This is a genomic window from Streptomyces sp. NPDC098781 (assembly GCF_044759995.1).
In the GTDB taxonomy this organism is placed as follows: Bacteria; Actinomycetota; Actinomycetes; order Streptomycetales; family Streptomycetaceae; genus Streptomyces.
The window spans coordinates 771,264-827,386 of the sequence record NZ_JBIWAK010000001.1 but is presented as its reverse complement, the minus strand read 5'-3'; the positions used below and the strand labels follow the sequence as shown (position 1 = coordinate 827,386).

Annotated in this window: 49 protein-coding genes and 1 pseudogene (2 of these 50 cut by a window edge); 23 read left to right on the top strand and 27 right to left on the bottom strand. The window is 72.1% G+C overall.

Going from position 1 to position 56,123, the window contains the following annotated elements:
* A protein-coding gene (locus tag ACIQWG_RS03485; RefSeq protein ID WP_404089716.1) for an SRPBCC family protein crosses the window boundary here: on the top strand, positions 1 to 138 show its 3' end. 342 nt of this gene lie to the left of the window's left edge; only the last 138 of its 480 coding nucleotides appear in the window; its start codon lies beyond the left edge, outside the window; it ends in the stop codon at positions 136 to 138.
* Between the two features lie 203 nt (positions 139 to 341).
* Here the strand turns inward: ACIQWG_RS03485 and ACIQWG_RS03480 are convergent, their stop codons facing one another.
* Positions 342 to 1,079, bottom strand: coding sequence for an SDR family NAD(P)-dependent oxidoreductase (locus ACIQWG_RS03480; protein ID WP_404089714.1), 738 nt, complete (start codon positions 1,077 to 1,079; stop codon positions 342 to 344).
* A gap of 84 nt (positions 1,080 to 1,163) precedes the next feature.
* On the opposite strand from ACIQWG_RS03480, the gene ACIQWG_RS03475 reads away from it, so the two are divergent.
* The gene (locus ACIQWG_RS03475) at positions 1,164 to 1,805 is read left to right on the top strand and encodes a TetR/AcrR family transcriptional regulator (protein ID WP_404089712.1); all 642 of its coding nucleotides are present in this window, start codon (positions 1,164 to 1,166) and stop codon (positions 1,803 to 1,805) included.
* A gap of 86 nt (positions 1,806 to 1,891) precedes the next feature.
* Here the strand turns inward: ACIQWG_RS03475 and ACIQWG_RS03470 are convergent, their stop codons facing one another.
* On the bottom strand, positions 1,892 to 3,460 hold the full coding sequence (locus tag ACIQWG_RS03470; protein WP_404089710.1) for an arabinogalactan endo-beta-1,4-galactanase: 1,569 nt from the start codon (positions 3,458 to 3,460) through the stop codon (positions 1,892 to 1,894).
* Between the two features lie 114 nt (positions 3,461 to 3,574).
* Positions 3,575 to 5,596 (bottom strand): beta-galactosidase, encoded by a 2,022-nt coding sequence (locus ACIQWG_RS03465; protein WP_404089708.1) that lies wholly within the window; start codon positions 5,594 to 5,596, stop codon positions 3,575 to 3,577.
* 184 nt (positions 5,597 to 5,780) lie between these two features.
* Here ACIQWG_RS03465 and ACIQWG_RS03460 point away from each other — a divergent pair, with 184 nt between their 5' ends.
* The 6 genes from ACIQWG_RS03460 to ACIQWG_RS03435 all read left to right on the top strand — a co-directional run bounded on the left by ACIQWG_RS03460 (position 5,781) and on the right by ACIQWG_RS03435 (position 10,979).
* Positions 5,781 to 7,109, top strand: a complete 1,329-nt coding sequence (locus ACIQWG_RS03460; RefSeq protein ID WP_404089706.1) for an ABC transporter substrate-binding protein — start codon at positions 5,781 to 5,783, stop codon at positions 7,107 to 7,109.
* A complete protein-coding gene (locus ACIQWG_RS03455) occupies positions 7,106 to 8,080 on the top strand; it encodes a carbohydrate ABC transporter permease (protein WP_404089704.1) in 975 nt (324 codons plus the stop codon). Before ACIQWG_RS03460 ends, ACIQWG_RS03455 begins: the two co-directional genes overlap by 4 nt.
* Entirely contained in the window at positions 8,077 to 8,985 is a 909-nt protein-coding gene (locus ACIQWG_RS03450) for a carbohydrate ABC transporter permease (protein ID WP_404089702.1), read from the top strand. The genes ACIQWG_RS03455 and ACIQWG_RS03450 overlap by 4 nt, the downstream gene beginning before the upstream one ends.
* Positions 8,982 to 10,013 carry a LacI family DNA-binding transcriptional regulator gene (locus ACIQWG_RS03445; protein ID WP_404089700.1) on the top strand — a complete coding sequence of 344 codons (1,032 nt, stop codon included), beginning with the start codon at positions 8,982 to 8,984 and terminating at the stop codon, positions 10,011 to 10,013. Before ACIQWG_RS03450 ends, ACIQWG_RS03445 begins: the two co-directional genes overlap by 4 nt.
* A 132-nt stretch (positions 10,014 to 10,145) precedes the next feature.
* On the top strand, positions 10,146 to 10,496 hold the full coding sequence (locus ACIQWG_RS03440) for a VOC family protein (protein WP_404089698.1): 351 nt from the start codon (positions 10,146 to 10,148) through the stop codon (positions 10,494 to 10,496).
* Between the two features lie 93 nt (positions 10,497 to 10,589).
* The gene (locus ACIQWG_RS03435; RefSeq protein ID WP_404089696.1) at positions 10,590 to 10,979 is read left to right on the top strand and encodes a MarR family winged helix-turn-helix transcriptional regulator; all 390 of its coding nucleotides are present in this window, start codon (positions 10,590 to 10,592) and stop codon (positions 10,977 to 10,979) included.
* Between the two features lie 39 nt (positions 10,980 to 11,018).
* Here the strand turns inward: ACIQWG_RS03435 and pqqB are convergent, their stop codons facing one another.
* Positions 11,019 to 11,870: a pyrroloquinoline quinone biosynthesis protein PqqB gene (gene pqqB / locus ACIQWG_RS03430; RefSeq protein WP_404089695.1), complete on the bottom strand. Its 852-nt coding sequence runs from the start codon at positions 11,868 to 11,870 to the stop codon at positions 11,019 to 11,021.
* A 164-nt stretch (positions 11,871 to 12,034) separates the two neighbouring features.
* Positions 12,035 to 12,436, bottom strand: a complete 402-nt coding sequence (locus ACIQWG_RS03425; RefSeq protein ID WP_404089693.1) for an SseB family protein — start codon at positions 12,434 to 12,436, stop codon at positions 12,035 to 12,037.
* 574 nt (positions 12,437 to 13,010) lie between these two features.
* On the opposite strand from ACIQWG_RS03425, the pseudogene ACIQWG_RS03420 reads away from it, so the two are divergent.
* Positions 13,011 to 14,338 (top strand): annotated as a pseudogene (locus tag ACIQWG_RS03420) (phosphoribosyltransferase family protein).
* Between the two features lie 126 nt (positions 14,339 to 14,464).
* Positions 14,465 to 15,370 carry a peptidoglycan-binding protein gene (locus tag ACIQWG_RS03415; RefSeq protein ID WP_404089691.1) on the top strand — a complete coding sequence of 302 codons (906 nt, stop codon included), beginning with the start codon at positions 14,465 to 14,467 and terminating at the stop codon, positions 15,368 to 15,370.
* Here the strand turns inward: ACIQWG_RS03415 and ACIQWG_RS03410 are convergent.
* Positions 15,361 to 17,307 carry a collagenase gene (locus tag ACIQWG_RS03410; RefSeq protein WP_404089689.1) on the bottom strand — a complete coding sequence of 649 codons (1,947 nt, stop codon included), beginning with the start codon at positions 17,305 to 17,307 and terminating at the stop codon, positions 15,361 to 15,363. The two genes, ACIQWG_RS03415 and ACIQWG_RS03410, sit on opposite strands and share 10 nt — an antisense overlap.
* Positions 17,308 to 17,465: 158 nt before the next feature.
* The gene (locus ACIQWG_RS03405) at positions 17,466 to 18,425 is read right to left on the bottom strand and encodes a LysR family transcriptional regulator (RefSeq protein WP_404089687.1); all 960 of its coding nucleotides are present in this window, start codon (positions 18,423 to 18,425) and stop codon (positions 17,466 to 17,468) included.
* Between the two features lie 157 nt (positions 18,426 to 18,582).
* Here ACIQWG_RS03405 and ACIQWG_RS03400 point away from each other — a divergent pair, with 157 nt between their 5' ends.
* Positions 18,583 to 20,028, top strand: a complete 1,446-nt coding sequence (locus ACIQWG_RS03400; protein WP_404089685.1) for a glyceraldehyde-3-phosphate dehydrogenase — start codon at positions 18,583 to 18,585, stop codon at positions 20,026 to 20,028.
* Positions 20,029 to 20,104: 76 nt separating this feature from the next.
* Here the strand turns inward: ACIQWG_RS03400 and ACIQWG_RS03395 are convergent, their stop codons facing one another.
* On the bottom strand, positions 20,105 to 21,745 hold the full coding sequence (locus tag ACIQWG_RS03395; protein WP_404089683.1) for a thiamine pyrophosphate-binding protein: 1,641 nt from the start codon (positions 21,743 to 21,745) through the stop codon (positions 20,105 to 20,107).
* The gene (locus ACIQWG_RS03390; RefSeq protein WP_404089681.1) at positions 21,745 to 22,527 is read right to left on the bottom strand and encodes a cyclase family protein; all 783 of its coding nucleotides are present in this window, start codon (positions 22,525 to 22,527) and stop codon (positions 21,745 to 21,747) included. The genes ACIQWG_RS03395 and ACIQWG_RS03390 overlap by 1 nt, the downstream gene beginning before the upstream one ends.
* Positions 22,528 to 22,856: 329 nt before the next feature.
* On the opposite strand from ACIQWG_RS03390, the gene ACIQWG_RS03385 reads away from it, so the two are divergent.
* From ACIQWG_RS03385 to hypE, 8 genes are all read left to right on the top strand, one after another.
* Positions 22,857 to 23,369: a hypothetical protein gene (locus ACIQWG_RS03385; protein WP_404089679.1), complete on the top strand. Its 513-nt coding sequence runs from the start codon at positions 22,857 to 22,859 to the stop codon at positions 23,367 to 23,369.
* Positions 23,370 to 23,531: 162 nt separating this feature from the next.
* Positions 23,532 to 25,241: a hydrogenase maturation protein gene (locus ACIQWG_RS03380; RefSeq protein WP_404089677.1), complete on the top strand. Its 1,710-nt coding sequence runs from the start codon at positions 23,532 to 23,534 to the stop codon at positions 25,239 to 25,241.
* A complete protein-coding gene (locus ACIQWG_RS03375; protein WP_404089675.1) occupies positions 25,238 to 25,825 on the top strand; it encodes a hydrogenase maturation protease in 588 nt (195 codons plus the stop codon). Before ACIQWG_RS03380 ends, ACIQWG_RS03375 begins: the two co-directional genes overlap by 4 nt.
* Before the next feature lie 48 nt (positions 25,826 to 25,873).
* Positions 25,874 to 26,602, top strand: a complete 729-nt coding sequence (hypB, locus tag ACIQWG_RS03370; protein ID WP_404089673.1) for a hydrogenase nickel incorporation protein HypB — start codon at positions 25,874 to 25,876, stop codon at positions 26,600 to 26,602.
* Positions 26,599 to 28,932 (top strand): carbamoyltransferase HypF, encoded by a 2,334-nt coding sequence (gene hypF, locus ACIQWG_RS03365; RefSeq protein WP_404089671.1) that lies wholly within the window; start codon positions 26,599 to 26,601, stop codon positions 28,930 to 28,932. The genes hypB and hypF overlap by 4 nt, the downstream gene beginning before the upstream one ends.
* Before the next feature lie 3 nt (positions 28,933 to 28,935).
* Positions 28,936 to 29,226, top strand: coding sequence for a HypC/HybG/HupF family hydrogenase formation chaperone (locus ACIQWG_RS03360; protein ID WP_404089669.1), 291 nt, complete (start codon positions 28,936 to 28,938; stop codon positions 29,224 to 29,226).
* Positions 29,223 to 30,365 (top strand): hydrogenase formation protein HypD, encoded by a 1,143-nt coding sequence (gene hypD, locus ACIQWG_RS03355; RefSeq protein ID WP_404089667.1) that lies wholly within the window; start codon positions 29,223 to 29,225, stop codon positions 30,363 to 30,365. The genes ACIQWG_RS03360 and hypD overlap by 4 nt, the downstream gene beginning before the upstream one ends.
* Positions 30,358 to 31,428: a hydrogenase expression/formation protein HypE gene (gene hypE, locus ACIQWG_RS03350; RefSeq protein ID WP_404089665.1), complete on the top strand. Its 1,071-nt coding sequence runs from the start codon at positions 30,358 to 30,360 to the stop codon at positions 31,426 to 31,428. Before hypD ends, hypE begins: the two co-directional genes overlap by 8 nt.
* A 53-nt stretch (positions 31,429 to 31,481) precedes the next feature.
* Here the strand turns inward: hypE and hypA are convergent, their stop codons facing one another.
* The 8 genes from hypA to ACIQWG_RS03310 all read right to left on the bottom strand — a co-directional run bounded on the left by hypA (position 31,482) and on the right by ACIQWG_RS03310 (position 37,911).
* Positions 31,482 to 31,832 (bottom strand): hydrogenase maturation nickel metallochaperone HypA, encoded by a 351-nt coding sequence (gene hypA, locus ACIQWG_RS03345; protein ID WP_404089663.1) that lies wholly within the window; start codon positions 31,830 to 31,832, stop codon positions 31,482 to 31,484.
* A 7-nt stretch (positions 31,833 to 31,839) separates the two neighbouring features.
* Positions 31,840 to 31,989, bottom strand: coding sequence for a hypothetical protein (locus ACIQWG_RS03340; RefSeq protein ID WP_404089661.1), 150 nt, complete (start codon positions 31,987 to 31,989; stop codon positions 31,840 to 31,842).
* A gap of 73 nt (positions 31,990 to 32,062) precedes the next feature.
* The gene (locus tag ACIQWG_RS03335) at positions 32,063 to 32,269 is read right to left on the bottom strand and encodes a hypothetical protein (protein ID WP_404089659.1); all 207 of its coding nucleotides are present in this window, start codon (positions 32,267 to 32,269) and stop codon (positions 32,063 to 32,065) included.
* A gap of 40 nt (positions 32,270 to 32,309) precedes the next feature.
* Positions 32,310 to 32,906: a DUF5947 family protein gene (locus ACIQWG_RS03330; RefSeq protein WP_404089657.1), complete on the bottom strand. Its 597-nt coding sequence runs from the start codon at positions 32,904 to 32,906 to the stop codon at positions 32,310 to 32,312.
* Positions 32,903 to 33,463 carry a NifU family protein gene (locus tag ACIQWG_RS03325; RefSeq protein WP_404089655.1) on the bottom strand — a complete coding sequence of 187 codons (561 nt, stop codon included), beginning with the start codon at positions 33,461 to 33,463 and terminating at the stop codon, positions 32,903 to 32,905. The genes ACIQWG_RS03330 and ACIQWG_RS03325 overlap by 4 nt, the downstream gene beginning before the upstream one ends.
* Complete coding sequence (locus ACIQWG_RS03320) at positions 33,456 to 35,249, bottom strand: nickel-dependent hydrogenase large subunit (RefSeq protein ID WP_404089653.1); 1,794 nt, start codon at positions 35,247 to 35,249, stop codon at positions 33,456 to 33,458. Before ACIQWG_RS03320 ends, ACIQWG_RS03325 begins: the two co-directional genes overlap by 8 nt.
* 72 nt (positions 35,250 to 35,321) lie before the next feature.
* Positions 35,322 to 36,410 (bottom strand): hydrogenase expression protein HypE, encoded by a 1,089-nt coding sequence (locus ACIQWG_RS03315; RefSeq protein WP_404089652.1) that lies wholly within the window; start codon positions 36,408 to 36,410, stop codon positions 35,322 to 35,324.
* Position 36,411: 1 nt separating this feature from the next.
* On the bottom strand, positions 36,412 to 37,911 hold the full coding sequence (locus tag ACIQWG_RS03310) for a hypothetical protein (protein ID WP_404089650.1): 1,500 nt from the start codon (positions 37,909 to 37,911) through the stop codon (positions 36,412 to 36,414).
* 242 nt (positions 37,912 to 38,153) lie between these two features.
* Between ACIQWG_RS03310 and ACIQWG_RS03305 the strand changes: the two genes are divergently transcribed.
* Positions 38,154 to 38,408 carry an EF-hand domain-containing protein gene (locus tag ACIQWG_RS03305; protein WP_404089648.1) on the top strand — a complete coding sequence of 85 codons (255 nt, stop codon included), beginning with the start codon at positions 38,154 to 38,156 and terminating at the stop codon, positions 38,406 to 38,408.
* Positions 38,409 to 38,411: 3 nt separating this feature from the next.
* Here ACIQWG_RS03305 and ACIQWG_RS03300 read toward each other — a convergent pair whose 3' ends face one another.
* Together ACIQWG_RS03300 and ACIQWG_RS03295 are read right to left on the bottom strand one after the other, a co-directional pair.
* Positions 38,412 to 39,212 carry an aminoglycoside adenylyltransferase domain-containing protein gene (locus ACIQWG_RS03300; RefSeq protein WP_404089646.1) on the bottom strand — a complete coding sequence of 267 codons (801 nt, stop codon included), beginning with the start codon at positions 39,210 to 39,212 and terminating at the stop codon, positions 38,412 to 38,414.
* Positions 39,213 to 39,319: 107 nt separating this feature from the next.
* Positions 39,320 to 42,694, bottom strand: a complete 3,375-nt coding sequence (locus ACIQWG_RS03295) for a pyruvate carboxylase (RefSeq protein WP_404089644.1) — start codon at positions 42,692 to 42,694, stop codon at positions 39,320 to 39,322.
* 145 nt (positions 42,695 to 42,839) lie between these two features.
* Here ACIQWG_RS03295 and ACIQWG_RS03290 point away from each other — a divergent pair, with 145 nt between their 5' ends.
* A complete protein-coding gene (locus ACIQWG_RS03290) occupies positions 42,840 to 44,909 on the top strand; it encodes a SpoIIE family protein phosphatase (RefSeq protein ID WP_404089642.1) in 2,070 nt (689 codons plus the stop codon).
* A gap of 182 nt (positions 44,910 to 45,091) precedes the next feature.
* Complete coding sequence (locus ACIQWG_RS03285; protein ID WP_404089640.1) at positions 45,092 to 47,542, top strand: SpoIIE family protein phosphatase; 2,451 nt, start codon at positions 45,092 to 45,094, stop codon at positions 47,540 to 47,542.
* Between the two features lie 16 nt (positions 47,543 to 47,558).
* On the opposite strand, the gene ACIQWG_RS03280 is transcribed toward ACIQWG_RS03285, so the two are convergent.
* From ACIQWG_RS03280 to ACIQWG_RS03245, 8 genes are all read right to left on the bottom strand, one after another.
* A complete protein-coding gene (locus tag ACIQWG_RS03280; protein WP_404089638.1) occupies positions 47,559 to 48,170 on the bottom strand; it encodes a TetR/AcrR family transcriptional regulator in 612 nt (203 codons plus the stop codon).
* Positions 48,171 to 48,217: 47 nt separating this feature from the next.
* Positions 48,218 to 49,120 carry a 3-hydroxybutyryl-CoA dehydrogenase gene (locus ACIQWG_RS03275; protein ID WP_404089636.1) on the bottom strand — a complete coding sequence of 301 codons (903 nt, stop codon included), beginning with the start codon at positions 49,118 to 49,120 and terminating at the stop codon, positions 48,218 to 48,220.
* 35 nt (positions 49,121 to 49,155) lie between these two features.
* Positions 49,156 to 50,328 carry an acyl-CoA dehydrogenase family protein gene (locus ACIQWG_RS03270; RefSeq protein ID WP_404089634.1) on the bottom strand — a complete coding sequence of 391 codons (1,173 nt, stop codon included), beginning with the start codon at positions 50,326 to 50,328 and terminating at the stop codon, positions 49,156 to 49,158.
* Between the two features lie 30 nt (positions 50,329 to 50,358).
* Positions 50,359 to 51,531: an acyl-CoA dehydrogenase family protein gene (locus ACIQWG_RS03265; RefSeq protein WP_404089632.1), complete on the bottom strand. Its 1,173-nt coding sequence runs from the start codon at positions 51,529 to 51,531 to the stop codon at positions 50,359 to 50,361.
* Positions 51,532 to 51,565: 34 nt separating this feature from the next.
* The gene (locus ACIQWG_RS03260) at positions 51,566 to 53,620 is read right to left on the bottom strand and encodes an acetate--CoA ligase family protein (RefSeq protein WP_404089630.1); all 2,055 of its coding nucleotides are present in this window, start codon (positions 53,618 to 53,620) and stop codon (positions 51,566 to 51,568) included.
* 1 nt (position 53,621) lies between these two features.
* On the bottom strand, positions 53,622 to 53,813 hold the full coding sequence (locus tag ACIQWG_RS03255; RefSeq protein WP_404089628.1) for a ferredoxin: 192 nt from the start codon (positions 53,811 to 53,813) through the stop codon (positions 53,622 to 53,624).
* A gap of 80 nt (positions 53,814 to 53,893) precedes the next feature.
* A complete protein-coding gene (locus tag ACIQWG_RS03250; RefSeq protein WP_404089626.1) occupies positions 53,894 to 55,129 on the bottom strand; it encodes an NADH-ubiquinone oxidoreductase-F iron-sulfur binding region domain-containing protein in 1,236 nt (411 codons plus the stop codon).
* The gene (locus ACIQWG_RS03245; RefSeq protein ID WP_404089624.1) at positions 55,126 to 55,551 is read right to left on the bottom strand and encodes a hypothetical protein; all 426 of its coding nucleotides are present in this window, start codon (positions 55,549 to 55,551) and stop codon (positions 55,126 to 55,128) included. Before ACIQWG_RS03245 ends, ACIQWG_RS03250 begins: the two co-directional genes overlap by 4 nt.
* Before the next feature lie 391 nt (positions 55,552 to 55,942).
* Between ACIQWG_RS03245 and ACIQWG_RS03240 the strand changes: the two genes are divergently transcribed.
* Positions 55,943 to 56,123, top strand: the beginning of a protein-coding gene (locus tag ACIQWG_RS03240; RefSeq protein ID WP_404089622.1) for an aromatic ring-hydroxylating dioxygenase subunit alpha. 998 nt of this gene lie beyond the right edge of the window; only the first 181 of its 1,179 coding nucleotides appear in the window; its start codon is at positions 55,943 to 55,945; its stop codon lies off the right edge, out of view.

The following is a 56,123-nucleotide window of genomic DNA, read 5'->3' as shown; positions in this document are numbered from 1 at the left end:
CGGATGCACGGCCTGCCCGTCGACTACGTCGTCGCGATCCGCAACGGCATGATGCTGACGAAGCTGGCCCGGATCGCGGTACGCGAGCATCGTGAGGTCGATCCGGTGGAGGCGAGCGGCGCGGGGCGGCGTTCTTAGACGACGTCGGAGTCATGCGCACCAGAACGAACGGCGTCTGAGCGCGCCGGCCACCGCGCCGGGATCGAGATCCGCTTCAACGTCACAGCCCTCGCCGTGGGCTCACGACCTTGGCCAGTGCTCTCCGGCTACCTCGAGGTCGCGCCGCGACAGGGGCATCCCGGCACGCGCTGAGGAACCGAATGCGCACCGCCGGCCGTCGTTCAGGCCCGGGTGTAGCCGCCGTCGGCGAAGAGTTCGGCGCCGGTGACGAACGACGAGGCGTCCGACGCCAGGAAGAGGGCGGCCTCGGCGATTTCCTCGGCGTCGGCCAGCCGCCCCAGTGGCACGACGGCCTCGGCGAACCGGTCGGCGTCCGACCCCGCTACGCCCAGCAGGCCAGGGGTCCGAGTGGGCCCCGGGCTGAGCACGTTGACCCGGAATCGGCGGTCCCGCGACTGCCGGGCCCAGTTGTGCACGAGGTTGCTCACCGCCGCCTTCGAGGCGCTGTAGACCTCGAGTTGCTCGTTGGGCCGCACGCTGTTGCTCGAGCCGACGACCAGGATGGAGGCGTTCTCCGCCAGCAGCGGAAGCGCCTTCTGAACGGTGAACAGTGGGCCCTTGACGTTGACGGCGAGTGTCAGGTCGACGTTCGCTTCGGTGTGGGCGCCGAGCGCGGCGTCCGCGACGATTCCGGCGTTGGCCACCAGGACGTCGATGCGTCCGGCCTCCTCGCGGACTCGCGTGTACAGCGCGTCCAGGTCGGCCAGAACCGAGACGTCGGATCGAACGCCGGTGGCCGCGGGGCCCATCTCCTTGACTGCCGCTTCGAGGCGGTCGATGTCCCGGCCGGTCACGAAGACCCGTGCGCCCTCCCGGACGAAGCGGTGGGCGATGGCCAGCCCGATCCCGCTGGTTCCTCCGGTGATCACGGCCACCTTCTCGTGCAGCACGCCTGGCATGTCGAACCCCTTCAGTTGTGGAATCGATCGTCCATAACGTAGGCAGTAATGGACGATCGAGTCAAGAATGGGTAGGCTGAGCCCATGGCGAGACCACGCGCGTTCGACGAACGCCAAGTCCTGGAGCGGGCGCGGGAACAGTTCTGGGCGACCGGCTATGCGGGAACCCGGATGGACGACATCGCCCAGGCGACCGGCCTGGGCAAGGGCAGCTTGTACGGCGCATTCGGCGACAAGGGCAAGCTGTTCCACCGTGTGTTCGGCGACTGGTGCACCGCGGTTGTCGAGGTGGCCGAAGGGCGGCTGGCGGGCGGCCCGGACTCCGAAGCCTTGGCCCGGCTGTCCGAGTACGTGCACCTGATGGCGGAGAACACCGCCTCCGACACCGAGCGCCGAGGGTGCCTGTTGGCCAAGGGGGCGGCGGAACTGGCCCAGCACGATCCGACGGTCGCCGGACGGTCGGCCGAGACCATGACGGCACTGCTGACCCTGCTGCGGACGGAGATCAGCGCCGCCCAGCGCCACGGCGACATCGACAGCGCCGCGGATCCGGAGCGGTTGGCGGCACTGCTGCTGACGGTGGTCCGCGGTGTCGAGGCGGTAGGCAAGGCGGGCCTGGACCCGGAGACCCTGCGGAACATTGCCGACACCGCGATGGCGGTCCTGCCCATGCCCGAGGGACGGAAGGGCCTCGCAACCGGACGCCGTCCGTCACGCGAGAACTGACTTGGCGCCATCACACAGCGGCAAGGGGCCGTTGAAGCGCTGGGCCCGGCTGCGCGCCCGCGCGGCCGGGCCCCGTGGTCAGGGCCTCAACGGTGGCTGAACCACGACGTCGACGCGAGCGCCTTGTCGTCGTAGCCGAACAGGGCCTGGTTCTCCCAGCCGTTGCCGGAGGAGGCGTCGGTCGGGTCCCAGCCGTTGCCCGTGACGGCGGTCCAGGTCGCCTCCCAGTAGAAGACGCCGAGGCCACGGCCGCCCGGGACGGCTTCCACGATGCTCGCCACGTCGTTCATCCACCTGGTCTGCCCGGCCACGGTGGCGGGGTAGCCGGAGACCAGTTCGGCGGTGGTGTCGATGATGTTCTCGTGCGCGTCCTCGCTGTCCAGCCGGAACGGGTAGGCCGTCTCGGCGACGAAGACCGGCTTGCCGTAGCGGGAGGCGGCGTCGTCCAGAGTGGTCTGGAAGTCGTAGAGCGTGCCGTGCCAGTAGCCGTAGTACGACAGGCCGATCGCGTCGAACTTCACGCCGTTCGCGACGGCGTTGTCGAACCACCAGCGGGTGCCGGACAGGTCGCCGCCCTTGGCGAGGTGCAGGGCGACCGCGGTCGACGAGTTGACCGCCTTGACCGCGTCGTAGCCCGAGTCGAGCAGTCCGGCGAGCTGCGACCAGTTGTCCGTGGAGCCCTCGGACCACATCATGCCGCCGTTGATCTCATTGCCGACCTGGACCATGTCGGCGGTGGTGCCCTGAGCCTTCAACGCGTTCAACACGTCGTACGTGTGGTTGTACACGTCGGTCTTGAGTTGGCCGTACGAGTGCCCGGACCACGCGGCCGGCTTGGACTGGGCGCCCGGGTCGGCCCAGGTGTCCGAGTAGTGGAAGTCGACCAGCAGCTTCATGCCGGCCGCCTTGACGCGCTTGGCCGTGGCCAGGACGCGCGTCTTGTTGTTGTAGCCGTCGGCCGGGTCGACCCAGACCTTCAGGCGGGCGTAGTTCATGCCGGTGTTCTTCAGGATGGTGACCGCGTCGCCGACGGTGCCCGAACTCGTCCTGTAGACACCGCCCTTGGCCTCGCTCTTGGCGAGGGAGGAGATGTCGGCGCCATGGATCGACGTGCCGCCGGTGCCCGAGGCGAAGGTGAGGTCGTCGACGTTGATCCAGTTGCCCGCGTTCGCGTCGCTGGTGACGCTGATCGTGCACTGGTTGCCGGTCACGCTGACCGGCACGACGATGCGGATCCAGCCGCTCGCCGAGACCGGGAGGTCGGTGCGCTGTTCGGCGCCGCCGCAGTTCTTCAGCGCGAGGTACGCGGAGTTCTGGCCGCCGCCGGACCGGACCCAGGCGGTGAGCTTGTAGTTCCCGTTGGTCAGGCCGGACAGGTACTGGTAGGTCTCCACCTTGTACGCCGACGACGACCAGTGGGTCAGGCGGTAACTCCCCCCGTGGCCACCGGCTTCGGTGAAGGAGGCGGAGTTCTGTCCGGCGGCCGAGTACGTGGACCAGCCGGCCGGGGTCGCGGTGCCGGTGCCGTCGGACTCGAAGCCGCCGTTGGTGAGCGTGCTCGCCGCCGAAGCGGTCTGCGCGGGCAGGGCGGTGAGGGCGAGTCCGGCGACGAGGGGTATCAGCAGGGCTCGGAGAGTGCGTCTGGGATGGAACATCTTCGTCCGTCGTCCCTTCGACGTAGGGGGATGGGGATGCTCCTCGCCGCTTCGACGCGGTGAGGAGCCCCTCCGCCCGCGGCTCGCGGCACGCGCGGGCGGAGGGGGGTCGGCTCAGCCGTCGAGTCGTACGACCCGCACGGCTCCCGCGGGGATCTCCAGGCGGCCCGCCGCGCGTTCGCCGGTGAGCAGCTCGGTGCCGGGCGCCTCCAGCGGCACCTTGGCGTCCGCCCCGGTGTGGTTGATGGCGAACAGGAAGCTGCCCGACTCGCCGACGCGCTGCACGACCTCGACATCGCGGGGCAGGTCGGCACGCGGCGCGACCTGCGCGTCCTCGATCGCCCACCCGAGCAGCGCGTCCAGGCCCTCGGCGCCCAGCCGGGTGGAGACGTACCAGGCGGTGCCCTCGCCGAGGCGGTGCCGGGTGACGGCCGGGTGACCGGCGGTCAGGCCGTCGGCGTACGTCCAGACGGTCTCCGCGCCGCGCGGGACCACGAACTCCGACCACACGTCGCCGCTGAGCTCGGAGCCGTCGGGTCCGGTGAGCCGCACCAACTGCTCCTGAAGCAGTGGGGAGAACTCCTCGACCGTCAGACCGAGGACGTCCCGCAGCGCACCCGGGCAGGCGCCCTCGTGCACGGCGTCGTGCTCGTCGACGATGCCGGAGAAGTACGACACGACGAGGGTGCCGCCGTTGTCGACGTACTCCTTGAGGTTCTGCCCGGCCGCCTCGGTCATCAGGTACAGGGCCGGTACGACGACAAGGGGATACCTCGACAAGTCGGCTTCCGGGTGGGCGAAGTCGACGGTGAGGTGGCGGTCGTAGAGCGCCTCGTAGAAGGCGTCGGCACGTTCGCGGGCGTCGTGGTCCTGGCTGGGGCGCCAGTCGAGGTTCTGCGCCCACCAGGAGTGCCAGTCCCACACCATGGCCACGTCGGCCCGGGTACGGGTGCCCCGCACTGCGCTCAACGAGTCGAGGGCGGCGCCCAGTTCGACCACCTCCCGCCACACGCGCGTGTCGGTGCCGCCGTGCGGGACCATCGCCGAGTGGAACTTCTCGGCGCCGCGCCGGGACTGCCGCCACTGGAAGAACATGGCGCCCTCGGAGCCGCGCGCCACATGGGCGAGGGAGTTGCGGGCCATCTGGCCGGGGGCCTTGGCGGGGTTGCGGGGCTGCCAGTTGACCCCGGAGGTGGAGTGCTCCAGGAGGATCCAGGGCGCTCCCCCGGCCACCGAGCGTGTGAGGTCCGCGGCCATGGCGAGGTTGACGTGGGTGCGGCGGCCATCGGTGATCAGGTAGTGGTCGTTGGTGACCAGGTCGACCTCACGGCCCCAGGCCCAGTAGTCGACGGAGTCGCACTGGCTGAGGGCGGTCATGAAGTTGGTGGTCACCGGGACGCCGGGTGAGAGCCGGTGCAGGATGTCCCGCTCCATGACGAAGTTCTCGCGCATGGTGGCGTCGGCGAAGCGCTTGTAGTCCAGCGCCTGGGCCGGGTTGACCACGGTCGGCGTCAGGCGCGGCGGGTTGATCTCCTCGAAGTCCAAGTACCGCTGGCCCCAAAAGGCCGTTCCCCAGGCCTCGTTGAGCGCCTCGACCGTCTCGTACGTCGACCGCAGCCGGCGCCTGAAGTGCGCGGCGCAGGAGTCGCAGTAGCAGGCCGAGACGGGGACCCCGTACTCGTTGTGCACGTGCCACATCGCCAGCGCCGGGTGGTCGCCGTAGCGTTCGGCGAGCTGGGTGGTGATGGCCGCGGCGGCGGCGCGGTAGTCGGCGTTGCTGTGGCAGATGGCGCCGCGTGAACCGAACTCGTGGCGCACGCCCTCGGCCGTCACCGGCAGGGCCTCGGGGTGATCGCGATAGAACCAGACCGGCGGGCAGACCGTCGGTGTGCCCAGGTCGACGCGGATGCCGTGCTCGTGCAGCAGGTCGAGCACGCGGTCCAGCCAGCCGAAGTCGTACACACCCGGTGCGGGTTCCAGCAGGGCCCAGGAGAAGATCCCGACGCTCACCATCGTGACGCCGGCCTCCCGCATCAGCCGGACGTCCTCCTGCCAGACGCTTTCCGGCCACTGCTCGGGGTTGTAGTCCCCACCGAAGGCGAGCCTGGTGAGGCCCCTGGGGGTGGTCTCCGGCATGGATCTCTCCCGATTGAGTCGATCATTTGGGAACGTGCACACACCCGATCGGCGGTGCGAGCCCAACATAACCGCACAGCAACAACCATTGACAAGTGTCCGGGATGTTTCTCTACTGTGAACGCTCACAGAAGCATGGCAGGCCCTCGCAGCAGGCGTGGGCCCCAGGTCAGGGGAGAGATCCATGCCCATCTCGCACCGCCGACGACTGTTGTCCAGAAGCGCGGCCACCTGTGTCGCGGTCGCCCTCGGCGCGACCGCCCTCACCGCCTGCGGCTCCGAGGACGACGGCGGGGCCGAGTCCGGTCCCGTCTCGCTGACGTACTGGACCTGGACGCCCGGCATGGACAAGGTCGTCGACCTCTGGAACAAGGGCCAGGGCAAGAAGGACCAGATCACGGTCACGGTGAAGAAGCAGGCGTCCGGCGACACCCTGGTCACCAAGATCCTCACCGCGCACAAGGCGGGCAAGGCGCCCGACCTGGTGCAGGCCGAGTACCAGGCGCTGCCGACCCTGGTCAGCAATGACGCGGTCGCGGACATAGCCGGCGAAGTCGGCGACGCGAAGGGGAAGTTCGCCGACGGCGTCTGGCAGCAGACCACGCTGGGCACGGACGCGGTCTACGCGGTCCCGCAGGACATCGGGCCGATGATGTTCTACTACCGCGAGGACCTGTTCAAGAAGTACGGCCTGACCGTCCCGACCACCTGGGAGCAGTTCGCCGAGACGGCCCGCGCGTTGAAGAAGAAGGCCCCGGACACGGACCTGACCACCTTCTCCGCCAACGACTCCGGCCTCTTCGCGGGCCTCGCCCAGCAGGCCGGCGCCAAGTGGTGGACGACCTCCGGCGACAAGTGGCAGGTCGGCATCGACGACGCCGCCTCCCAGAAGGTCGCCGAGTTCTGGGGCGACCTGGTCGAGGAGGGCGCCGTCGACAACCAGCCGATGTACACGCCGGCCTGGAACAAGGCGCTCAACACCGGCAAGCAGATCGCCTGGGTCAGCGCCGTGTGGGCGCCGGGCACACTGACCACGGCCGCGCCCGACACCAAGGGCAAGTGGGCCATGGCCCCGCTCCCCCAGTGGTCGCAGTCGGAGAACGTCACCGGCAGCTGGGGCGGCTCCTCCACCGCCGTCACCACCGACTCCGCGCACCAGGCCGCCGCCGCGAAGTTCGCCGCCTGGCTGAACACCGACGGCGACGCCCTCAACGCACTGGCCAAGGAGAGCGGCATCTACCCGGCCTCCACCTCGGCGCAGCTCAGCGGGGCGTTCACCACTCCGCCGGACTACTTCTCCAACCAGGCCGACTTCTACACCAAGGCGGCCGAGATCGCCGAGACGACGGCGCCGTCCGCCTGGGGCCCGAACGTGAACGTCGCCTACACGACCTTCAAGGACGCGTTCGGAAAGGCCGCCAAGGACAAGTCGGACTTCACGGCCGCCCTTCGGGCCATGCAGGACGACACGGTCGCCGACCTCGAGAAGCAGGGCTTCGAGGTCGCCGAGTGACCAGCACAAGCCGGCGGGCGTACGGGGTGCAGGGGGCCCCGTACGCCCACCCGTCTCCCACCACCACCCTCGAACGAGCGCGAAGCGCCCCCTACTTCTTCCTCCTCCCCGCGACCGTCCTGTTCCTGCTCTTCTTCGCCCTGCCCATCGGCTACGCGATCTGGCTCAGCTTCCGCAAGGTGCGGGTCTCCGGGCTCGGTCTCGGCTCCGGCGCCCGAAAGGAGGTCTGGGCCGGCCTGGAGAACTACACCGACGCCCTCACCGACAGCGAACTGGTCGCCGGAGCGCTGCGGGTGCTCGGCTACGGCTGTGTCGTGGTACCGGTGATGCTGGGCCTCGCCCTGCTGTTCGCGCTGATGCTCGACTCCGAGAAGGTGCGGCTCACGCCCTTCACCCGGCTCGCGATCTTCCTGCCGTACGCCATCCCTGGCGTCGTCGCCGCGCTGCTGTGGGGCTTTCTGTACCTGCCGGACGTCAGCCCCTTCTACTACGTACTGGAGAGGCTGGGCCTGCCGCAGCCGGACCTGCTGGACGGCGGACCGCTGTACCTCGCCCTGTCCAACATCGCCGTCTGGGGCGGCACCGGCTTCAACATGATCGTCATCTACACCTCGCTCCAGGCCATTCCGGCCGAGGTGTACGAGGCGGCCAAGCTGGACGGCGCCACGCCGCTCCAGATCGCGCTGCGGATCAAGATCCCGATGGTGGCGCCCTCGCTGGTGCTGACCTTCTTCTTCTCGATCATCGCCACGCTCCAGGTGTTCAACGAGCCGACCACCCTCAAGCCGCTCACCAACTCCGTGTCCACGACCTGGAGTCCGCTGATGAAGGTGTACCAGGACGCCTTCGGCAAGGGTGACATCTACGCGGCGGCCGCCCAGGCGACCATCATCGCCCTGGCCACGCTGCTGCTGTCCTTCGGCTTCCTGCGGGCCGCGAACCGTCGTAACAAGCAGGAGGCAGCACGATGAGTTCGCTTGCCGTCGGCAAGGCCGACACGGCCGCCGGCAGCACCCCCGGCACCGCCCGCAGCCGCCCGCCGCTGCGCCACAGGATCGCGCTGGTCCCGACGGTCACCCTGCTGCTCGGAGCGGTCTACTGCCTGCTGCCGGTGGCGTGGGTGGTGATCGCCGCAACGAAGTCGGGCAGTGAGCTGTTCTCCACGTTCACCTTCCTCCCGGGCACCGGCTTCGCCGACAACCTCTCGGACCTGAGCGCCTACCGCGACGGCGTCTACTGGCAGTGGATGGGCAACTCCGCGCTGTACGCCGGTCTCGGCGCCCTGTTGTCGACGGTCGTCTCGGCGTTCAGCGGCTACGCGCTGGCGATCTACCGCTTCCCGGGCCGCGAGGCGATCTTCAACGTGCTGCTGGCCGGCGTGCTGATGCCACCGGTCATCCTCGCCGTCCCGCAGTACCTGCTGCTGGCGAAGGCCGACCTCACGGACTCCTACCTGTCCGTGCTGCTGCCGCAGCTCCTCTCGCCGTACGGCGTCTACCTCTCGCGGATCTACGCGTCCGCGGCCGTCCCCGCCGATGTGATCGAGGCCGGGCGGATGGACGGGGCCGGCGAGTGGCGGATCTTCACCCGGGTCGCGCTGCCGATGATGGTGCCCGGCATGGTCACGGTGTTCCTGTTCCAGTTCGTGGCGATCTGGAACAACTTCCTGCTGCCGTACATCATGCTCAGCGACGACGAGAAGTTCCCGATCACGCTCGGTCTGTACACGCTCCTCGAACAGGGCGCCAACACCCCGGCGCTGTACACCCTGGTGATCACCGGTGCGTTCCTCGCGGTGTTCCCGCTGGTGGCGCTGTTCCTGGTCATCCAGCGGTTCTGGAGTCTGGATCTGCTCTCCGGGGCCGTAAAGTCATGACCATGAGCAACACGGGGGGCCGACGCAGACCGCCGACGATCCACGACGTGGCGCGCGAGGCCGGAGTCTCACGGGGCACCGTCTCGCGCGTGCTCAACGGCGGGCACTACGTCAGCCCGGCCGCGCAGGACGCGGTCAACGCGGCGATCCGCAGGACGGGTTACGTCGTGAACCGGCACGCCCGGTCACTGATCACGGGGCGGTCGGACTCGATCGGCTTCCTGCTGACCGAACCGCAGGAGAGGTTCTTCGAGGACCCCAATTTCAACGTCCTGCTGAGCGGCTGCACCCAGGCCCTCGCCACCCACGACATCCCGCTGCTGCTGATGCTGGCCGGCACCAAGGACGAACGGCGGCGCATCACGCGGTACATCACCGCCGGGCACGTCGACGGGGTGCTGCTGGTCTCCAGCCACTCCGGTGACCGGGTCGCGGAGGAGCTGCGCGAGGCGGGTGTGCCGCTCGTCCAGTGCGGCAAGCCCATGGGGCTGGGTTCCAAGGTGAGTTACGTGGCCGCCGACGACCGCGACGGCGCCCGGGACATGGTGCGCCACCTGCTGTCGCTGGGGCGCCGCCGGATCGGCGTGGTCAGCGGTCCGCTGGACACCCCGGGCGGTGTCGACCGCCTCGCCGGCTACAAGGAGGTGCTCGCCGAAGCGGGCGTCGAGATCGACGAGCGGCTGATCGTCTCCGGTGACTACAGCCGGGCCAGTGGTGAGGCGGGCGCCGAGCGGCTGCTGGCGGGCGCCCCCGACATGGACGCCCTCTTCGTGGCCTCCGACCTGATGGCCCAGGGCGCCCTGGCGGCGCTGCGCCGGGCGGGGCGCCGGGTGCCCGAGGACGTGTCCGTGGGCGGCTTCGACGACTCCACCGCGGCGACGGAGGCCACCCCCGCCCTCACCACCATCCGGCAGCCCTACGACCGCATCAGCGCCGAGATGGTCCGGCTGCTGCTCGCCCAGATCGGCGGCGAGGACCCGGCGGCGGTGATCCTGCCGACGGAGCTGGTGAAGCGGGATTCGACGTAGGGCCACGGTGGCAGGGCGGGCTGATGGTGGCGCGCAGGCGGTCAGGAATCGAGAAGCCGCCCGCCGCTCCCCCGTCCTAGCGTGGGACCACCGACGAGATCCCGTCGGCCACGCTTCACCGAGGAGGACGTCATGACCGCCGGAGTCAGCACGATCATCTACCCCGTCAAGGACCTCGACCGGGCGAAGGCCCTGTTCAGCGCCCTGCTGGGTACGGAGCCGTACGCGGACGAGCCGTACTACGTCGGCTACAAGGACGCCGGACAGGACGTCGGTCTGGACCCCAACGGCCACGCCAAGGGCATGACCGGCCCGGTCCCCTACTGGCACGTGACCGACATCAGGGCGACGCACGCGGCGCTGCTGAAGGCGGGCGCCGAGTCGCTCCAGGACGTCCACGACGTCGGCGGCGGCCGGCTGATCGCCTCCGTGAAGGACGCCGACGGCAACCTCGTCGGGCTGCTCCAGGACCCGACGGCCTGACCACCCCCGCCGGCCGACGGGCGCCCTTCGCACACTTGCACGCGCACTAGTTGCACAGGCAATGAACGGGTGAATCGGTGTTACCGTGCGGGTATGGCAGCGAAGACGGCCGACGTGGGGCTCGAGGAACGGTGGCGGGACATCCTGTCGCTGCACGCGCGCACGATGTGCGAGATCGACCGCGTACTGCACCCGCACGGCCTGGGCGCGAGCGACTTCGAGGTGCTGGACATCCTGGTCACGGCGGCTCCCCGGGAGGGCGAGCAGTGCCGGGTGCAGAACCTCGTCGGACGGGTGCATCTCAGCCAGAGCGCTCTGTCCCGGCTGATCGGCCGGCTGGAGAAGGACGGTCTGCTGGAGCGTTCCGTCTGCGCGGAGGACCGGCGCGGCGTGTACGTCACCCTGACCCCCAAGGGCCGTGACCTGCACGCCGAGGTCCTGCCGTTGCAGCGCGAAGCACTCGCCCGGACGCTGGGCGGCTGACCGCGCCGGGGGTAGGAGCCGGGCCCCTGCCCCGAGCGGCTAGAGCACGAACTCGGTGGCGTCCGGGAGCACTTCGACGCCCGCCTCCGCCACCTGCGCACGGGCCGCCGAGCCCGGGTCGAGCAGCGGGTTCGTGTCGGCGAGGTGGGTGTAGATCCGGCGGGCGTGCGGGTGGCGGTCCAGTGCGGCGAGACTTCCGGCCGGGCCCGCCACGGGCAGATGGCACCCGATCTGCGGGGCCTCGTCGGCCGTGAAGTGCGTTCCGTCCAGTACGACGCAGTCCGCCGTCTCGATCAGGTCGTCGAGCACCGGGGACCAGGCGCTGACGTTGGGCGCGTACACGAGGACGCGGCCGGTGGCCAGGTCCTCGACGCGGTACACCGTCACCCAGCGGCGATCCGGGACCCGGTCCGGTACGTACGCCGGAGCCTTCCCCGCGACCGGATGGGCCGTGACGACCAGGCCGCCGGCCAGCACGAACCCGCCCTCCGTGAGGCTGTCCGCCCACTCCCAGGGGGCGTGCCGGCCGAGGGCCGCCCGCGCCGGGGTCAGGGCGGCGAGCACCGGTGGTGCGGCGTACGTCTTCAGCCCCGCGGCGTCGCGCAGCACGGCGAGGCCGGCCACATGATCGACCTCGGCGTCGGTCAGCAGCACGCCCCGGACCGGGGTGTGCCGGGCGCCCGGCCACAGGGCGGACGCGGCCGTGAGCTGGGCCCTGATGTCGGGCGAGGTGTTCAGCAGCCACCAGTCGCGGGAGTTGCCGGTGACGGCCGCACACTCCGGGCCGCGGACGGGGAGCTTCCCGTCACGGGCGGCGTCGCACCGCACACAGGCGCAGTTCCAGCGCGGAAAGCCGCCTCCCGCGGCGGTGCCGAGCAGGACGACCCTCAAGACGACCCCCCACCCTTTCGCGTCGACCCTTCGGTGGGACCTTCCCTCTCCGTACGGCCGAACCACTTCGCGGCAGGGGGCAGTTCCGGCCGACCTTGAAAGGCGGCGGCCGGAACCTGTCGGGGGAGGCCGGACTCAGGTGCCCGGCCCCGCACCCCGAGGGGTCACGGGCGGGCGAGCAGGGTGCGTACGCCCTCCGAGGTGAGGGTCAGCGGATGCGCGGATCCGGCGTCGATGGTCAGGGCCAGATCGTCGGCGGGCCACTGGGAGGCGAGTGCGCCCAGCGGCACCAGGCGGTACCGCGAGATGTAGGGCAGCAGCTCGGCCATCGCGGGCTCGGACGTGAACACCGGGACGATCGGCTCGCCGTCCGACCGCTCGATGACCGGCAGCGCCACGGCGCCGGGGTCGGTCGCGTCCGCCTCGCCCACGTCGTCGGGCACGGGGACGAGGACTTCACTTCCGGCGAGCGTGTCCAGCGCCGCCCTGTCCTCGGTGTTGTCGGCCAGCGCGTCCAGCGCCCGCCGTGCCGGTGTGGCGGTGTTGTCGTTCGCGGGTGTTTCCATGACAGATCCCCTGGTAGCGACGGTATTGCAGCCCTGCTCGCGTACCCGATCCGGACGGGAGCATTCCTATGGCTGTCCACGGGATCGGGCAGCGCGCCCGGAGGGTGTACGCAGGGGCATCTGCCCTGGTCAGAGGCCCCGGACTCGGCACGGCACAGTTCGTGCTCGCGCGGGTGGCGCGCGTACGTGGCGCCTTCACTGATGCCGCACAACGCCCACCGACTCCTGACGGCCACTGGCGCCCCTGCCGGACGCCTTGGGTCTGCTCGGCGAAGGCTTCTCCACCTACGAGGACGGCCCCCTCGCCGACCGGCTCCTGTCCCACGCCGGCACCGCCCGGCCCCAGGTCCGCTTCCTGCCCGCCGCGAGCACCGATGCCCCTGCGTGCACCGAGCAGTTCCCGGCCGCCCTCGGCGCACGCCCGACCTGCGGCATCCGGTTTCGCTGTCGCGGTCGAGCGGAGCCGGGCACGCGATCGGGATCGGCCTCGCCTCACGTCTCCGTGGCGTGCGAACAGTCGTAGCCTGAGAGGGACGGGACAGGCTCCCGCCCTGGTGGGCGCGGGAGGCGGCGTATGCGTTACGAGAACCGCAGGGCGGCCGGACGGCTGCTGGCCGTGGAGTTGGACGGGCTGCGTGGGCAGGACGTCGTGGTGCTGGGGCTGCCGCGCGGTGGGGTCCCGGTGGCGGCGGAGGTCGCCCGGCATCTCGGTGCCCCGCTGGATGTGCTGGCGGTGCGCAAGCTGGGGGTGCCCTGGCAGCCGGAGTGGGCCTTCGGGGCGATCGGCGAGCACGGGGTCCGTGTCCTCAACCAGGACGTGATCGGCGAGGCCGGGCTGGCCGCCGCCGAGCAGGACGCCGTGGAGGGCGTCGAGCGGGCCGAGCTGGACCGGCGCGTGGAGGGCTACCGGCACGAGCGGCCCGCCGTACCCGTCGCCGGACGGACCGCGGTCGTGGTGGACGACGGGCTCGCCACCGGAGCCACGGCCGAGGCGGCCTGCCGGGTCGTACGGCGTCAGGGGGCGGCCCGCGTCGTACTCGCGGTTCCTGTCGGACCCACGCACAGTGTCGCCCGGCTGCGCCAGGTCGCCGACGACGTCGTCTGTCCGCAGCCCCAGCAGGTCCTGGGCTCGGTGGGGGCCTGGTACAGGGACTTCACCCAGACCTCGGACGCGGAGGTCACCGCGCTGCTGGCCGAGGCGGACCGTTCCGCCCCCGGGTCCACCACCGAGCCGGCGCCCCCGCACAACCGCGAGGTGCGACTCCCGGCCGCCGGCGCGCGACTCGGCGCCCGTCTGGTCGTGCCGGACGGGGCGCCGGCGGCCGTGGCCTTCGCGCACGGCAGCGGAAGCGGCCGGCACAGTCCCCGCAACCGGTACGTCGCCACCGCCCTCAACCGCGCGGGGTTGGCCACCCTGCTGCTCGACCTGCTCACCGACGACGAGGCGCACGACCGGCACAACGTCTTCGACATCCTTCTGCTGGCCCGGCGCCTGCACGCCGCGTCGGTGTGGCTGCGTGGCGAAACCGGGCTGCCCGTGGCCTACTTCGGGGCCAGCACCGGCGCCGCCGCCGCGCTGGAGGCGGCCGCGCTGTCCGGCTCCGGGATCCTCTCGGTGGTCAGCCGCGGCGGCCGTCCCGACCTCGCGACCCGGCGGCGCTGACTCGTGTGCGGGCCCCGACACTGCTCATCGTCGGCAGCCTCGACACCCAGGTGCTCAGCCTCAACCGCCTGGCCGGCGACCGCATGCACTGCGAGCACCGGATGGCCGTCGTCCCCGGCGCCACCCACCTGTTCGAGGAACCCGGCGCCCTGACCACGGTCGCCGAGCTGGCCCGTGACTGGTTCACGGCCCATCTCGACCGCCCCACCGCGGGCACGCCGCCACGCCGGTCGGTGTGAACGACGGTTCTTCCCCGCTGCCCCGGTCGATCCTCGGACGTGGCTTCCGGCAACCTGCGGGGCCGTGGAGATCCCGTGCAGAACGTATGCCTAAACTCTGGATCCTGCACGGAGAGGGACCCTTACGTGAGTGAACCGAACGGCCCCGTCTGCCCGGAGTGCGCCACGCCCCGGGCATCGGACGGAACCCCCGCCTGCTCTTGCGGCCGCCGCGCCTCCGACGCCCGTCGCGAGGCGCGCACGGCGGAGGCCGCGGCAGCGGAGGACTTCGATCCGGTGCGGATACGACCGTACGTGGAACTCGGTGACGACAGCGGGACCGGGCAGGCCCAAGTACCGCAGCAGTCGGAGGAGTTGGCTAGCACGCTCGACCTGCCCGCCTCGCCCGACCACGCGGCGGCGGCCGACGAGGCTCCCGTCTCCCCCGCGAACCCCGGGCCGGGCCCCCGGCGCACGCGCCGCGCCCCGCTGGTCGCCGGAGCGGGCGCGACCCTCGCCGTGCTGCTGACAGGGGCTTTCCTGGGCGGGCTGTTCACGTACGAGAGCCCCTCACGCGACGGGGCCGCGTCCGACGGTGTGCGGGCACCGGTCCCGGACGCGACGACCGAGGACGGCACGTCTCCCGAGGGCCAGTCCGCCGAAGCGGTCTCCGCGTCACCGTCCCGGAGCACCACGCCCTCCCCCGACGCGACCCCGACCGAGGACTCCCCCACGCCGTCCGCCTCCCCGGCCACCCCCACCGCGGCTCCCTCCAGCGCGGGCGCCACCGCCGGCCCGGCCCCCGACCCGAGCGACGCCGAGGCGCAGCCCCCGGTCCTGGGCCTCGGCGACCAGGGGCCGGAGGTCACCGAACTTCAGCTCCGTCTGAAGGAGATCGGCCTGTACTCGGGCGACATCGACGGCGACTACGACCGCCGGGTCGAGAGCTCGGTGCGTACCTACCAGCTGACCCGCGTCATCCTCGACGACGAGTCCGGCGTGTACGGCGCTCCGACCCGGGCGTCGCTGGAGTCCGAGACCTCTCAGCCGTAGGCGGGGACGGGCCGGGCCGCCGCGCAGCCGCCCGCCGCGCACTCCGTCAGCCACGCGTCGAAGTCGGCGTCGTAGCGGGTGCCGATGTCGGTGGCGTAGACCGCGTATCCCCCGGCGTAGTCCCCGACGCGGAAGCGGTCGAGCATACGGTGGACGTCGGCGGGGTGCCTTTCGAACATGTAGCGGACCGCGAGGTAGCCCCACGGGTAGGTCCGGGTGACGTCGCTGTTGGTGTAGGTGTTCTGGAACAGGGTGCTCAGCCGGTACGTGTGCCTGCCCGCCTCCGTGACCGCCTGGTCGTAGGTGATGCCGCGGTAGCCGTAGGAGACGTACTCCGCGAGGCCCTCGATCCACCAGACGTCCGGCACCGAGATCTGCTGGGCGAAGTCGCCCTTCATGTTGTGGCGGGCGTCGAGGTAGTGGGTGTACTCGTGGTTGAGGTTCCAGATCCGGGCGGCGTGCCCGGTGTCCTCGCTCTTCTGGTACATGACCGCGAAGGGTTCGTTCGCGGGGTCCGCCGGGTCGCCGATGAGGGTCATGCCGCCGTTGTCCGTGCTGATGCCGAAGATCGCCCCGGCGTACGTCCGGTAGTCGTCGCGGCTGGAGAAGACGAAGAGGTCGAGCGTCGACAGGTACTGGCCCGGTATGGGGCCGGAGTCCCTGATCAGGTCGTGCACATACGCGTCCTGGTTCCGCACACTGGCGCAGGCCGCGTCGAGGTCGGCCGGGGTGAGCGACTGGGCCCGGATCGTGCGGGTCGGGTCGCAGTCTCGGGTGACGGGCAGGGCGGCGCGGGTCAGTTGGCCGGTGAGGTCGCAGACGCCGTAGTAGGCGCAGTTGGCGCGGTCGTAGTAGTCGGCCTGGGTCGCCACCGCCACCCACAGTCCCGCCGTGCGGCCGGTGATCCGGGTCGTGTCCAGCAGATGCCGGGCCCGGGGGCGCACCGTGGGCCGCAGGGCGGGGTGCTCGACGTAACGGGCCAGGTTCATCCCGGCGTTGGAGGTGAGGTAGGCGCGGTCGGTGCCGAGCAGGTCGAGGTGGTCGAGCGCGAAGGTGTGCAGGGTGCGGACCACGGACGGGTCGGCGGTGACCGCGCTGACGTACTCGGGGTTCCAGTTGCCGCGCCAGAGCGGGGTGTAGACGGCGTTGACGGCCGCCAGCATGCTGAACACCGTGTCGTAGGAGCTGTCGTACGCCTTCAATATCCGCTGGTGGACCCGCAGATAGCGGGCCTGCTGGTCGGCGCTGTCCGTGAGGATGACGACCTCGCCCAGGACGTCGCCGTTGGCGGCGGTGACGTCCCGGGAGTGCGGGCGGGCGAAGAAGGCGTCCAGGCCGCGGACGGTGTTCCGGGCCAGGGAGGTGCCGTACGGGCCGACGTCCTCGGGGTTGTTGAACTGCACGTAGTAGCCGGCCCGGAGGAACAGGACGAGTTGCCACAAGCGGGCGGAGTTGTCACCGGCGTACTGCCGTGCCGTCCGGGTGAACGCCTCGGCGATCGTGACCATTTGGGGCTCGCGGAAGACCGCGCGGGCGTCCGTGCCGGTGACGGCGAAGAGGGTGTTGACGCAGTCCGTGGTCGACGCCTTCACGAACGCGACGAGCGCGGCGCCGTTCCTGCCGCCGAAGTCGCCCGGTGTGCAGGGGGCGGCCTGAAGGCCGGGATCCGGCTTCGGGTGGGTCGGGAGGCGCGTCGGCGCGAGAGGGGGCAGGTGGGCGGGGGTGACCGGTCGGTCCTGTACGGCGGGACGGGTGGCGGTGCCGGGGGTGGGGCCGGCCGGCGGCGGGGGCTGTGTCGAGTCCCGGTAGGCGGTCGGGGCGGTGTCGGCCCGGGGTGCGGGTGTCGCGAGGGCCGGTGCCGACAGTAAGCCGCAGACGGTGGCGCAGGCGGAGAGCGTCGTGACCAGGCGTCCGGGCAGCACGAAGCGGTAGCGCATCTGATTCCTCCACGGATGGATGCGCCTCGATACGGGTGCTGAGGCGTGTGAGGCAATGTCTCAGCGCCACCATGGCTCAACAATGCCGTGTGACATAGCACATGGCACTGCCGGGACATAACACCCGGCCCGATCAGGACGGCGGAGAGCCTGCCGCCCTATCCCCCGGCAGCGCTCCAGGTCCGGGCGGCCCACGTCTTCAAATGTGGTGACTGGCCCACGAGTTGGCGATGGGCGTCGGTCGCGGACCGGAACAGGGCGTCGACCGTGGCCTCGTCGAGTGCCGTGCGCCGCCAGGCCAGGACGTACCGGCACCACAGCGGCGTACCGGCCAGCGGTTTGACGACCACGTCGGGCAGGGGCCGCATCGTCGGCTGCACCACGGCCACGCCGAGGCCGTCGGCGATCATCCCCTGCAACTGCTGCTGGTCGCCCAGGAATTCGTGCGCGACCGCGGGCGTGAAACCGGCGGCCGTACACGCCGCGTAGAAGACGCCGGGCCAGCCCGCGCCGTCGTCCGGCGTCAGGAACCACGCCTCCTCGGCCAGATCGGTGAGGGCGACCTGTGCGCGCTGCGCGAGCGGATGCCGGGACGGCAGGGCCACGAAGGTCGGCTCGGTGACGATGCCGCGATGGGCGACCTCGTCCGAGTGCTCCAGTTCCCGGCCGGGGTAGTCGGCGGCGATGGCCGCGTCCACCAGGGCCTCCTCCAGCAGCTCGACGATGCGCGAGGAGGCGTACACGCTGCTCACCGCGAGCGAGAGGTCCGGCAGCCGGGAACGCACCCCGGAGACCATGCCGGCCAGCATCGGCGAGTTGGTCGCGGCGACCCGCAGGGTGCGGCGCACGGAGGCGGCACCGGAGGCCGGCCGGCGCCCGATCGCCTCGGCCCGGGTGAGGACGTCACGGGCCTGGGCGACCACCTCGAAGCCGTACGGCGTCAACCGCACGCCCGTGGGGCCGCGTTCGAAGAGGGATTCCCCGAAGTACCGCTCGATCCGCCGGAGTTGGGTGCTCATGGCGGGCTGCGAGTACCCGAGCTCGGCCGCGGCCCGGCCGACGCTGCCCGCGTCCGCGATGGCGCACAGCACACGCAGATGCCGTAGCTCCAGCTCCACCCGCCCACTCCTCCTCCGGTCCGCAGAACCCACACCCGAACAATACGGTCAAATACCCACAGACCAGCATCCTCTCGCCGTACACAGACCCCCCGCCCAATGTTCATCGGATGCTGCGGTTAGCATATGAGCGCCTCCTAGCTCGAAAGATAGGCCTGTGACTGTCAACGACGACTCGTTCACCAACTGGAAGAACCGCGAGGAGATCGCGGAGTCGATGATCCCGCTCATCGGGAAGCTGCACCGGGAGCGGGACGTCACCGTCCTCCTCCACAGCCGCTCCCTGGTGAACAAGTCGGTGGTCAGCATTCTGAAGACCCACCGGTTCGCCCGGCAGATCGCCGGCGAGGAGCTCTCGGTCACCGAGACCCTGCCGTTCCTGAAGGCTCTCACCGGGCTCGACCTCGGACCGTCGCAGATCGACCTCGGCATGCTGGCCGCGACGTACAAGGCCGACGACCGCGGTCTGACCGTGGAGGCGTTCACCGCCGAGGCCGTCGCCGGTGCCACCGGCGCCAACAAGATCGAGCGTGGCGAGGGACGCGATGTCGTCCTGTACGGCTTCGGCCGCATCGGCCGGCTCGTGGCCAGGCTGCTGATCGAGAAGGCCGGCTCGGGCAGCGGCCTGCGGCTGCGGGCGATCGTCGTCCGGGGCGGCGGCGAGCAGGACATCGTCAAGCGTGCCTCGCTGCTGCGCCGGGACTCCATCCACGGCCAGTTCCAGGGCACGATCACGGTCGACGAGGCCAACAGCACGATCAGCGCCAACGGCAACGCGATCAAGGTGATCTACGCCAACGACCCCAGCGAGGTCGACTACACGGCGTACGGCATCAAGAACGCCATCCTGATCGACAACACCGGCAAGTGGCGTGACCGCGAGGGCCTGTCCCAGCACCTGCGCCCCGGGATCGACAAGGTCGTGCTGACCGCGCCGGGCAAGGGCGACGTCCCGAACATCGTGCACGGCGTCAACCACGACACCCTCAAGCCGGACGAGCAGATCCTGTCCTGCGCCTCCTGCACCACCAACGCCATAGTCCCGCCGCTGAAGGCGATGGACGACGAGTACGGCGTGCTGCGCGGCCACGTGGAGACCGTCCACTCGTTCACCAACGACCAGAACCTGCTGGACAACTACCACAAGTCCGAGCGCCGCGGCCGCAGTGCGGCGCTGAACATGGTCATCACCGAGACCGGCGCCGCCTCCGCCGTCGCCAAGGCGCTGCCCGACCTCAAGGCGAGGATCACCGGCAGCTCGATCCGCGTCCCGGTGCCGGACGTCTCGATCGCGATCCTCAACCTCCAGCTCGGACGGGAGACGAGCCGCGAGGAGGTCCTCGACCACCTGCGCGACGTGTCGCTGACCTCGCCGCTGCGCCGCCAGATCGACTTCATCACGGCGCCCGACGCGGTCTCCAGCGACTTCATCGGCTCCCGCCACGCCTCGATCGTGGACGCCGGCGCGCTGAAGGTGGAGGGCGACAACGCGATCCTCTACCTCTGGTACGACAACGAGTTCGGCTACTCCTGCCAGGTCATCCGCGTCGTCCAGCACGTCTCCGGGGTGGAGTACCCGACCTACCCGGCGCCGGCGGTCTGATCCGGCCCGGCCGTCACTGCCCGACCGCCCGGTGCCGCGCGAGCGCGCACCGGGCGGTCGTCGCGTTCCCGTCCGCTCAGTGGCCCCGGAAGGCCTCCTCCAGCCACCAGGACCCGTGGTCGGCGACCACCTTGGCGTCGACAAGCAGTGGCGCGGACCGGGGGCCGGCGGCCCAGTCCGCCACGGCTTTGAGGTCGGCCCGGGTGCGGACCGTCACCGCCTCGAAGCCGTATCCGCGCCCCACGGCGGCGATGTCCGTCGGCGGGAAGCGCACCGTGTCCAGCGGGTGCCCGTCGGGCCCGAAGTGGTGCACCTCGGCGCCGTAGGCCTCGTCGTCGTACACGACGACCACCATGGGCAGCCCGAGCCGGCGCACGGTGTCGAGCTCCACGGCGCTCATCAACGCACCGCCGTCCCCGAGCGCGGCCACCGGCAGCCGGTCCGGCTGTGCCAGCGCGGCGCCGATCGTGGTCGCGAGGCCCAGCCCGATCGACTGGAAGGCCTGGGTGAAGCAGAAACCCCTCTCGTCGGGCACCGACAGGTAGGCGCTCGGGTAGCCCATGAAGTTGCCGGAGTCCACGCCGACCACCCGCTCGGCGGGCAGGATCTCGTCCAGCGCGATGCTCAGCGTCCTCGGGTCGATCCGCTCCCGGGTGCTCGTGTCCTCGTACGGCACGTCACGCAGGCGCAGTCGCGCCGCGAGGGCGGTGCCGACCTCGGCGGTCCGGTAGCCCTCCCGCTGTCCGCCGCCCGCCTCGCACGCCCGGCGCGCGGTGAGCCGGACATCGCCGGTGACACCGAGGTGCACCGGCCGGTGCGCGCCGAGCGCGTCCGGGTCGTCGTCGACCTGTACGACGGTTGCGTCGGCGCCGATCAGCGCGCCGTGCCGCGTGGTCCACATGGTGAGCGCGCAGCCCCAGCCGACGATCAGGTCGGCGCCCTGGATCAGTTCGGCGGCCAGGGGCGAGGCGAAGCCTCCGGAGACGTCCAGGGACCAGCGGTTGCCGTGGAAGAGGCCGCGGGCGACGGCCGACGTGGCGAGCAGCGCGCCGTGGCGCTCGGCGAGGGCCTCCAGGGCTTCCCGGCTGCCGGGTTCCCGGGCTCCCCGGCCCGCCACGAAGACCGGCCGCGAGGACCGCGCGAGCTGCTCCGCCAGCGCGGTCACTCCTTCCGCGTCCGGCTCGACCGCGGCCCGTCGCGGTGGCGGCGCCGCCCGCTCCAGGGCGGCGTCGGGCACGTCCAGCGCCTGGACCGGCAGGGGCAGGTTGAGCAGCACGGTACGCCGCTGCGCCACCGCAAGCCGTACGGCGGCACACGCCTGCTCGACGGCCTCCCGCGCCGACGTCACGCGGACGGTCGCCGCACCCACCGCGTGGGCCAGCGCGTCCTGGTCCACATGGAAGTTGGACCTGCGCTCGGTCACCTCGGCCGCGAGCACGACGAGCGGGGTACGGCTCTTGGCCGCCTCCGCGATTCCGGTCACCGCGTTGGTCAGGCCGGGGCCCTGATGCACGCTGACCACCGCGACCGTGCCGCTGGTCCGGGCGTACGCGTCGGCCATCGTCGCCGCCCCGCCCTCGTGCCGTGCGGCGACGAACCGCGCGCCCGCCTCGACCATCGCGTTGGTGACGTGGAAGTTGCCCGACCCGACGACGCCGAAGACCTGGCCGATCCCGGCCGCGCACAGCGCCCTGCCGACCGCTTCCGCGACCTTCATCACCGCTCCACCAGGGCCAGCACACGCGCCGGCGCGCCGGATCCGGCCACGATGGGCAGCGGTCCCGCGATCACCACGGAGCCGGTCGGCGGCAGCGCGGCGAGGTTCCTCAGCTGCGTCAGACCGTACTTGTCGCTGCCCATCAGATAGGAGTGGCAGGGAAAGGCGGGCTCGAAGGAGTGCGCGCGCCCGGCGTCGGTGCCGACCGTCTCGACGCCGAGCCCGAGCACCGGTGACTCCTCGGCCACCCAGCGGGCGCACTCCACGGACAGTCCGGGCGTGTGCGGTCCGTTCTCGTCGGCGTTCAGAAACGCTTCCTGGGTGTGCGAACGGGCGTCCCAGCCGGTGCGCAGCAACAGCCAACCACCTTCTGGCAAGGGGCCGTTGGCCGCCTCCCACGCCTTCACATGGTCGATCTCGACCAGGAAGTCGGGGTCGTCGGCGGCCTCGGCGGTGAAGTCCAGCACGGCCGCGGGCGCGAGCAGTCTGCTCGCCGGCACCGAGGCCACGTCGGCGAGGTCCTTGCCGGTGACCCAGTGGTTCGGGGCGTCGAAGTGGGTGCCGGTGTGCTCGCCGCTGCGGAAGTTGTTCCAGTACCAGGCCGGGCCCCGGTCGTCGTACCGGCTGATCTCCTCCAGCTCGAAGACGGCGGTCTGCCCGAACTGCGGCGGCAGTTGGATCACGGGTGTCGACGACGACAGGGGCGAGGTGAGATCGACGACTTGGATCGAACCTCCTCGCAGCCCGGACACCAGCGCGGCAAGGACGGACGGCTCGGACATGGCGCCTCCTCGGACGGGACGGTGCTCGTCATCACAGCATCTCAGTGCCCGAGCCGGGTTCCCGAGGCCGGAAATCGACGAATGCCCGAGAACATCCGGAACGCGCGGGGCGCCGCGGCTCCCGTGGTGCGCGCTATCGCGCCAATATCGCGATGGGCGCCGCATCGCCGACACGCCGTACAGCGGCCCCAGAACAGGCACTTCACATGTGCCACACAGCTTCATCACGTGGCGAACACATTCGGACGATCAGTGCCCCGGAGCTGTTCCCCGGGGCAGACGGCGTGGTCACCGGCTGCCTAACCTCCCGGGCCATGCGATCACCACGTATGAGACGCACCGGTCTCACCGCCGTCCTCGCTCTCCTGCTCGCCGTCTTCGGCCTGGCCCCCAGCGCGAGCGCCGCCGACCCCGCGCCGGCCGGCCTGACGTTCGCCACCGACTCCGCCACGACCACGCCCGGCGGCACGGTACAGCTCTCCATGACGCTGACCAACAACAAGACGTACGACGTGCTGTTCGTCTACCAGACGATCGAGCCCACCTGGCTCACCACCCAGCGTCCCGACCTGAAGTACAGCTTCACCGGTTGCACGCTGGCCACGGCCACCGGCAGCACGCCCTGCGCCGGCACCGGCCCCAGCAACCTGGGCTCGAACTACGGCGCCACCGTCCCGCCCGGTCAGAGCCGGACCGTCACGCTGACCCTCCAGGTCGCCGCCGACTCGGGCTGCAACGGCAACATCGGCTTCTACTCGTACTACTACGCCGAGTTCAGCGACGCGACGAACACCAGCGCCGGGCCGGTCTTCACGCCGGAGACGCGCGTGCTCTGCGCCTGACGTCCCGCTCCACCGACCGGTGCCCCGCGCAGCCGCCCATCCTGCGCGGGGCACCGACGCACCACTCAGGTAATCCGAACAGAGGATGAGTTTTACGGGAGGTCGGCGAAACGCCGCCGTGGTGCTTCGTCCGCTTCCGCAAACGAGCGAACATGCCCCGTCATGGAGATCTTGCTCGTCGCCAGCGCGTTCAACAGCCTGTCCCAGCGCGTGTACGCGGAACTGTCCGACCAAGGGCACCGGGTGGACGTCGTCCTCGCCTCGCACGGCGCCGAAGCGGTCCGGGCCGCCGTGCACGCGACCCGCCCGGAACTGATCATCGCCCCGATGCTGAAGTCGGCGTTGCCGGAGGACGTGTGGCGGGAGCACACCTGCCTCGTCGTGCACCCCGGTCCGCCGGGCGACCGGGGCCCCTCCTCCCTCGACTGGGCGATCACCGAGGAGGCGACCCACTGGGGCGTGACCGTGCTCCAGGCCGAGGCGGCGATGGACGCGGGCCCCGTCTGGGCCGCCCGGACCTTCCCGGTGCCGCTGGTCGGCAAGGCCGACCTGTACCGAGGCGAGGTCGCCGACGCCGCCTCGGCCGCGATCCTGCTGGCGGTGCAGCGGTACGCCGAAGGATCGTTCAAGCCGCAGGCCCAGAGCGACCCCGCGATCCGCGTGCTGTGGCGGGACTTCTTCCGCCAGGAGCGGCGGCGGATCGACTGGGACGCCGACGACACCGGCACGGTGTTGCGCAAGCTCAGGGCTGCGGACTCGCAGCCCGGGGTCCTCGACGAGGTCGTCGGCCGCGAGGTGTTCCTGCACGGCGGGTATCCCGAGGACCGGCTTCGGGGACACCCCGGAGAGTTGCTCGCGACGCGGGCCGGGGCGGTCTGCCGGGCCACCGTGGACGGCGCGGTGTGGATCCCGGAGCTGCGTCCGCGCAAGAACTCCGGCGACCCGGCGCCCTTCCGCCGCCCCGCGGCCGCCGTGCTGGCCTCCTTCCAGCGGCCGGCGGAGCCGCGGCTCCCGGAGATCGCCGCCCCGCTCGAACTGGCCCCCGACCGGCAGACCTGGACCGACATCCGCTACCGGCAGCACGGCGACGTCGGCTTCCTGCACTTCTCGTTCCCCGGCGGGGCGATGAGCACCGAGCAGTGCCGCAGGCTGCACGCCGCCTACCGGTTCGCGCTCACCCGCCCCACCCGGGTGCTGGTGCTCGGCGGCTCCCGGGACTTCTTCTCCAACGGCATCCACCTGAACGTCATCGAGGCGGCCGGCGACCCGGCGGGTGAGTCCTGGACCAACCTCAACGCCTTGGACGACCTGGTCGAAGCGGTGCTGCGCACCACCGATCGCCTGGTGGTGGCGGCGATCGGCGGCAACGCGGCGGCCGGCGGGGTCATGCTCGCCCTGGCCGCCGACCTCGTGTGGTGCCGCACCGGTACCGTTCTCAACCCGCACTACCGGCGGATGGGCCTGTACGGGTCGGAGCTGTGGACCTATTCCCTGCCGCGCCGCGTCGGCAGCGAGACGGCCCGGCGGCTGACCACCGAGGCGCTGCCGGTGAGCGCGACGAACGCCGAACGGATCGGGCTGGTGGACCGTCTGGTGTCCGTACCGGCGCAGGAGTTCGGTGCCGAGGTCGGACACATGGCGGCGGCGCTCACGGAGGACCCGGATCTCGCGCGGCGGATCGCCGCGAAGGCCGCGGCACGTCAGTCGGACGAGGCCCGCCAGCCGCTCGCCGAGTACCGGCGGGCCGAACTCGCCCGGATGCGGGACATCTTCTTCGACCCGCACGCCCCGTACCACACCCTGCGATCGGCCTTCGTCCGCAAGCAGCCGAGCGGCTCCGCCCATCCGCTCACCATCGGGGACGCCCGATGAGCACCCGGCTGCTCGTGGCGGGTGTCGGCAACATCTTCCTCGCGGACGACGCCTTCGGCCCGGAGGTGATCCGAGCCCTGGACCGGCAGCCGCTGCCGGCCGAGGTGCGGGTGCGGGACTTCGGCATCCGCGGCATGGATCTCGCCTACGAGCTGCTCGACGGCTACGACGTCGCGCTGCTCGTCGATGCCGCGGCCCGCGGGCTGCCGCCCGGCACCCTGTCCTTGATCGAGCCGGAGCTCCCCGACGGCGCCTCGGGCGGGCCCCCGCCGGAGGCGCACGGCATGGACCCGGCGAAGGTGCTGGCCCTGGCGACGCATCTGGGCGACGAGCCGCTGCCCCGGGTGCTGGTCCTGGCCTGCGAGCCCGAGCTGCGGCCGCGCGGCGACGAGGACATCGCCCCGGGCATGAGCGCGACGGTCCGCGACGCGGTGGAGCGGGCCGTCGAGGCCCTGCACGACATGGTCCCGGTGCTGCTCGCCGACCCGGCGGCGACCGGCCCGTTGAGCCGCCCGGACGAATCCGCCGCCCCGTCCCCGGCCGGGCTCCTGCACTCGGTGAGCGGCGGCGCGCAGGATCGGTGAGCGGGCGGCCACCCCGGTCCGTCCCCGTCGAGCGCGAGGAGCCGCCCCATGTGTGAGTCCATGGACGAGGTCACCCAGGCCGTCCTGGCGAAGAACGACGGTCTGGCCGCGAGCCTGCGCGACGAACTGGCCCGGCGTGGCGTGAGCGTGGTCAACCTGCTGTCCAGCCCGGGCAGCGGCAAGACCGAACTCCTCGGGCGGGTGCTGGCCCGGGCGGTGGAGCGGCACATCCCGGTGGCCGCCCTCACCGCGGATCTCGCCACCGAGAACGACGCCGACCGGCTGGCCCGTTCGGGGGCGCCGGTGAAGCAGCTGCTGACCGACGGGCTGTGTCATCTGGAGGCCCGTCAGCTGACCGCCCATGTGGAGGGCTGGCTGCCGCGGGACACCTCGCTGCTGTTCGTGGAGAACGTCGGCAACCTGGTCTGCCCCGCGTCGTACGACCTAGGCGAGAACCTGCGGATCGTGCTGATGGCGGTGACGGAGGGCGAGGACAAGCCCCTGAAGTACCCCACGGCCTTCGGCTCCGCCCATCTGGTGGTGCTCACCAAGACCGACCTGGCCGAGCCGGCCGGATTCGACGCGCCCGCCTTCGAGGAGAACGTGCGGCGCGTCAACCCCGGCGTGGAGGTGCTGCGCTCCTGTGCCCGCAGCGGCGAGGGAGTCGACACGCTCCTGGAGCGGGTGCTCGCCGTCCGGGACGGGGCCGCCGTCCACCGGCCGCCGCTCGCGCCCCACCCGCACGGACATGTCCACGCGACGAGCGGCGTCTCGTGACGGCTCCCGTCACGCAGGCGGTGCGCCGTCGAGTCACCGTGCGCGGCACGGTGCAGGGCGTGGGGTTCCGCCCGTTCGTGCACCGCCTGGCCACGGACCTCGCGCTGGCCGGGTTCGTGAGCAACACCGCGAGCGGTGTGCTCATCGAGGTGGAGGGCCCGCCGGACGGCATCGCCAGCTTCTGCGACCGGCTCGCCAGCCGGCCGCCGCCGCTGGCCGCCGTCCTCGGCGTCGGGGTCGAGGACCTGCCCGTCACCGGAGCCGACGACACCTTCACCATCCGTTCCACCGACCGCTCCCCCGGCCGCACCCTCCTCCCGCCGGACACGGCGACCTGCGACGACTGCCTGCGGGAGCTGGCCGATCCGGCCGACCGCCGCCACCGCCACCCGTTCGTCACCTGCACCCACTGCGGGCCCCGCTTCACCATCGCGACGGGGATGCCGTACGACCGGGCGGTCACGACCATGTCCGGCTTCCCGATGTGTCCGGACTGCGCCCGGGAGTACGGCGATCCCGGCGACCGCCGCTTCCACGCCCAGCCCGTGGCCTGCCCCGACTGCGGTCCCCGGCTGCGTCTGGTGACCGCGGCCGGCCGCGCTGCCGCTGCCGCACGGGACGCCGACGCGCTCACGGCGGCCCGGTGGCTGCTCGCCGAGGGGCGGATCGTCGCCGTCAAGGGCCTCGGCGGCTACCACTTGGCGTGCGACGCCACGAACGCGCGGGCCGTCGACACCCTGCGCGCCCGCAAGGAGCGCGGCGGCAAGCCGTTCGCGGTGATGTGCGCCGACCTCGACGCCGTACGACGCGTCGCCGCGCCCTCCCCGGCCGAACTGGCCGCCCTGACCAGCGCCCGGCGCCCCATCGTGCTGCTGCGCGGACATGCGCGGCAGGATGTGCTCGCCCCCGGGATCTGCCCCGGCAGCCCGCACCTCGGCGTGATGCTGCCGTACACGCCCCTGCACACCCTGCTGTTCGGGCTGCCCGGCGATCCAGCGGGTCCGCGGGTGCTGGTCATGACGAGCGGCAACCGCTCCGGTGAGCCGATCGTCACGGACGACGACGAGGCGCTGACCCGGCTGGCCCCTCTGGCCGACGCCTGGCTCGCGCATGACCGGGCCGTCGCCGCTCCCTGCGACGACTCCCTGCTGCGGGTGCGGGCCGACGGCACCGAGCAGGTGCTGCGCCGGTCCCGGGGATACGTTCCCCGTCCCCTGCGCCTTCCGGTGCCGGTGCGTCCGGCGCTCGCGGTGGGCGGCGACCTGAAGAACGCGCTGTGCCTCGGCGAGGGGGATCAGGCCTGGTTCGGACCGCACATCGGCGACATGGGCGAGCTGGCCACGCTGGAGGCGGCCCGGCGGGCCGAGTCCCAGATGCGCCGGCTGACCGGAGTCGTCCCCGAACTCGTCGCCGCGGACCGCCACCCCGGCTACCACTCGGCGCGCTGGGCCCGTCGGCGCGCGGCCGGGCTCCCCGACCGCACCCCCGTGCTCGTGCAGCACCACCACGCGCACATCGCCTCGGCCATGGCCGAGCACGGACTCGACGGCACGACGCCCGTGATCGGCGTCGCGTTCGACGGCACCGGCTACGGCGACGACGGCACCGTCTGGGGCGGCGAGATCCTGATCGCCGACTACGCGGGCTTCCGGCGCTTCGCCCGGCTGACCCCCGCCCCGCTCCCCGGCGGGGACGCGGGCGTCGCCAACCCCTGCCGGCTGGCGCTGGCTCGGCTGTGGGCGGCGGACCTGCGCTGGGACCCGGACCTGCCCTGCCTCGCGGCCTGCACCACTGAGGAACTGGCCCTGCTGCAACGGCAGTTGACCCGGGGCGTGGCCTGTGTGGCGACCTCCAGCATGGGCCGGCTCTTCGACGCGGTCTCGTCCCTGGTGGGTGTGTGCCACCGCGCGGAGTACGAGGCACAGGCCGCCCTGGAACTGGAAGCGGCCGCCGCTTCGGCCTGGGACGCGGCCGGACCGGCGTACGCCTTCGGTGTCGCCGCCGGTGCCTTCGATCCGGCGCCCGTGCTGCGCGCGCTGATCGCCGACCTGCGGCACGGCACCCCGGCCGCCGTGCTCGCCGCCCGCTTCCACCGGGGTGTCGCGCGGGCCGTCGTCGCGGTCTGCCGGCAAGCGCGCCAGGACGTGCGGCTGGACACCGTCGTGCTCAGCGGCGGGGTGTTCGCCAACGCGCTGCTGGAGGAGGAGTCCGCACGGCTGCTGGGCGAGGACGGCTTCACGGTGCTGCGGCACGGCGAAGTCCCCCCGAACGACGGCGGGTTGGCCCTCGGCCAGCTGGTGGTCGCCGCGCACCGACGACAAGAGGAGTGACCCATGTGTTTGGCAGTGCCCGGCAAGGTCGTGGCCATCGACGGCGCCGCGGATCCGCTCACCGGGCTGATCGATTTCGGTGGAGTGCAGAAGCAGGCGTGCCTGGAGTACGTGCCCGATGTGCGGGTGGGTGAGTACGTCATCGTGCACGTCGGGTTCGCGCTCCAGCGCCTGGACGAGAAGTCAGCCCTGGCCTCGCTCAAGCTCTTCGAGGAACTGGGGCTGCTGGAGGAGGAGTTCGGCGACGCCTGGGAACAGGCGGCCCGGCAGGAGAAGGGGAGCGAGGTCCAGTGAAGTACGTCGACGAGTTCAACGACCCGGTTCTCGCGCGCCGGCTGCTGGACGAGATCAAGGCCACCGTCACCCGGCCCTGGGCGCTGATGGAGGTGTGCGGCGGCCAGACCCACTCCATCATCCGGCACGGGATCGACCAACTCCTGCCCGAAGAGGTGGAGTTGATCCACGGTCCCGGCTGCCCGGTGTGTGTCACCCCGCTCGATGTCATCGACAAGGCACTGGAGATCGCCGCCCGACCGGGCGTGATCTTCTGTTCGTTCGGCGACATGCTGCGGGTGCCGGGCACCGACCGGGACCTGTTCCGGGTGAAGGGAGAGGGCGGTGACGTCCGGGTGGTGTACTCGCCGCTCGACGCCCTCGAACTCGCCCGCGCGCACCCGGACCGGCAGGTGGTCTTCTTCGCCATCGGCTTCGAGACGACCGCCCCCGCCAACGCCATGGCGGTGCACCAGGCCCGCCGTCTCGGCCTGGACAACTTCACCCTGCTGGTCTCCCACGTCCGGGTCCCCCCGGCCATCGAGGCCATCATGACCGCCCCCAGCTGCCGGGTGCAGGGCTTCCTGGCCGCCGGACACGTGTGCAGCGTGATGGGGACGCAGGAGTACCCGGACCTGGCGGAGAGGTTCCGGGTGCCGATCGTGGTCACGGGATTCGAGCCGCTGGACATCCTGGAGGGCATCCGCCTCGCCGTCCACCAGCTGGAGCGGGGCGTGCACCGGGTGGAGAACGCCTACGCCCGTGCCGTTCAGGAGCGGGGCAACCCGGCCGCCCGGCGCATGATCGAGGAAGTGTTCGAGGTCACCGACCGCAACTGGCGCGGCATCGGGCCCATCCCCGGCAGCGGTTGGCGGCTGACCGACGCCTTCCGCGCCTACGACGCCGAGCACCGCTTCGACGTCACCGGCATCCGCACCGAGGAGCCCGCCGAGTGCCGCGCCGGCGAAGTGCTCCAGGGGCTGATCAAGCCCACCGAATGTGCCGCGTTCGGCACCACCTGCACCCCGCGCACCCCGCTCGGCGCCACCATGGTCTCCAACGAGGGCGCCTGCGCGGCCTACTACCTGTACCGCCGGATGAGCGGGCCGACACCGCAGGCCACCCCGGCCGCGCGGGAGGAGATGAACCCCGTTGCCTGAACAACTCGCCGAGACGGTCGACCCGGCCGCCTGGAGCTGTCCGGCCCCGCTCCGTGACCAGCCGGTCGTGGTGATGGGGCACGGCGGAGGAGGTGCGCTGTCGGCGGAGCTGATGGAGCAGGTCTTCACCCCCGCCTACGGCAACAGCACCCTGGCCGAGCTCACCGACTCCGCCGTCCTCGAACTGGGGGGCGCCCGGCTGGCGTTCTCCACCGACTCGTATGTGGTCAGGCCGCTGTTCTTTCCCGGCGGCTGCCTCGGTGACCTGGCGGTCAACGGCACCGTCAACGACCTGGCGATGAGCGGCGCCCGGCCCGCGTATCTCTCCGCCGCCTTCGTCCTGGAGGAGGGCGTGGAGCTGGCCGTCGTGGAGCGGATCGCCCGCGCCATGGGCGGGGCGGCCGAGGCGGCCGGCGTCACGATCGCCACGGGTGACACCAAGGTGGTGGAGTCCGGACACGGCGACGGGGTCTACGTCACCACCGCCGGTGTGGGGCTCGTCCCCGCCGGTGTGGACATCCGCCCCCAGCGTGCCCGGCCGGGAGACGCGGTCATCGTCAGCGGTCCGATCGGTCTGCACGGGGTCGCGATCATGAGTGTCCGCGAGGGGCTGGAGTTCGGTGTCGAGATCGCCAGCGACACCGCTCCGCTCGCGGACCTGGTGGCCGCCATGCTCGCCGTCACGCCCGACATCCATGTCCTGCGCGACCCCACCCGGGGCGGTCTCGGCGCTTCCCTCAACGAGATCGCCCGCGCCTCCGGAACCGGTGTCCGGCTGCGCGAGCGCGCCGTCCCGGTGCCGGACGCGGTGGCGAACGCCTGCGGTTTCCTGGGGCTCGATCCGCTGTATGTCGCCAACGAGGGAAGGCTGGTCGCCTTCGTGCCTCCGGCGGCGGCGGAGGAGGTGCTCGCGGCGATGCGGGCCCACCCGCAGGGGTCCGGGGCAGAGCTGATCGGCGAGTGCGTCGCCGAGCACCCCGGGATGGTCGTGGTCGCCACCGGCCTGGGTGGCACCCGGGTGGTGGATCTGCCGTTGGGCGAGCAGTTGCCGCGGATCTGCTGACGCGCGCGACCGGGCCCCGCCGGTGCTCGAAGCACCGGCGGGGCCCGGTCGTGTCAGGCGAGGGCCGGTTCGATCCCGGTGATCTCCAGTTCCCGGCCGCTGCGCAGTTCCGTGGACGGGCGGTCGCAGCGCGGGCACCAGAAGAACGGTGGTATCCCGACCGCGAACTCCGCCGCGCACGGGTCGCACCAGGCCCGCGCGGGGACCTGTTCGACCACCAGCCGTGCCGCGGCCAGGGCGGTGCCGTCGCGGGCCACCTCGAAGGCGAAGTCGAGGGCGTCGGGAACCACCCCCGCGAGCTCGCCGACCCGGACGGTCACCTCCAGGACGGTGTCCGTCCCGTCCGCCCGGGCCAGCTCGCCGGCCCGCTCGATGATCGCGGTCGCGATCGACAGTTCGTGCACGGCCCGCTCACGGGTAGCGGTGGCCGGCCCGCAGGCCACCGGCCATCCGCCAGATCCGCACCTCGCGCCGCAGGCTGGGCAGCTCCCAGATCAGCACCGCCAGCGCCAGCGCGCCGACGACGAGACCCTCCGTCATCAGCACCCGCTGTCCGTTCATCCCGGCTCCTCTGCCCTCGGTGGCGCGCCTTCGCGCCAGTTGGACGTTCATTCCGGCGACTCCCAGCTCTCTGTCATCCCGGTGAGATGTTCGGCATGGACTCCGCGAGGGTGTCGTGCCGCTTCCAGTGGATCCCGGTGGAGCGGCGCGCGTCGGCGGTGCCGTCCTTGTGGTGACCGGTCTGGTCCTCGTAGCGCCCCTTGTTGCCCTGGTGCATGCCGGCGACGTGCCCGGTCATGTCGGGCTTCGCCTGGGGCCGGCCCACTCTGATGCTGCCCATGGGGATCTCCTTCCTCGCCTCCGGTGTGCGGAGTGCGTGCTCAAGTCCGCTCGGTGAGGTCCGCGAAGAACCGCTCGACGGCGGGCCACACCTGGCCGCCCCCGGACAGTCCCTTCCATTCTCGGCGCACCACGGCGACCATGCGGTAGCAGTCGTCGATCGGCACGATCCAGTGGTGGTCGAGGCCGTGGACGGTGTTCACCAGCAGCGCCTCCACCTCGGGTGCCACGGTGGCCAGCTGCGGACACGTCCCGGCCAGCTTCCGCCAGGCCGCCGCGTCCACCTCCCAGCGCATGGCTCCGGCCGGGCTCGGGCCCTGGGCGGTGACCGTGCCGTCCGCCCGCGGTACGAAGAAGACGAGGCCGACGGGTACGCCCAGCACCGCCGTGTCGACCTTGGGCAGCCTGACCCGCCGCCGGGGCACCAGCCGGTAGTGGCCGTCGCCCGCCCCGGCCCCGGCGAACAGCACCGAGCAGGGGCCGCAGACGCAGCGCACCTCGTCCTGCCCGCTGTCGTGCAGGTGCGCGTGCTCGTCCGGCACCGGCGCCGCGCACAGGTCGCACGCCTCCACCGCGGCGGCCGCCGTACGGTCGGCCGTGGAGCGGATGAGGCGGGCCAGGGCGCCGTCGGTGGTCACCGTGCGCCCCGGTGCGTCAGCGTGGCGAGCGGAACGAACGCGGGCGGGGGTGCGGCAGGAGCCGCGGTGACCGGCTCCACCGCCGTCAGCTCGGGTGCCACGGCCAGCACCGCCTCGCGGACCGCGTCCGTGACGTCCATCGCCCCGGCACCGCAGCCCGAGCCGCATCCGCCGCCCGCGGTCATGCGCACCCGGGCCACCTGACCCTCCACGCCGGCCCACTCCACGTCCCCGCCGCGTTCCTGCACGGCGGGCCGCAGCCGTTCGACCGCACGGGCGGCGCGGCGCTCGGCGGGCTCGGGGTGGACGTCGTGCAGGACCAGCAGGTGACCCAGCAGCTCGTCGTCGGCCAGGCGCTCGGCCAGCTCACCGTCGGCGTGGTCCATGACGCGGGCCAGTGCCTCGCCGTAGACCTCGGTCAGCAGTCCCACCGCCTCGGTCGCGGGGCGGGCGGTGGGGCCGGGCGCGGACTCCAGGCCAGCGAGCAGCTCGTCGAGCCGGGCGAGCCGGGCCTCCACCTCCGGGTCGGCCAGCCGTGCCGCGCCGGCCTCAGCCACGGTTGGCTCCGTAGGTCGGGGAGTGCAGCGTGGTCAGGGTCTTGCCCTTGCCGACGTACATGTGGACACCGCACGGCAGACACGGGTCGAAGCTGCGGACCGTGCGCATGATGTCGACGCCCTTGAAGTCGTCGGGGCCGTTCTCCTCGAAGATCGGCTGCCCCTGGACGGCGTCCTCGTACGGGCCGGGGGTGCCGTAGATGTCGCGGGGGCTGGCGTTCCACGGGGTGGGCGGGTACGGGTGGTAGTTGGCGATCTTCTTGTCCTTGATCACCAGGTGGTGGGACAGGACGCCGCGCACCGCCTCGTGGAAGCCGCAGCCGATCGCCTCGTCCGGCACCTCGTAGTTCTCGAAGACCTTGGTCTCGCCGGCGCGCACCAGCCCCATGGCCTCTTCGAGGAACTGAAGGGCCATGGCGGCCGCGTAGGCGACGAAGTACGGCCGGGCGCGGTCCCGTTCGATGGTGTTGCTCCACTTCGGGATGCGCCACTCCAGGGTGGTCTCCGGCAGGGACTCGCCCTTGGGCAGCGAGATGCGCACGCTGTTGCCGGTGGCCTTGATGTACGGGGTGTCGACCAGTCCGCTGAGCGCGGTCGACCACAGCCGGGCGAGCGGGCCGCCGCCGGTGTCCAGGGCGAGGTGGTCGCCGGTGCGCTGGTCGAACCAGCGCGGGCTCATCACCCAGCTGTACTTGTCGTCGAAGTCGCGCTTCTGCGGCACCGGGACGGTGGTCTGGTTCCAGGGGTGGCGCATGTCGACGGGGTTGCCGAGCGGGTCGTGGGTGACGAAGGGCGATTCGTTGACCCAGTCCTCGTAGTACGAGCTGCCGAGCATGATGCGCAGGCCGAGGTTGATGTCGACGAGGTTGTTGGTGACCAGTTCGCCGTCGACGACGATGCCGGGGGTGACGTACATCGCCTTGCCCCAGGTGTTCATCGTCTCGTAGCGGTAGTCGACGACCTTGGGGTCCTGGAAGGCGCCCCAGCAGCCGAGGAGGACGCGGCGGCGGCCGACCTCCTCGTAGCCGGGCAGCGCCTCGTAGAAGAAGTCGAAGACGTCGTCGTTCATGGCGACGGCCTTCTTCACGAAGTCGATGACCCGCATGAGCCGGGCGAGGTAGTCGGTGAACACGGTCGGCTGCGGCATCGTGCCGACGCCGCCCGGGTACAGCGTGGACGGGTGGACGTGCCGCCCCTCCATCAGGCAGAACATCTCCCGGGTGACCCGGCTGACCTTCAGGGCCTCCTTGTAGACCTCGCCCTCGAAGGGGTTGAAGGCCTTCATGATGTCGGCGATCGTGCGGTAGCCGTGGATCTCGCCGCGGGGTGCGTCGGTGCGTTCGGCGCGGGCCAGCAGACCCGGGTTGGTGGCCTTGACCATGGCCTCGCAGAAGTCCACGAAGACCAGGTTGTCCTGGAAGATCGTGTGGTCGAACATGTACTCGGCCGCTTCGCCGAGGTTGACGATGTGCTCGGCGAGCGGGGGCGGCTTGACGCCGTAGGCCATCTGCTGCGCGTAGTCGGAGCAGGTGGTGTGGTTGTCACCGCAGATACCGCAGATGCGGGAGGTGATGAAGCCGGCGTCGCGGGGGTCCTTGCCCTTCATGAACACCGAATAGCCACGGAACAGCGACGAGGTGCTGTGGCACTCGACGACCTCCCGGTTGGCGAAGTCGATCTTCGTGTAGATGCCCAGGTTGCCGATGATCCGGGTGATCGGGTCCCAGGACATGTCCACGAGCTGGGGCGGCTTGCGCCCTGTGGGCCGGGCCTCGGTTGTCGTCATGTGCGGTACTGCCCCTCGCTGTCGGTGTTCCGTGGGTGGGTCGCGTGGTGGTGGAGTGCGCGGCGCATGGCGTCAGGGCCGCCAGTGCGGGTCGTATCCGCTGGTCAGCTTGCGCTTGTTGTGGCGCCACCTGGGCTCGTGGTTCACCAACTCGTTGGTGAAGCCGCGCAGTCGGCGGATGACGGCCCCGTACGGCTTGATCGCCAGCGACGACAGGGTGCCGCCCGGCGGCTCGTCCATGAACGGCATGAAGGCGTCGGGGAAGCCGGGCATCGTGCAGCCGATGCAGATGCCGCCGACGTTCGGGCAGCCGCCGATGCCGGCCATCCAGCCGCGCTTGGGCACGTTGCAGTTGACGACCGGTCCCCAACAGCCCGTTTTGACCAGGCACTTGGGCGAGTTGTAGTCCTTGGCGAAGCTGGCCTGCTCGTAGTACGAACCGCGGTCGCAGCCCTCGTGCACCGTCCTGCCGAACAGCCACTGCGGGCGCAGCATGTGGTCCAGCGGGGGCGGGGGTGCGGTGCCGGCCGCGTGGTAGAGGACCCAGATCAGGGTCTCCATGAAGTTCTCGGGCTGGATCGGGCAGCCGGGCACGTTCACCACGGGCAGTCCGCCCTGCGAGCGGTAGTCCCAGCCCAGGTAGTCCGCGAGGCCCATGCTGCCGGTCGGGTTGCCCGCCATCGCGTGGATGCCGCCGAAGGTGGCGCAGGTGCCGGCGGCGACCACCGCCCAGGCCTTGGGGGCGAGGTCGTCGATCCACGAGTTCAGGGTCTGGGGCTCGCCGGTCTCCGGGTCGTTGCCGAAGGACGTCCAGTAGCCGTCGCCCTTGATGATGTTCTGGTTGGGGATCGAACCCTCGATGACGAGGATGAACGGTTCCAGATCGCCCCGAGCCGCGGCCCGGTAGGGAGCGAGGAAGTCCTCGCCGCCGAGGCTGGGCGAGAGCACCTTGTTGACCAGGTTCACCTTCGGCACACCGGGGATCAGACCGAGCACCAGGTCCTCGATGGAGGGCTGGTCGGCGGCGGTCAGGGAGACCGTGTCGCCGTCGCAGCTCATGCCCTCGGAGATCCAGAGGATGGTGATCTCGTCGAAGCCCTGCCGGTCCTCGGCGCGGCTCGGTTCGCCGCTCACCTCGGTGGTGCTGCTGTGCGTTGTCATGTCATCGGCCTCCACTGCGGCGGGTTTCGGATGGAGCGGCCTCCGGGGCGGACTCGAGGGGTTCGAGCTCGTCGGGCCGGAAGTAGTGGAAGCGGCCGTACCAGGTGTGCAGTTCGGACGCGGGGTCGTCGTCGAGGGTGACGGCGAGGTGGACGCTGCCGTCCACGTCGTGGAAGACGGCGGCCACCTCGGCGGTGCGCCCGACCAGGAACATGTCCTGGGCGTCGGCGCCCCGTCCCCGCGGGCACAGCCGTACGCGGCTGCCGCCGCCGAGGGGTACGCCGTCGACGAGCACCGTGTCCGTGGTCGGGGACAGCCCGTCGTCGGCGCCCTCCTGCCACCAGGCGGGTCGTTCCACGGACGGGGCGGCGCCCTGGGGAGCCGGTGCGGCCGGGGCGAGGGAGCGGACGGCGCCGTGCAGGCGGGCGAAGACCTCGGGGGGCATGGTGTCGACGCGGTCGAGGATCGCGGCGGCCCGCGGGTCGGTGGCGCGTGCCTCGCGCTTCTCCTCGTCGGTCAGCAGCATGGTGCGCAGGGTGAGGATCTCGTCGATCTCCCCCGCGTCGTGCAGATCTCCCGGGCTCTCCGGGGCCACCTGGGGGTGGTCGGGGAGGATGATCGGCGCGGACAGCAGGAGGTGTCCGGTTCCGTCTTCGCCGCCGAGGACGGGGAAGGTGAACTCGTTGCGGCACGCGGCAGCGTGGGCGCGCAGGTCCGTGGGGGGATCGATCAGCGAGACGAACTCCACGCCCTCGCCGGCGAGGAGCGTGTGGGTCGCGATGAGCGAGGCGCGCAGGACCTCGTCGCGCGCCGTGCGCGGATCCGGGGCGGGTCCCGTGTGCGTGGTGCGGACCCTGAGCCGGCTCAGATCCGGTGCGAGCCGCTCCACAAAGACCGTGGTGCTCGCCCGTACCTCCTGACGCCGTCGTACGACCCGTCCGGCCTGTCCGGGGAGCGGCTCGACGTCCTCTCCGGCCGACGCTCCCGCCGGAACGGTGTGTTCGCCCTGGAACAGGTCGGCCGGCGCGATCGTGACGTCGATCTCGCGGGGCACCGCTTCGTCGAAGGTCAGGTGGACCGTGCCGTCCTCGGTCCGCAGCGACTCGACGGGCCGGTGGCTGCCGTCGGGGCCGGTCTCCTCCACCTGCTTGCGCTGCATCTGGAGGTACCGAAGCCGCACCCGCAGCGACGCGTCGGGCCGCAGGACCCGCAGCAGGCATTCGGTCTGCTGGTACCAGGAGTCGGCGGAGCCGGACACGCCCGGCACGACGGGGCCGTCGGCCTCCACCCAGTCCCGGGGGGAAAGGACCCCGAACTGCCAACGGACGCGGTTCTTGGCCGAGGAGCGGCGATAGGGGTAGAGCAGGTACCCCTCGTAGAGCACGGCGTCGGCCACGGCGCTCATCTGCTCGAAGACCCCCGGGGACGAGGTCGACGGCAGGGGGGAGCCGTCCTTCGGGACAGCGTGCGCCGGGCCGCTGTGGGCCAGTGCCTCCGACATCGTGCCTCCTCGTCTCCGCGTGCACGCCGATCCCTTCCACCACGTTCACATCACTCACTCACCCTCGCCCCTCCGGCTGAGCGCGACTGGGCCGTTCGAGGGGGTACTCGGCGCGGCGGCGTGCCGGTGGCGGCTGGAATCGGCGTCCGCGTAGGAGGCAACCTGGAGGACGGCGGAGACGTCTTCGTGCGGGAGCGGGATCCGACGGGGCGGCTCCCGACGACAGGAACGAAGGTGGCACGATGAGCGAAAAGGCCCGGAAGCTGTTCGAGGCGCTCGACCTCGATCACAACGGGACCCTGACCCGCACAGAGGTGATCATCGCTCTGCGGACCAAGGGCCCGTCGCTGGCCGCGTCGGGGGACCTGCCGTTCTGGGGCTTGGGTGACGAGAACGCCTCGTCCGCGCTGTTCGACGCCGCCGACCAGAACGGGGACGAGGTACTGACCCTGGAGGAGTTCACGGCGGTCGTGGACCGCCGCTTCGGCTGGCGCTGACCGCTAGCCCGCCCGGACCGTCGCGTCGACCTGGTCGGCCACCCAGGCCAGGAAGGTCCGTACGTCAGCGGCGGGCAGCTCGAGGTCGGCGGCGCGCGAGGGCGGTTCGTAGCTGTGCAGCGCGGCCCTCAGGAGCGGGCGGAAGCGTTCCTCGTCCGCCGCGACCTCCTCCCCCGCCCGGCGCTTGGCCTGCCACGGGCCCGTACGGCAGTACCGCACGGCGCGGCAGCCGTTGAGGACCCGGTTGTCCGCGAGATGTCCCTCGCCGGCGCTGTGCTCACGGACCGAGGCGCCCAGCGCGGTGAGCAGATCGGCCCGCGCGGGTTCGGCGATCACCTCCCGCGCCGGACTGCCGTACAGCACACGGCCGGCTTGATGGGCGACCGAACGGTCGATGACGTACCAGAAGGCCGGGGATTCCGACGGATCGAAGCTGACCCGGTCGGGAAGCGACGGCCCGGTGTTGAGGTCCAGCAGGTAGCCGGCCTCGCCGGACGGCCGTACCGCGAAGTCCGCGTCGTGGACGGCCGGCTCCAGGCCCGCCGCGGGGCACGGCAATGCGGGGTGTGCGAGCGCCTCGGCCAGCTCGGGCAGGGCTCCCCGGGGGAGCGAGGAGGCGTCCACGACCACCGTCACGTCGACATCGCTGCGCCTGTGCCGGTGGTCGCCGAGCGCGACCGAGGCGACGGCGATGACGCTCACCAGGTGGGGTCCACAGGCGGTGTGCGTGCGGTGGACGAGTTCCTGGAGGTAGCCACGGAGTTCGGCGGGAACGGCGTGCGGGTCCGCGAGAGGCCGGGTCATTCCGTCGGTGTCGTCCCAGGGGGCGGTCCCTGCGGTGACGCCCGGCCTCGACGTACCGGCCCGCGCGAGATCCTCCTCACGCGGGCCGGCAGGGGCGGACCGAAGGGTCAGGCGATTTCCACGAGCAGGTCGCCGCCTTCGACCTGCTGGATGCGGTTGATGGCGAGCCGGGACACCCGGCCGGTCTTCCCCGCCGTGATCGACGCCTCCATCTTCATCGCCTCGATGGTGGCCACCGTGGCACCCGCCTCCACCTCGTCGCCCTCGGCGACCGTGAGGGTCACCACCCCGGCGAACGGCGCCGCGACATGGCCGGGGTCGGACCGGTCGGCCTTCTCGGTCACCGGGACGTCCGAGGCCGCGGCCCGGTCGCGGACCTGGATCGGCCGGAGCTGGCCGTTCAGGGTGGACATCACGGTGCGCATGCCGCGCTCGTCCGCGTCGCCGACGGCCTGCAACTCGATCAGCAGCCGCACGCCTCGTTCGAGGTCGACGGCGTACTCCTTGCCCGGCCGCAGCCCGTAGAAGAAGGCCTTGCTGTCGAGTACGCCGGTGTCGCCGAAGGTGTCACGGTGGCTCTCGAACTCGCGGGTCGGGCCCGGGAACAGCAGCCGGTTGAGCGTGGCGCGCCGGTCCTTCGCCAGTCCCTCGCGGTCGTCGGCGCCGAGTTCCTGCACCGGCTTGGCCTCCGCGCGGCCCTGTAGCGCCTTGCTGCGGAACGGCTCCGGCCAGCCGCCGGGCGGGGTGCCCAGCTCGCCGCGCAGGAAGCCGATGACGGAGTCGGGGATGTCGAACCTGTCCGGCTCCGCCTCGAAGTCCTGCGGGGACACGCCGGCGCCCACGAGGTGCAGCGCCAGGTCGCCGACCACCTTCGACGAGGGGGTGACCTTGACCAGGCGGCCGAGCATGCGGTCGGCGGCGGCGTACATCGCCTCGATGTCCTCGAAGCGGTCGCCGAGGCCGAGGGCGACGGCCTGGGTGCGCAGGTTGGACAGCTGTCCGCCGGGGATCTCGTGGTCGTAGACCCGGCCGGTCGGCGAGGCCAGGCCCGCCTCGAAGGGGGCGTACACCTTGCGGACGCTCTCCCAGTACGGCTCCAGGTCGCCGACGGCCTGGAGGTCGAGGCCGGTGGGCCGCTCGGAGTGGTCGGTCGCGGCCACGATCGCCGACAGCGACGGCTGCGAGGTGGTGCCCGCCATGGAGGCCACGGCCCCGTCGACCGCGTCCGCGCCGGCCTGGATCGCGGCCAGGTAGGTGGCGAGCTGGCCGCCGGCGGTGTCGTGGGTGTGCACATGGACCGGCAGGTCGAACTCCCGGCGCAGCGCCGACACCAGCTTCGCCGCGGCCGGGGCGCGCAGCAGGCCCGCCATGTCCTTGACGGCCAGCACATGGGCGCCCGCGTCCACGATCTGCTCGGCGAGGCGCAGGTAGTAGTCCAGGGTGTACAGGCGCTCGGACGGGTCGGACAGGTCGGAGGTGTAGCACAGGGCGACCTCCGCGACGGCGGTGCCGGTCTCCCGTACGGCCTCGATGGCCGGCCGCATCTGGTCGACGTCGTTGAGGGCGTCGAAGATGCGGAAGATGTCGATGCCGGTGGCGGCGGCCTCGTGCACGAAGGCGTCGGTCACCTCGGTCGGGTACGGCGTGTAGCCCACGGTGTTGCGGCCGCGCAGCAGCATCTGGAGACAGAGGTTGGGGACGGCTTCGCGCAGGGCCGCGAGGCGCTCCCAGGGGTCCTCCGCGAGGAAGCGCAGGGCCACGTCGTAGGTGGCGCCGCCCCAGCACTCCAGGGACAGCATCTGGGGCAGGGTGCGGGCCACGACCGGGGCGACGGCGAGCATGTCCTTGGTGCGCACCCGGGTGGCCAGCAGCGACTGGTGGGCGTCGCGGAACGTGGTGTCGGTGACGCCGATGTTCGGCGATCGGCGCAGCCAGCTCGCGAAGCCCTCCGGGCCGAGTTCGGCGAGCTTCTGCCGCGATCCGGCGGGCGGCTCGCCGGCCGGGAGCGCGGGCAGCTTGGTCAGCGGGTCGAGCAGCTCGGGCCGTTCGCCGTGCGGCTTGTTCACGGTGACGTCGGCGAGGTAGGTGAGCAGCTTCGTGCCGCGGTCGGCGGAGTGCCGGGAGGTGAGCAGGTGCGGGCGCTGCTCGATGAACGACGTGGTGACCCGGCCGGCCTGGAAGTCGGGGTCGTCCAGCACGGCTTGCAGGAACGGGATGTTGGTGGCCACGCCGCGGATGCGGAACTCGGCGACGGCACGCCGGGCACGGCCCACCGCGGTGGCGAAGTCCCGGCCCCGGCAGGTGAGCTTGACCAGCATCGAGTCGAAGTGGGCGCTGATCTCCGTACCGGCGTGGGTGGTGCCGCCGTCGAGGCGGATGCCCGAACCGCCCGGCGAGCGGTAGGCGCTGATCTGGCCGGTGTCCGGGCGGAAGCCGTTGGCCGGGTCCTCGGTGGTGATACGGCACTGGAGGGCGGCGCCGCGCAGCGTGACGGTCTCCTGCGCGAGGCCGAGGTCGGCCAGGGTCTGGCCCGCGGCGATGCGCAGCTGGGACTGCACGAGGTCGACGTCGGTGACCTCCTCGGTCACCGTGTGCTCGACCTGGATGCGCGGGTTCATCTCGATGAAGACGTGGTTGCCGTCGCGGTCCAGCAGGAATTCCACGGTGCCGGCGTTGCGGTAGCCGATCTGCCGGGCGAAGCGGACGGCGTCGGCGCAGATGCGGTCGCGCAGCTCCGGGTCGAGGTTGGGCGCGGGCGCCAGCTCGATCACCTTCTGGTGGCGGCGCTGCACCGAGCAGTCCCGCTCGAACAGGTGGATGACGTTGCCCTCGCCGTCGGCGAGGATCTGCACCTCGATGTGGCGGGGCTCGACGACTGCCTTCTCCAGGAAGACGGTGGGGTCGCCGAACGCGGACTCCGCCTCGCGGGACGCGGCCTCGATGGACTCCCGCAGCTGGGCGGGATCCTCGACGCGGCGCATGCCGCGGCCCCCGCCGCCGGCGACCGCCTTGACGAACACGGGGAAGCCGACGTCGTCGGCGGCGCGGACGAGTTCGTCCACGTCGTTGGAGGGCGCCGAGGAACCCAGCACCGGCACACCGGCCTCCCGGGCGGCGGCCACCGCGCGGGCCTTGTTGCCGGTCAACTCCAGGATGTCCGCGCTCGGGCCGACGAAGGTGATGCCCGCTTCCTCGCAGGCGCGGGCCAGATCGGGGTTCTCGGAGAGGAACCCGTAGCCCGGGTACACCGCGTCCGCTCCCGCACGGCGCGCCGCGCGGACGATCTCCTCCACCGAGAGGTAGGCCCGCACCGGGTGGCCCGGCTCGCCGATCTCGTACGCCTCGTCGGCCTTGAGCCGGTGCAGCGAGTTGCGGTCCTCGTGCGGAAAGACGGCGACGGTGCGCGCGCCCAGCTCGTAGCCCGCGCGGAAAGCGCGAATCGCGATCTCGCCACGGTTGGCGACCAGCACCTTGCGGAACATTCTCGATCCCTTCAGCCTGCCGGTTGACGGATCACCCATGGTGTCGGCGGCACACCTCTCACGCTATGTGAGCCGGGCCACTAACGAGGGCCTACGCTGTCCTTGAGCCGCCTGTGGTCCGAGGTGGTGTGAGCGAGGTGCCCTCATGGCCGGCGTGAGTCACCGGGATGCGCGCGCGCACGACGCGATCGACGCGACGCCGGGCCTGCACGCGTCCACCGTGGGACACGCGGGGGTGTTCGAGGACCTGCTGCCGCTCGCCCTGTGGGTGGTCGATTCCGACGGCCGGCTGGTGCAGTGGTCGCTGGCCGCGCAGGACCTGCTCGGTCACACACCGGAGCAGATGCTGGGCCAGGACGCCAAGCGCGTACTCGTACCGGAGGAGAACCACGAGCTGGCCGACCGGGTGGGCCGGACGGTCGGCACGGGTGCGGCGGTGGTCGGACGGCTGCCGGTCCGGCATCGCGACGGGTCGCTCGTCGACATGGAGATGTGGCACTGTCCGATCACGGACGCCCGGGGGCGGACGGGTGTGCTGGCCATCGCGGCGGAGACCTCGGCGGTGGAGCGGATGCGGGACTCGCTGGCCGCGCTGGAAGGGCTGTTCTCGCAGTCCCCGATCGGCCTGGCCATGCTCGGCCCCGACCTGCGTTTCCTCCGGGTCAACGAGGCGTTGGCGCGCATCGACGGGGTGCCGGTCGGCGAGCACGTGGGCAGGCGCGTCACCGACATCGCTCCGCGCGCGGGTGCGCTGGAGGCGGTCATGCGGCGGGTCCTCGACCGGGGTGAGGCGATCGTGGACTTCCGCTACACGGTCCGTCCGGCCGACCCGGAGCGGCGGCGCACCTGGTCCTGCTCCTACGCCCCGCTGCTCGGCGGCGCCGGCCGGCGGGTGGGCGTGATCGCCTCGCTGATCGACGTCACCGAGGGGCAGCGGGCCCACCTGGAGGCGGAGCGGGCACGGCAGCGGCTCGCGCTGCTGGCGGAGGCGGGGACGCAGATGGGGTCCACGCTGGATCTGGCGCAGACGGCCCGGGAGGTGGTCCGCGTGCTGGTCCCCCGGCTCGCGGACTCCGCGGACGTGCAGCTGCTGGAGGAGGCGCTGGCACCGGACGAGACGGCGGCGTCCGCGCACGGCGTGGTCCGGCGGGTCGCCGCCGCCTTCACCGATCCGGCGGCGCCCTCCGACCACCTCACGGACGGCATGACGATGCAGATCCCGCACGGTTCGATGTACGAGCAGGTCATCAGCGCCGGCCGGGCGATGAATCTGTATCTGCGTGACATCGGCCCGCTGATCTCCTCCCCCGGCGCGGACCGGCTGCGCGAGTACCTGCGCGCCCGGGTGGGCTCCGCGCGTATGGTCCCGCTGGTGGCACGGGGCACCGTGCTCGGCGCGGTGGTGGTGACCCGGACCCGGGACCGGGAGCCGTTCGACGAGCAGGACACCCTGCTCATCGACGATCTGGTCGCCCGGGCGGCGCTGAACATCGACAACGCGCGCATGTACGGCCGCGAACGCGACGCGGCGCTCACCCTCCAGCGCAGCCTGATGAACCCCTCCCTGCCCGCCGTCAACGGGCTGGAGATCACCGCGCGCTACCTGCCCGCGGGCGATCACGAGGTCGGCGGTGACTGGTTCGACGCCATCGCCCTGTCGGGCGGCCGGACCGCGCTGGTGATCGGGGACGTGATGGGGCACGGCATCCACGCGGCGGCGGTCATGGGGCAGCTGCGCACCGCCGTACGGACCCTGGCGAGGCGGGACACGCCGCCGGACGAGGTGCTGCCCGCCCTCGACGCCGCCGTGGCGGACCTGGGCGAGAACGAGATGGCCACCTGTCTGTACGCCGTCCACGACCCGACCACCGGCGACTGTCTGATCGCCAGCGCGGGCCACCCGCCGCCCGTGGTGGCCGACGTGCGCGGCACGGTCGCCTTCCTGGACGGCGCCGCGGGGCCGCCGCTGGGCGTGGGCCGGCAGGGCTGCGAGGTGCAGCGGGTGAAGCTGCGGCCCGAGAGTCTCCTGGTGATCTACACCGACGGTCTGATCGAGAACCGCGGCACGGACCTCGACCAGGGCATGCGCCGGCTCGCCCAGGCGCTGCGGCATCCCGGGCGCCCGCTGGACCAGGTCTGCGACGGCCTCCTGGCCCATGTCCTGCCCGAGGTGGCCGACGACGACGTGGCGGTGCTGCTGGCCCGGCCGCGGTGACCTCGGGTGTCGGGCCGTCGGAGGCGTCGCCGGCCGGTCCGGCCCGGCTGCCGCGACCAGGCACGAGAGGAGCGCAGAGCCGATACTGGGAGTCGGCCGCCGCAAGGCCGGTCACGCGTAACGGCATGAGAGTGCCCGGGGCCCCGCGCCACGGGCCGCGAACGGCGCGAGATGGGTGGGCGATGCACGACACATCCCCGACGTCGCTCCATGAGAGCCCGGAGGATCCGTTCTCGGTGCACCGGTCCGCCTCGGCCGCCCTGGACGGCCACGGACGGGTCGTCGCCTGGAGCGAACAGGCCACCAAGCTCCTCGGGCACCGGGCCGACGAGGTGCTGGGCCGCCGGGTGTGCGAGGTCCTGGTGGCGGAGGGGGACGAGGATCTGATCGCCGCGGCCACCACCGAGTGTGTGCGCGAGCGCGGCTGGTTCGGGCTGCTGCCGGTCCTCAACCGGGCGGGCGAACGCGTCCACGTCGGGTTCAGGGCCCGCCGTATGGAACGGCTGGACCACACCGTCGAGTGGCATCTGGTCGGCTCGCTCGCCGAGCACATGGTCCAGTGGGAGATCGACCGCGCCGTACTGGACGGCCTGTTCAGCCGGTCCCCGGTGGGGGTCGTGGTGCTCGGCCCGGATCTGCGGGTGCTGCGCGTCAACCGGGCGATCGCGCGGTTCGGCGGGCTGCCGCCCGAGGCGTACCGCGGGCGCCGCGCCGCCGAGTTCCTGTTCGGGCAGGACGCGGATCTGGCGGAGGACAAGCTCCGGTCGGTGCTGGAGACGGGCCGGCCCGTGATCTTCGCCGAGCAGCCGGCCCGGCTGCTGCACGATCCCGGCAAGGAGCTGGTCATCTCCATCTCGGCGTTCCGGATGCAGGACCCGTCGGGCCGGGTGCTCGGGGTCACCGAGATTGTCGAGGACGTCACCGACCGGCACCGGGCACGCCGGCGGCTCGCGCTGCTCAACGAGGCCGGGACCAGGATCGGGACGACCCTGGACGTAGCGACCACGGCGCGCGAGCTGGCCGAGGTGGCGGTGCCCGAGCTCGCCGACGCCGTCTCGGTGGATCTGCTGGAGCCCGTGCCCTGCGGGGAGGAACCGGCGCCCGACTCCATGGGTCCGCTGCGCAGGATGGCGGTCCGCAGCATCCGGCCCGCGTCGATGAGGGTGATGCGTCCCGAGGGCCGGCTGTTCGCCTTCCCCGCGCGGACCGCGCCCGCCCGCTGTCTGGCCGACCGGCGTCCGATCCTGCTGCCCGCGCTGGAGGACAGCGCCGCGTGGTTCGCCGCCGAACCCGAACGGGCCGAGAAGGCGCTGGCCATGGGCGTCCACTCGCTGATCGCGGTGCCGCTCGCCGCGCGCGGTGTGGTCCTGGGCGTGGTCTGTCTGTGGCGCTCGAAGACGGCGGAGCCGTTCGAGGAGGACGACCTCACCCTGGCGGTGGAGTTCGCCGCCAGAGCCGCCGTCTGTATCGACAACGCCCGCCGCTACACCCAGCAGCACCAGGCCGCGGAAGCCCTCCAGCGCAGCCTGCTGCCGAGCGAGGTGCCCGAGCACCCGGCGGTGGAGACGGCCCACCGCTACCTGCCCGCGCGGGCCTCCACCGGCGTCGGCGGCGACTGGTTCGACGTCATCCCGCTGTCGGGGCTGCGGGTCGCCCTCGTGGTCGGCGACGTCGTCGGCCACGGAATGCACGCCTCGGCGACCATGGGCCGGCTGCGGGCCGCCGTGCGCACCCTGGCCCACCTCGACCTGGCCCCGGACGAGGTCCTCGCCCGCCTCGACGACCTGGTGGACCAGCTGGCCACCGAACAGCAGGTGGCCGGGGCGAGCGCACCGCAGATCGTGGGCGCGACCTGCCTGTACGCGATCTACGACCCTGTCTCCCGGCACTGCGCGATGGCACGCGCGGGTCACCCGCCGCCGACGGTGCTGGGGCCGGACGGCCGGGTGCGCCCGGTCGACCTGCCCGCGGGACCGCCGCTGGGTCTGGGCGGCCTGCCGTTCGAGTCGGCCGAGCTCGAACTGGCCGAGGGCAGCGTGATCGCCCTGTACAGCGACGGCCTCCTGCTGGCCGACGACCGCGACATCGACCAGGGCCTCGACCTGCTGCACGGCACGCTGGCCGGGGCCGCGGCCAGACCGCTGAAGCACACATGCAAGGCGGTGGAGGACGCGATGCTCCCCGACCGTCCCGCCGACGACGTGACACTGCTGCTGGGCCGCACCCGGGTGCTGGCGGCTCAGGACGTGGCCACCTGGGAGCTGGCGGCCGATCCGACCGTGGCCGGCCGGGCCCGGACGCTGGTGAGCGAGCGGCTGACCGAGTGGGGGCTCGACGAACTCGCCTTCACCACCGAGCTGATCGTCAGCGAACTGGTCACCAACGCCTACCGGTACGCCGGCGGCCCCGTCGTGCTGCGGCTGATCCGCGACGGCAATCTCATCTGCGAGGTCTCCGACTCCAGCAGCACCTCGCCCCATCTGCGGCAGGCCCGCAGTACCGACGAGGGCGGGCGCGGTCTGTTCCTGGTGGCCCAGCTGTCCGAGCGCTGGGGCACGCGCTACGGCCGCAACAGGAAGACCATCTGGGCCGAGCAGCCGCTGTCGCCCGATCAGGCGGATCCCGGGAGTTGAGCGCCGGCGCCGGACGTCAGTCCGCCGGCACCTCGGCCGGCAGACCGAGGGCCGTGGAGATGTGCCGCCAGATCGCGGCCAGTGCCGTGTCGAGGGTGACCGTCGGGTCGCGCAGCATCAGCCGGATGCCGTAGCCGTCGCTGAGCGAGAGCACGAGGGTGCTGAGGTCGTCGACGTCGGTGGCGGTGAACTCGCCGGAGGCGATGCCGCGCCGGATCGCGTCGGACACCCAGCCGTGCAGCTGGGCGTACAGGTCCACGGCGAAGACGCGGGTCGTCTCGTCGCGCAGCGCCCGCACCCACAGTTCCTGCCACAGCCGCCAGTCCTGGTGCAGTTCGGGGTCGGTGGGCAGCAGGTTGCGCACGATGCGGGCCAGGATGACCGCCGCCGGCGCGGTTCCCGCGTCCCGATCGACGTCGAGGGCCGTGTTGGCGAAGGAGTGGGTCATCGCCTCGGTGAACAGCTTCTCGCGCGTGTCGAAGTGGTAGTGCAGCAGCGCCGTCGACACCCCGGCCCGCTCGGCGACCATGCGCATGCGGATCTTCTCGAAGCCGATGTCGGCGATGACCTCGCACGCGGCGGTCAGGATGCGCTCGCGTGTGTCGGCCGTGCGCACCTTGGTGGACACCCGGCGGCTCCCCTCGTTCGCTGGTCGTGGGCCATGACCATCTTCTCTCACGGCCGCCCCGCCGGAACCGGTGCGGCAGGACGCGGTTCCTCGTCGTAGGCGTGGAATCCCCGCCCGGACTTGCGCCCCAGCAGTCCGGCCTCGACCATCCGGGACAGCAGCGGGGGCGGCGAGTACTGGGGTTCGCGGAACTCGGCGTACAGCGACTCGGCGATGGCGCGTGTGGTGTCCAGGCCTATGAGGTCCGTCAGGGCCAGCGGGCCGAGCGGGTGCGCGCAGCCGAGGACCATGCCGCGGTCGACGTCCTCGACGGTCGCGCTGCCCGACTCCACCATGCGGATGGCGGCCAGGAGATAGGGCACGAGCAGCGCGTTGACGACGAACCCGGCCTTGTCCCTGGTCCGTACGACCTCCTTGCCGAGGGTGCCGGTCACGAACTCCTCGGCCCGTTCGGCGGTGGTGTGCGAGGTGAGCAGCGACGGCACGAGTTCGACGAGCCGCAGCACCGGTACGGGGTTGAAGAAGTGCACGCCGACGACCTGCTCGGGGCGGGAGGTCGCGGCGGCGAGCCGGATGACCGGGATGGAGGAGGTGTTGGTCGCGAGGACGGCGTGCTCCCCGGTGAGCACGGAGTCGAGGCGGGTGAAGACGTCGACCTTGAGGGCCTCGTCCTCGGCGACCGCTTCCACGACCAGGTCGTGGTCGTGCAGCGCTTCGAGCCCATGGACGACGGTGATCAGGGCCGTGGCGGCCTCCCGTCGTTCGTCGCTCAACCTGCCGTGTGCGGCGGCCCGGTCGAGCGAGCGGGTGATGCGGAGGCGGCCGGCCCGGGCCGCCTCCGCGTCGCGCTCCACGACCGTGACCGGTACGTCGGCCCGTGCGCAGACCTCGGCGATGCCGGCGCCCATCAGCCCGCAGCCGACGACTCCCACGCGCTTGATGTCGGTCATCCGTCTCCCTCTCTCGGGGTCCGCGGTGGTACGGGTCAGGAGGTGGGCAGGTCCAGGACCCCTGAGCCGCGCTTGACGAGTTCGTTGGCGATGATCAGCCGCTGGATCTCGGAGGTGCCCTCCCAGATCCGGTCGACGCGCAGCTCGCGGTAGAGCCGCTCGACGGCGTACGCGCGGTCGTAGCCGCGGCCGCCGTGGATCTGGAGGCACCGGTCGACCACGCGCCCCGACGCCTCGCTCGCCGAGAGCTTGGCGATGGCCGCCTTGGCGTGCAGCGTCTTGCGGTCCTCTGCGCGGGAGTGGTCGATCTCCCAGGCGACCTGATGGGTGTAGGCGCGGTTGACGGCGATGTCCACGGCGCAGTCGGCCAGCATGCCCTGGATCAGCTGGTACGAGGAGATCGGCGCCCCGAACTGCTCGCGCTCCACCGCCCAGTCCCGGGAGAGTTCCAGCGCGCGTTCGGCGGCACCGGTGGTGCGGGCGGCGATCATCAGGCGTTCCTCGGTGAACCAGGAGCGGGTGATGTCGTAGCCCTCGCCGATGCCGCCGAGCACGGCGTCCTCGTCGACCTGGACGTCGGTGAAGGTGAACTCGGGGTGCTCGTACACGAAGGTGTGCATGAAGCGCGGGACCCGCGTCATCTCTATGCCGGGGGTGTCCTTGTCGACGAGGAAGAGGGTGGGTGCGCGCTCCGGGCCGGCCGCCGCGAGCACGATCATGAAGTCGGCGTGGTCGCCTACCGTCACGAACCACTTCTCGCCGTTGAGCACCCAGCCCCGGTCGTTCTTCGTGGCGGTGGTGGCGAGGTTCTGCGGGTCGGAGCCGGCGCCGCGCTCGGTGACGGCGTAGCAGTCCCGCCGCTCGCCCTTGATCACGGGCACGAGGAACCGCTCGCGCTGCTCGGGGGTGCAGAACCGCAGCGCGTTGGCGGGCCGCCAGACCATGTCCCACAGGGCGCCGGTGAGCCGCCCCAACTCCTCCTGCACGGTGACCTGTTCGGCGATGGTGAGTCCGGCGCCGCCCCACTCGGCGGGCATGTTGACGGCCTGGAGTCCGGCGTCGAGAACGGCGTCACGGACCTTGGCGTGGGCGTCGGCGGGCAGGCCGTTGTCCTCCTCGCACTGGGTCTCGTAGCCGGCGATGAAGTCGGTGAGGGCGCGGGCCTCGGCCTTGAGCTGGGCCTGGCGCGGGGTGAGGCGGAAGTCCATGGAAGTCCTCGCTGTGTTCGGAAGGGAAGGTCAGTGCGTGGGCAGGGCGAGGGCGCGGGTGCCCCGCTTGATGAGCTCGTTGGCGATGATCAGCCGCTGGATCTCGGAGGTGCCCTCCCAGATCCGGTCGACGCGCAGCTCGCGGTACATGCGCTCGACGGGGTAGGTGCGGTCGTAGCCCCGGCCGCCGAAGATCTGGAGACACCGGTCGGCGACCCGGCCGGCGGCCTCGCTGGCGGCGAGCTTGGCGGTGGAGGCCTTGGCGTGCAGGGTCTTGCGGTCGGTGCCGGGCTGGTCGGCCTCCCAGGCGACCTGGTGGGTGTAGGCGCGGTTGACGGCGATGTCCACGGCGCAGTCGGCGAGCATGCCCTGGATCAGCTGGTACGAGGCGATGGGTGCCCCGAACTGCTCGCGCTCCACGGCCCAGTCACGGGCGAGCCGGAGGGCGCGCTCGGCGGCGCCGACCGTACGGGCCGCGATCATCAGGCGTTCGTCGGTGAACCATTCCTTGGTCAGCTCGTAGCCCTTGCCGACGCCGCCGAGCACGTCCTCGTCGGCGACGAAGACGTCGGTGAAGGTGAACTCGGGGTGCCCGTTGACCGCGGAGTGCATGAAGTGCGGCAGCCGCGTCATTCGCACGCCGGGCGCGGCCTTGTCGACGAAGAACAGCGTGGGCAGCCGCTCCGGTCCGGCGTCCGCCTGCACCAGCAGGAAGTCGGCGATGTCGCCGCAGGTGACGAACCACTTCTCGCCGTTGAGCAGCCAGCCCCCGTCGGTGCGGGTGGCCGTGGAGGTGCCGGAGGACGGGTCGGAGCCGGCGCCCGGCTCGGTGACGGCGAAGGCGTCGAACTTCTCGGCGCGGATCACCGGCAGCAGATACTTCTCGCGCTGGCGCTCGTCGCCGTACGCGAGGACGTTGGCGGGCCGCCAGGGAATGTCCCAAAGGCAGTTGGTGACCTTGCCGAACTCCTCCTCGACGATGACCTGGTCGAGCAGGCTGAGCCCGGCGCCGCCCCATTCGGCGGGCATGTTGATGGCGTAGACGCCGGCGTCCATCGCGGCCCGGGTGAGCTCGGTGACGAGTTCCTGCGGCAGGGGTCCGCCGGCCTGCTCGGACTGGTCCTCGTACCGCATGAGCAGCCGGGCGTATTCGGCGGCGCGACGCTTCAGGTCGGCCTGCTCGGGGGTGTAGCGCATGTCCATGGGGACCTCTTCCGGTCGGGCGGGTACGGCTCGGTCAGGCGAGTACGGCGCGGGAGTCGAGGGCGAGGACCCCGTCGGGCCGTACCAGAAGGGGGTTGACCTCGATCTCGGCGATCTCGGGGTGGGCGGCGGCGAATGCCGTGATCGTCTCGATGGCGGCCGCGGCCGCGTGGACGTCGACGGGCGGGCGTCCGCGCACCCCGTCGAGCAGGGCGGCGGTGCGCAGTCCGCGCAGCAGGTGCAGGGCGCGGTCGGCGGGTACCGGGGCGAGGGTGAAGGCGATGTCGCGCAGGGCCTCCGCGAGCACTCCGCCGAGGCCCACCATGGCGACCGGGCCGAACCGGGGGTCCCGGTTGACGCCGACGATCAGCTCGATGCCGTCCGTGAGGTCCGCCATGGCCTCCACGGAGTAGGCGCAGGCGCCGAGCCGGGCGTGCATCTCGCGGAAGGCGGCGAGCAGTTCGCCGGGACCGGCGAGGCCGAGGGCCACTCCCCCGGCGTCGGACTTGTGCAGCAGGTGCAGGGCCTTGAGGACGTAGGGCCCGCTGAACTCGGCCGCGGCGGCGAGGAGTTCGGTCTCGTCGTGGATCTCCCGGGCGGTGGGGAAGGCGAGTCCGGCCGCTTCGAGGGCTCGCCGGGTCTCCAGGTACCCGCTCTCGCGCAAGGGGGGTGCGGGGCGGGGAAGGGGGGCCACGCCGGTGTTCCAGGGGCGCGGTGCGGTGGCGGCGAGTGCGCGGGCGGCGTCCTCGGTGGCGCCGAAGACCGGCACCCCGGCGGCGGCGAGGGTGCGGCAGCTCGGCGATTCGGGATACATCGACTGCACCACGAGGGGTTTGGCGGTGGCGCGGTGCCGGGCGGCGATGAGGCGGGCCGCGGCCTGCTCCCCCTCCGCGAGTGCCGTACCGCCGCCCCCGAGCCCGCCCTCCGAGGCGGCGTACCCGCCGAAGTAGCCGGTCATCAGCACGGCGTCGACCTCCTCGGCGGCCAGCAGCGTCTCGACGGTCGCCGCGTAGGAGCCGGGGTCCTGCTCGCCCATCCCTGCGAGGTCCACCGGGTTGGCCAGGGCCGACTGGTCCCAGAGGGCCTCCCGCAGCAGCCGCCGCGTGGGCTCCCGGAGTTCGGGCACGGCGAGCCCGGTCGTCTCCACCGCGTCGGCGGCTATGACACCGTGGCCTCCGCCGTCCGTGAGGACCGCGACCCGGTGGTCCGCCGCCCGGCGTCCGCCGGTGGACGCGGCGAGGACGACGGTGAGTTCGCGCGGGGTGGCGACCAGTTCCACCCCGGCGTCGCTGCACGCGGCGGCCACGACGTCGGACGAGGTGGTCAGCGCCCCGGTGTGCGACTGGGCGCTGCGCGCGGAGGCGTCCCCGCGCCCGGCGGTGAGCAGCACCACGGGCTTGCCGGCGGCCGCGGCGGCCTCGGCGAAGGCCCGCCCGTCGCCGAAGTCCTCGGCGTAGACCGCGATGGCCCGGGTGCCCTCGTGCCGGGCGCAGTCGGCGAGCAGGTCGACGAGGGTGACGTCGGCCTGGTTGCCGAGCGAGACGAACCGGGAGAAGCCGAGGCCGTGCGGGCGGAAGCGGAGCTGGAGTTCGAGGGCGAGGTTGCCGCTCTGGCTCAGCAGCGCGATGCCGCCGGGGGTGAAGGTGTCGGACGCCAGGTGGAGCTCGGTGGTGTTGTCGGCCAGTCCCAGGCAGTTGGGGCCGACCATCACGGCGCCGGCGGCCCGCACCCGTTCGGCGACGGCGTCCTGCCGGGCCCGGCCCGCGTCGCCGGTCTCGGCGAATCCGGCGGTGATCGCGACGATGGCCCGCGCCCCGCACCGCAGCGCCTCGTCGACGGCGTCCTCGAACCCGGCGGCGGGCACGGAGACCACCGCCAGGTCGACGGGCTCGCCGATCGCGCTCAGGCTGGGCGCGGCGGTGCGGCCGAGCACGGTGCCGCCACGGCGGTTGACGAGGTGGACGGGGCGGCGGCCGTCCGCGCGGACCGCCTGGGCCGCGATGGCGTGCCCGTACTTGGCGGGGTCGTCGCTGGCTCCGACGACGGCGACGGAGACGGGGTCGAAGAGCGCCGAGAGGTCGCGTCCCATGTCACTTCACCAGCCGCAGCGCGGAGTTGGGGCAGGCGGCGACGGCGGCCTCGGCGGCCTCCTCGCCACCCGGCGGCACCTCGGCCGAGCGCAGCTGCGCGTAGCCCCACTCGTCGAGGTCGATCAGGTGGGGCGCGGGTTCCTGGCAGAGGCCGTAGCCCTGGCAGCGGGTGGAGTCCAGCAGGAGTTTCATGGTGCGGTCCTTTCGGTACGGCGGGTTCGGGCACGCGTCTCGTCAGGGCGGCGGGCGCTCGTCGGGGGGCGGGACCGGGGTCAGGGCACCGGCAGCACGAACCGGCGTCCGTCCTCGGTGATCGCGCGTGAACAGGCGGGGCAGGCGGACCCGCGGTGTTCGTCGACGCGGTCGCGGAAGTGGGCGAGGAGGCCGGCGCCGACCCGGGCGGCGGCGTCGAGCAGCCCGCAGGCACCGCGTCCGGGCAACTGCTGCGACCAGCGGTGCAGCTTCTGGACCGTGTCCTCGGTCGCCTCGCCGCCGGCGACCGCCGCGAGGGCCTTGGCCATGGCCCCGGTGCCGGAGAGGCACACCCCGCACTGGCGGGCGCTCTGCGCCGCGAGGTAGGCGGCTGCCTCCACGGCCACGGCGACCGGGCAGTCCCCGGGGCCCAGGAAGTGCAGCGCGCCGCAGCCGAGGGCCCCGCCGGCCGCGTTCAGGCCGTCGTGGTCGAGCGGAAGATCGGTCCAGCCCGCGCCGTACAGTCCGCCGAACAGACCGCCCAGCAGCACCGCTTCGGCCCTTCCGTGCCCGCACAGGTCGGCGAGCACCTTCAGATGGGTACCGGCGGGCACTTCGACCAGGGCGCCTTCCGAACCCGGTCCGGACAGGCTCACCAGGTGGGTCCCGGCCACCGCGGCGACCTCGTGCGGCCGTGCGTACATGGCCGCGATGCGGGCCAGCGTCTCCACGTTGGCGACCGCGGTGGGCGCGCCGCCGACTCCGCTCTCGAAGGGACGCGGGGGCTTCGCCGTGGGCAGCGCCGGGCCGCCGTCGATCCGTCGTACGACCGCGGTCTCCTCCCCCGCGACATAGGTGTGCTCCGTGCTGACGACGTCGATGCGGAGCTCCGGGGCGGACTCGGCAAGGGCCCGTCGTACGGCCCGCTCGGCGGGGGCGTCGGAGAGGTACACGATGCCCCGCTCGGCTCCGGCGACGGCCGCGGCCAGCCGCAGTCCGTCGAGGACCAGGTGCGGACGGTGCCGCAGCAGCCAGCGGTCCTTCACGGAGCCGGGCTCGCCCTCCTCGCCGTTGGCGACGACCACCCGCGGGCCCGGTGCGGCACGGACGGCCCGCAGCTTGACCGCGGTCGGGAAGCCGGCGCCACCGCGTCCGCGCAGGCCCGAGGCGGTGATCAGGTCGAGCAGGCGGTCGGGCGGGATCAGCGGCGCGTAGCCGCCCCCCGCCAGGTACGTGTCGACGTCCTCGGCCCAGCCCCGCCACGGGACGAGCAGGCCCGCCCGGCCCTCGGGGAGAAGGCAGTACACGCCGGTCATACGGTGCTCCTGGGCTCGGCGTGGCCGTAGCGCGCGGGGCCGGGGCGCGACCTCAGGTGTGCCAGCGCCCGCTCCAGGTCCCGTCGCTGTGCGCGGGTGCGCTCGTAGCCCGCCCCGGGCAGGCCGATCAGCATGCGGTGGTGGTCGAGGACGACCTCGCCGGCCAGCAGCGCCGCCCCCGCGTCGTCGCCGCGGGAGCCCGCCGCCTCGACGACCAGGTCGGTGACCTCGCGCAGGTAGCGCAGCCAGCCGCGCTGGGTGCCGCGCAGCACCAGCCGCTCGACGCGGTGCCGCTCGGCGGCGACGAGGGCCGACGGCGGGCGGCCGGGCGCCGGGGACCGCAGGGCGGCCACCGCGGCGGGCAGCTCCTGTTCGGGCTCCGGCGTGAGGCCGAGCCAGACGAGACTGCGGCGAGTGCTCATGCGTGCCTCCGGGGTCGCTCCGTCCCCGGGTGGTCCCGGAACGGGGGTGGCGCGGCCATGCCGTGGAAGGGGGCTGCTCCGGTGCCGTGACGCGAGGCGCGGGGAGCTGTGGCGGGTGTCCGGAGCCGGACCCCGACGTGGCGCGGACCTGGGGCCCGCGGGCTTGCGGAGGGCACCTGGGCATCCCTCCACGGGCCAGGTCGATCCGCCTGCCAGGAGACTAACTAACTAATTAGTCAGCCCACAAGTCTTGACTTGCCCGCAGGGCGGTCCCAGTCTGACTAACCAATCAGTCAGTCGGATCGCGGCAGGTCCGAAAGTCGGACGTGCCCCTGTTCCCGGCGCATCCCTCACCGCCCATCGCCGCCGCAGCGGCGCGGAGGAGGACCCCATGAACCCCTCGACCACCCAGGCAGCCGCTGTCACTCCCGCTGCCCCGCCGGTGCCGCCCCCCGAGCACCCCGGCGAAGCGCTGCCGGCGCGCTACTACACCGATCCGGCCGTCGCGAAGGCCGAGACGGACCGCATCTTCGCCAAGTCCTGGCAGCTCGCCTGCCACGAGTCCGACCTCC

Excerpts from the sequence above, each read along its gene's own strand:
- ACIQWG_RS03475 (WP_404089712.1), top strand. The coding sequence starts at position 1,164 with ATGGCGAGACCACGCGCGTTCGACGAACGCCAAGTCCTGGAGCGGGCG.
- ACIQWG_RS03285 (WP_404089640.1), top strand. The coding sequence starts at position 45,092 with ATGCACGACACATCCCCGACGTCGCTCCATGAGAGCCCGGAGGATCCG.
- ACIQWG_RS03300 (WP_404089646.1), bottom strand. The coding sequence starts at position 39,212 with ATGACCCGGCCTCTCGCGGACCCGCACGCCGTTCCCGCCGAACTCCGT.
- ACIQWG_RS03335 (WP_404089659.1), bottom strand. The coding sequence starts at position 32,269 with ATGGGCAGCATCAGAGTGGGCCGGCCCCAGGCGAAGCCCGACATGACC.
- ACIQWG_RS03360 (WP_404089669.1), top strand. The coding sequence starts at position 28,936 with ATGTGTTTGGCAGTGCCCGGCAAGGTCGTGGCCATCGACGGCGCCGCG.
- ACIQWG_RS03320 (WP_404089653.1), bottom strand. The coding sequence starts at position 35,249 with ATGACGACAACCGAGGCCCGGCCCACAGGGCGCAAGCCGCCCCAGCTC.
- ACIQWG_RS03380 (WP_404089677.1), top strand. The coding sequence starts at position 23,532 with ATGGAGATCTTGCTCGTCGCCAGCGCGTTCAACAGCCTGTCCCAGCGC.
- ACIQWG_RS03385 (WP_404089679.1), top strand. The coding sequence starts at position 22,857 with ATGAGACGCACCGGTCTCACCGCCGTCCTCGCTCTCCTGCTCGCCGTC.
- ACIQWG_RS03265 (WP_404089632.1), bottom strand. The coding sequence starts at position 51,531 with ATGGACATGCGCTACACCCCCGAGCAGGCCGACCTGAAGCGTCGCGCC.
- ACIQWG_RS03270 (WP_404089634.1), bottom strand. The coding sequence starts at position 50,328 with ATGGACTTCCGCCTCACCCCGCGCCAGGCCCAGCTCAAGGCCGAGGCC.
- ACIQWG_RS03445 (WP_404089700.1), top strand. The coding sequence starts at position 8,982 with ATGACCATGAGCAACACGGGGGGCCGACGCAGACCGCCGACGATCCAC.
- ACIQWG_RS03260 (WP_404089630.1), bottom strand. The coding sequence starts at position 53,620 with ATGGGACGCGACCTCTCGGCGCTCTTCGACCCCGTCTCCGTCGCCGTC.
- ACIQWG_RS03250 (WP_404089626.1), bottom strand. The coding sequence starts at position 55,129 with ATGACCGGCGTGTACTGCCTTCTCCCCGAGGGCCGGGCGGGCCTGCTC.
- ACIQWG_RS03470 (WP_404089710.1), bottom strand. The coding sequence starts at position 3,460 with ATGTTCCATCCCAGACGCACTCTCCGAGCCCTGCTGATACCCCTCGTC.
- ACIQWG_RS03255 (WP_404089628.1), bottom strand. The coding sequence starts at position 53,813 with ATGAAACTCCTGCTGGACTCCACCCGCTGCCAGGGCTACGGCCTCTGC.
- ACIQWG_RS03390 (WP_404089681.1), bottom strand. The coding sequence starts at position 22,527 with ATGTCCGAGCCGTCCGTCCTTGCCGCGCTGGTGTCCGGGCTGCGAGGA.
- ACIQWG_RS03340 (WP_404089661.1), bottom strand. The coding sequence starts at position 31,989 with ATGAACGGACAGCGGGTGCTGATGACGGAGGGTCTCGTCGTCGGCGCG.
- ACIQWG_RS03465 (WP_404089708.1), bottom strand. The coding sequence starts at position 5,596 with ATGCCGGAGACCACCCCCAGGGGCCTCACCAGGCTCGCCTTCGGTGGG.
- ACIQWG_RS03315 (WP_404089652.1), bottom strand. The coding sequence starts at position 36,410 with ATGACAACGCACAGCAGCACCACCGAGGTGAGCGGCGAACCGAGCCGC.
- ACIQWG_RS03305 (WP_404089648.1), top strand. The coding sequence starts at position 38,154 with ATGAGCGAAAAGGCCCGGAAGCTGTTCGAGGCGCTCGACCTCGATCAC.
- ACIQWG_RS03375 (WP_404089675.1), top strand. The coding sequence starts at position 25,238 with ATGAGCACCCGGCTGCTCGTGGCGGGTGTCGGCAACATCTTCCTCGCG.
- ACIQWG_RS03450 (WP_404089702.1), top strand. The coding sequence starts at position 8,077 with ATGAGTTCGCTTGCCGTCGGCAAGGCCGACACGGCCGCCGGCAGCACC.
- ACIQWG_RS03480 (WP_404089714.1), bottom strand. The coding sequence starts at position 1,079 with ATGCCAGGCGTGCTGCACGAGAAGGTGGCCGTGATCACCGGAGGAACC.
- ACIQWG_RS03245 (WP_404089624.1), bottom strand. The coding sequence starts at position 55,551 with ATGAGCACTCGCCGCAGTCTCGTCTGGCTCGGCCTCACGCCGGAGCCC.
- hypB (WP_404089673.1), top strand. The coding sequence starts at position 25,874 with ATGTGTGAGTCCATGGACGAGGTCACCCAGGCCGTCCTGGCGAAGAAC.
- ACIQWG_RS03435 (WP_404089696.1), top strand. The coding sequence starts at position 10,590 with ATGGCAGCGAAGACGGCCGACGTGGGGCTCGAGGAACGGTGGCGGGAC.
- ACIQWG_RS03290 (WP_404089642.1), top strand. The coding sequence starts at position 42,840 with ATGGCCGGCGTGAGTCACCGGGATGCGCGCGCGCACGACGCGATCGAC.
- ACIQWG_RS03460 (WP_404089706.1), top strand. The coding sequence starts at position 5,781 with ATGCCCATCTCGCACCGCCGACGACTGTTGTCCAGAAGCGCGGCCACC.
- ACIQWG_RS03295 (WP_404089644.1), bottom strand. The coding sequence starts at position 42,694 with ATGTTCCGCAAGGTGCTGGTCGCCAACCGTGGCGAGATCGCGATTCGC.
- ACIQWG_RS03310 (WP_404089650.1), bottom strand. The coding sequence starts at position 37,911 with ATGTCGGAGGCACTGGCCCACAGCGGCCCGGCGCACGCTGTCCCGAAG.
- ACIQWG_RS03275 (WP_404089636.1), bottom strand. The coding sequence starts at position 49,120 with ATGACCGACATCAAGCGCGTGGGAGTCGTCGGCTGCGGGCTGATGGGC.
- ACIQWG_RS03410 (WP_404089689.1), bottom strand. The coding sequence starts at position 17,307 with ATGCGCTACCGCTTCGTGCTGCCCGGACGCCTGGTCACGACGCTCTCC.
- ACIQWG_RS03425 (WP_404089693.1), bottom strand. The coding sequence starts at position 12,436 with ATGGAAACACCCGCGAACGACAACACCGCCACACCGGCACGGCGGGCG.
- ACIQWG_RS03440 (WP_404089698.1), top strand. The coding sequence starts at position 10,146 with ATGACCGCCGGAGTCAGCACGATCATCTACCCCGTCAAGGACCTCGAC.
- ACIQWG_RS03395 (WP_404089683.1), bottom strand. The coding sequence starts at position 21,745 with ATGAAGGTCGCGGAAGCGGTCGGCAGGGCGCTGTGCGCGGCCGGGATC.